Source organism: Nesterenkonia salmonea (assembly GCF_005771525.1).
In the GTDB taxonomy this organism is placed as follows: domain Bacteria; phylum Actinomycetota; class Actinomycetes; order Actinomycetales; family Micrococcaceae; genus Nesterenkonia; species Nesterenkonia salmonea.
In genome coordinates this window covers 1-47,166 of the sequence record NZ_VAVZ01000029.1, presented here as the reverse complement: position 1 = coordinate 47,166, position 47,166 = coordinate 1, and the positions used below count along the sequence as shown (strand labels likewise).

General features: G+C 59.7%; 47 protein-coding genes, 2 tRNA genes and 1 pseudogene. 26 read left to right on the top strand and 24 right to left on the bottom strand.

The annotated features are described in order from the left end of the window. Positions 1–183: 183 nt before the first annotated feature. From FEF26_RS10875 to dnaA, 10 genes are all read right to left on the bottom strand, one after another. Positions 184–256, bottom strand: a tRNA-Ala gene (locus tag FEF26_RS10875). Positions 257–267: 11 nt separating this feature from the next. Then, positions 268–387 (bottom strand): DLW-39 family protein, encoded by a 120-nt coding sequence (locus FEF26_RS16395; protein WP_424991737.1) that lies wholly within the window; start codon positions 385–387, stop codon positions 268–270. A gap of 2 nt (positions 388–389) precedes the next feature. After that, positions 390–463, bottom strand: a tRNA-Ile gene (locus FEF26_RS10870). Positions 464–533: 70 nt separating this feature from the next. Then, positions 534–1,085 (bottom strand): DUF3566 domain-containing protein, encoded by a 552-nt coding sequence (locus FEF26_RS10865; RefSeq protein ID WP_138253566.1) that lies wholly within the window; start codon positions 1,083–1,085, stop codon positions 534–536. A gap of 159 nt (positions 1,086–1,244) precedes the next feature. Then, entirely contained in the window at positions 1,245–3,848 is a 2,604-nt protein-coding gene (gene gyrA, locus FEF26_RS10860; protein ID WP_138253558.1) for a DNA gyrase subunit A, read from the bottom strand. 67 nt (positions 3,849–3,915) lie between these two features. Continuing rightward, a complete protein-coding gene (gene gyrB, locus FEF26_RS10855; RefSeq protein ID WP_279536489.1) occupies positions 3,916–6,000 on the bottom strand; it encodes a DNA topoisomerase (ATP-hydrolyzing) subunit B in 2,085 nt (694 codons plus the stop codon). A gap of 243 nt (positions 6,001–6,243) precedes the next feature. Then, positions 6,244–6,792, bottom strand: coding sequence for a DciA family protein (locus tag FEF26_RS15755; RefSeq protein WP_166432999.1), 549 nt, complete (start codon positions 6,790–6,792; stop codon positions 6,244–6,246). Continuing rightward, on the bottom strand, positions 6,785–8,014 hold the full coding sequence (recF, locus tag FEF26_RS10845; protein WP_138253556.1) for a DNA replication/repair protein RecF: 1,230 nt from the start codon (positions 8,012–8,014) through the stop codon (positions 6,785–6,787). The genes FEF26_RS15755 and recF overlap by 8 nt, the downstream gene beginning before the upstream one ends. A gap of 21 nt (positions 8,015–8,035) precedes the next feature. Next, positions 8,036–9,163, bottom strand: coding sequence for a DNA polymerase III subunit beta (gene dnaN, locus FEF26_RS10840; RefSeq protein WP_138253555.1), 1,128 nt, complete (start codon positions 9,161–9,163; stop codon positions 8,036–8,038). A 562-nt stretch (positions 9,164–9,725) separates the two neighbouring features. Further along, positions 9,726–11,249 (bottom strand): chromosomal replication initiator protein DnaA, encoded by a 1,524-nt coding sequence (dnaA, locus tag FEF26_RS10835; RefSeq protein ID WP_138253554.1) that lies wholly within the window; start codon positions 11,247–11,249, stop codon positions 9,726–9,728. A 276-nt stretch (positions 11,250–11,525) separates the two neighbouring features. On the opposite strand from dnaA, the gene rpmH reads away from it, so the two are divergent. The 8 genes from rpmH to FEF26_RS16390 all read left to right on the top strand — a co-directional run bounded on the left by rpmH (position 11,526) and on the right by FEF26_RS16390 (position 17,377). Continuing rightward, the gene (gene rpmH, locus FEF26_RS10830) at positions 11,526–11,663 is read left to right on the top strand and encodes a 50S ribosomal protein L34 (protein ID WP_138253553.1); all 138 of its coding nucleotides are present in this window, start codon (positions 11,526–11,528) and stop codon (positions 11,661–11,663) included. An 81-nt stretch (positions 11,664–11,744) separates the two neighbouring features. Beyond that, the gene (gene rnpA, locus FEF26_RS10825; protein ID WP_138253552.1) at positions 11,745–12,119 is read left to right on the top strand and encodes a ribonuclease P protein component; all 375 of its coding nucleotides are present in this window, start codon (positions 11,745–11,747) and stop codon (positions 12,117–12,119) included. Next, positions 12,116–12,565: a membrane protein insertion efficiency factor YidD gene (gene yidD / locus FEF26_RS10820; RefSeq protein WP_243730531.1), complete on the top strand. Its 450-nt coding sequence runs from the start codon at positions 12,116–12,118 to the stop codon at positions 12,563–12,565. Before rnpA ends, yidD begins: the two co-directional genes overlap by 4 nt. Before the next feature lie 87 nt (positions 12,566–12,652). After that, on the top strand, positions 12,653–13,666 hold the full coding sequence (gene yidC / locus FEF26_RS10815) for a membrane protein insertase YidC (protein WP_138253551.1): 1,014 nt from the start codon (positions 12,653–12,655) through the stop codon (positions 13,664–13,666). Then, positions 13,663–14,208 (top strand): Jag family protein, encoded by a 546-nt coding sequence (locus FEF26_RS10810; RefSeq protein WP_138253550.1) that lies wholly within the window; start codon positions 13,663–13,665, stop codon positions 14,206–14,208. The genes yidC and FEF26_RS10810 overlap by 4 nt, the downstream gene beginning before the upstream one ends. A gap of 15 nt (positions 14,209–14,223) precedes the next feature. Beyond that, positions 14,224–14,898, top strand: a complete 675-nt coding sequence (gene rsmG / locus FEF26_RS10805; protein ID WP_138253549.1) for a 16S rRNA (guanine(527)-N(7))-methyltransferase RsmG — start codon at positions 14,224–14,226, stop codon at positions 14,896–14,898. Between the two features lie 85 nt (positions 14,899–14,983). Next, a complete protein-coding gene (locus FEF26_RS10800; protein ID WP_138253548.1) occupies positions 14,984–15,874 on the top strand; it encodes a ParA family protein in 891 nt (296 codons plus the stop codon). A 261-nt stretch (positions 15,875–16,135) separates the two neighbouring features. Beyond that, complete coding sequence (locus FEF26_RS16390) at positions 16,136–17,377, top strand: ParB/RepB/Spo0J family partition protein (RefSeq protein ID WP_138253547.1); 1,242 nt, start codon at positions 16,136–16,138, stop codon at positions 17,375–17,377. 101 nt (positions 17,378–17,478) lie between these two features. On the opposite strand, the gene trxA is transcribed toward FEF26_RS16390, so the two are convergent. From trxA to FEF26_RS15940, 5 genes are all read right to left on the bottom strand, one after another. After that, complete coding sequence (gene trxA, locus FEF26_RS10790; protein ID WP_138253546.1) at positions 17,479–17,802, bottom strand: thioredoxin; 324 nt, start codon at positions 17,800–17,802, stop codon at positions 17,479–17,481. A 37-nt stretch (positions 17,803–17,839) separates the two neighbouring features. Further along, positions 17,840–18,829, bottom strand: a complete 990-nt coding sequence (gene trxB / locus FEF26_RS10785) for a thioredoxin-disulfide reductase (RefSeq protein WP_138253563.1) — start codon at positions 18,827–18,829, stop codon at positions 17,840–17,842. Between the two features lie 82 nt (positions 18,830–18,911). Next, positions 18,912–20,153, bottom strand: a complete 1,242-nt coding sequence (locus FEF26_RS10780; protein ID WP_138253545.1) for a hypothetical protein — start codon at positions 20,151–20,153, stop codon at positions 18,912–18,914. A gap of 77 nt (positions 20,154–20,230) precedes the next feature. Next, positions 20,231–22,030: a murein biosynthesis integral membrane protein MurJ gene (gene murJ, locus FEF26_RS10775; RefSeq protein WP_138253544.1), complete on the bottom strand. Its 1,800-nt coding sequence runs from the start codon at positions 22,028–22,030 to the stop codon at positions 20,231–20,233. 22 nt (positions 22,031–22,052) lie between these two features. Then, positions 22,053–22,547, bottom strand: coding sequence for an NUDIX hydrolase (locus FEF26_RS15940; protein ID WP_138253562.1), 495 nt, complete (start codon positions 22,545–22,547; stop codon positions 22,053–22,055). A 93-nt stretch (positions 22,548–22,640) separates the two neighbouring features. On the opposite strand from FEF26_RS15940, the gene FEF26_RS10765 reads away from it, so the two are divergent. Both FEF26_RS10765 and FEF26_RS10760 read left to right on the top strand, forming a co-directional pair. After that, complete coding sequence (locus FEF26_RS10765) at positions 22,641–24,065, top strand: CCA tRNA nucleotidyltransferase (RefSeq protein ID WP_138253561.1); 1,425 nt, start codon at positions 22,641–22,643, stop codon at positions 24,063–24,065. Between the two features lie 36 nt (positions 24,066–24,101). Continuing rightward, the gene (locus FEF26_RS10760; protein ID WP_138253543.1) at positions 24,102–24,341 is read left to right on the top strand and encodes a DUF4333 domain-containing protein; all 240 of its coding nucleotides are present in this window, start codon (positions 24,102–24,104) and stop codon (positions 24,339–24,341) included. Here the strand turns inward: FEF26_RS10760 and FEF26_RS10755 are convergent. Next, positions 24,311–25,669 (bottom strand): glycosyltransferase family 87 protein, encoded by a 1,359-nt coding sequence (locus tag FEF26_RS10755; RefSeq protein WP_243730532.1) that lies wholly within the window; start codon positions 25,667–25,669, stop codon positions 24,311–24,313. The two genes, FEF26_RS10760 and FEF26_RS10755, sit on opposite strands and share 31 nt — an antisense overlap. 102 nt (positions 25,670–25,771) lie before the next feature. On the opposite strand from FEF26_RS10755, the gene FEF26_RS10750 reads away from it, so the two are divergent. From FEF26_RS10750 to rplI, 11 genes are all read left to right on the top strand, one after another. Continuing rightward, positions 25,772–26,857: an inositol-3-phosphate synthase gene (locus FEF26_RS10750; RefSeq protein WP_138253541.1), complete on the top strand. Its 1,086-nt coding sequence runs from the start codon at positions 25,772–25,774 to the stop codon at positions 26,855–26,857. Then, positions 26,857–28,038, top strand: coding sequence for a DUF418 domain-containing protein (locus FEF26_RS10745; protein ID WP_138253540.1), 1,182 nt, complete (start codon positions 26,857–26,859; stop codon positions 28,036–28,038). Before FEF26_RS10750 ends, FEF26_RS10745 begins: the two co-directional genes overlap by 1 nt. A gap of 110 nt (positions 28,039–28,148) precedes the next feature. Then, on the top strand, positions 28,149–29,072 hold the full coding sequence (locus FEF26_RS10740) for an ABC transporter ATP-binding protein (RefSeq protein ID WP_138253539.1): 924 nt from the start codon (positions 28,149–28,151) through the stop codon (positions 29,070–29,072). Then, complete coding sequence (locus FEF26_RS10735) at positions 29,069–29,938, top strand: ABC transporter permease subunit (RefSeq protein WP_138253538.1); 870 nt, start codon at positions 29,069–29,071, stop codon at positions 29,936–29,938. The genes FEF26_RS10740 and FEF26_RS10735 overlap by 4 nt, the downstream gene beginning before the upstream one ends. A 12-nt stretch (positions 29,939–29,950) precedes the next feature. Next, complete coding sequence (locus tag FEF26_RS10730; protein ID WP_138253537.1) at positions 29,951–31,408, top strand: sensor histidine kinase; 1,458 nt, start codon at positions 29,951–29,953, stop codon at positions 31,406–31,408. Next, on the top strand, positions 31,405–32,235 hold the full coding sequence (locus tag FEF26_RS10725; RefSeq protein ID WP_138253536.1) for a response regulator transcription factor: 831 nt from the start codon (positions 31,405–31,407) through the stop codon (positions 32,233–32,235). The genes FEF26_RS10730 and FEF26_RS10725 overlap by 4 nt, the downstream gene beginning before the upstream one ends. A 25-nt stretch (positions 32,236–32,260) precedes the next feature. Then, positions 32,261–33,571, top strand: coding sequence for a M18 family aminopeptidase (locus tag FEF26_RS10720; RefSeq protein ID WP_138253560.1), 1,311 nt, complete (start codon positions 32,261–32,263; stop codon positions 33,569–33,571). Positions 33,572–33,709: 138 nt separating this feature from the next. Beyond that, the gene (gene rpsF, locus FEF26_RS10715) at positions 33,710–34,009 is read left to right on the top strand and encodes a 30S ribosomal protein S6 (protein WP_138253535.1); all 300 of its coding nucleotides are present in this window, start codon (positions 33,710–33,712) and stop codon (positions 34,007–34,009) included. A 58-nt stretch (positions 34,010–34,067) separates the two neighbouring features. Continuing rightward, a complete protein-coding gene (locus FEF26_RS10710) occupies positions 34,068–34,631 on the top strand; it encodes a single-stranded DNA-binding protein (protein WP_138253534.1) in 564 nt (187 codons plus the stop codon). A gap of 74 nt (positions 34,632–34,705) precedes the next feature. After that, a complete protein-coding gene (gene rpsR, locus FEF26_RS10705; RefSeq protein WP_138253533.1) occupies positions 34,706–34,948 on the top strand; it encodes a 30S ribosomal protein S18 in 243 nt (80 codons plus the stop codon). 28 nt (positions 34,949–34,976) lie between these two features. After that, positions 34,977–35,429, top strand: coding sequence for a 50S ribosomal protein L9 (rplI, locus tag FEF26_RS10700; RefSeq protein ID WP_138253532.1), 453 nt, complete (start codon positions 34,977–34,979; stop codon positions 35,427–35,429). Here the strand turns inward: rplI and FEF26_RS10695 are convergent. Beyond that, a pseudogene (locus FEF26_RS10695) lies at positions 35,389–35,832 on the bottom strand (DoxX family protein); the annotation flags it as partial. The gene rplI and the pseudogene FEF26_RS10695 overlap by 41 nt on opposite strands. Before the next feature lie 36 nt (positions 35,833–35,868). Between FEF26_RS10695 and FEF26_RS10690 the strand changes: the two are divergent. Beyond that, positions 35,869–36,069: a hypothetical protein gene (locus FEF26_RS10690; RefSeq protein ID WP_208012901.1), complete on the top strand. Its 201-nt coding sequence runs from the start codon at positions 35,869–35,871 to the stop codon at positions 36,067–36,069. Positions 36,070–36,087: 18 nt separating this feature from the next. Here FEF26_RS10690 and FEF26_RS10685 read toward each other — a convergent pair whose 3' ends face one another. Both FEF26_RS10685 and FEF26_RS10680 read right to left on the bottom strand, forming a co-directional pair. After that, positions 36,088–37,221, bottom strand: a complete 1,134-nt coding sequence (locus FEF26_RS10685) for an LLM class flavin-dependent oxidoreductase (protein ID WP_138253531.1) — start codon at positions 37,219–37,221, stop codon at positions 36,088–36,090. 770 nt (positions 37,222–37,991) lie between these two features. Then, positions 37,992–38,828: an alpha/beta fold hydrolase gene (locus FEF26_RS10680; protein ID WP_243730529.1), complete on the bottom strand. Its 837-nt coding sequence runs from the start codon at positions 38,826–38,828 to the stop codon at positions 37,992–37,994. A 78-nt stretch (positions 38,829–38,906) separates the two neighbouring features. Here FEF26_RS10680 and FEF26_RS10675 point away from each other — a divergent pair, with 78 nt between their 5' ends. Then, positions 38,907–40,283 (top strand): condensation domain-containing protein, encoded by a 1,377-nt coding sequence (locus tag FEF26_RS10675; RefSeq protein WP_138253530.1) that lies wholly within the window; start codon positions 38,907–38,909, stop codon positions 40,281–40,283. Between the two features lie 93 nt (positions 40,284–40,376). Further along, positions 40,377–41,741: a replicative DNA helicase gene (gene dnaB / locus FEF26_RS10670; RefSeq protein WP_138253529.1), complete on the top strand. Its 1,365-nt coding sequence runs from the start codon at positions 40,377–40,379 to the stop codon at positions 41,739–41,741. A gap of 56 nt (positions 41,742–41,797) precedes the next feature. Here dnaB and FEF26_RS10665 read toward each other — a convergent pair whose 3' ends face one another. The 3 genes from FEF26_RS10665 to FEF26_RS10655 form a co-directional block, all read right to left on the bottom strand. Then, a complete protein-coding gene (locus tag FEF26_RS10665; RefSeq protein ID WP_138253528.1) occupies positions 41,798–42,235 on the bottom strand; it encodes a hypothetical protein in 438 nt (145 codons plus the stop codon). A 55-nt stretch (positions 42,236–42,290) separates the two neighbouring features. Continuing rightward, positions 42,291–42,500 carry a hypothetical protein gene (locus tag FEF26_RS10660; protein WP_138253527.1) on the bottom strand — a complete coding sequence of 70 codons (210 nt, stop codon included), beginning with the start codon at positions 42,498–42,500 and terminating at the stop codon, positions 42,291–42,293. 133 nt (positions 42,501–42,633) lie between these two features. Next, on the bottom strand, positions 42,634–43,302 hold the full coding sequence (locus tag FEF26_RS10655; RefSeq protein ID WP_138253526.1) for a pyroglutamyl-peptidase I: 669 nt from the start codon (positions 43,300–43,302) through the stop codon (positions 42,634–42,636). 123 nt (positions 43,303–43,425) lie between these two features. Here FEF26_RS10655 and FEF26_RS10650 point away from each other — a divergent pair, with 123 nt between their 5' ends. Beyond that, positions 43,426–44,238 (top strand): transglutaminase-like domain-containing protein, encoded by an 813-nt coding sequence (locus FEF26_RS10650; RefSeq protein WP_138253525.1) that lies wholly within the window; start codon positions 43,426–43,428, stop codon positions 44,236–44,238. A 24-nt stretch (positions 44,239–44,262) separates the two neighbouring features. On the opposite strand, the gene FEF26_RS10645 is transcribed toward FEF26_RS10650, so the two are convergent. Beyond that, positions 44,263–45,594 carry a galactokinase gene (locus FEF26_RS10645; RefSeq protein ID WP_138253524.1) on the bottom strand — a complete coding sequence of 444 codons (1,332 nt, stop codon included), beginning with the start codon at positions 45,592–45,594 and terminating at the stop codon, positions 44,263–44,265. Between the two features lie 150 nt (positions 45,595–45,744). Here FEF26_RS10645 and FEF26_RS10640 point away from each other — a divergent pair, with 150 nt between their 5' ends. Then, positions 45,745–46,173 (top strand): organic hydroperoxide resistance protein, encoded by a 429-nt coding sequence (locus tag FEF26_RS10640; protein ID WP_138253523.1) that lies wholly within the window; start codon positions 45,745–45,747, stop codon positions 46,171–46,173. 126 nt (positions 46,174–46,299) lie between these two features. Here FEF26_RS10640 and FEF26_RS10635 read toward each other — a convergent pair whose 3' ends face one another. Further along, positions 46,300–47,094, bottom strand: a complete 795-nt coding sequence (locus tag FEF26_RS10635; RefSeq protein ID WP_138253522.1) for a hypothetical protein — start codon at positions 47,092–47,094, stop codon at positions 46,300–46,302. Between the last annotated feature and the right edge of the window lie 72 nt (positions 47,095–47,166).

The following is a 47,166-nucleotide window of genomic DNA, read 5'->3' as shown; positions in this document are numbered from 1 at the left end:
GGACCCTACATCGGCGTCAGATCAAGGATCCGGGGCCAACGTGTACACACATTCTTGCCTATAACCCACCGGAGCGACCCCAGACACGAAAGAGCCCCTCTCCAACTGAGGAGAGGGGCTCTGACCTGGGGTTTTGCTACTTTCGCGGCCCATGCGGGCGATACTCCGCATCTAACCAATCTGTGGAGCCTAGGAGACTCGAACTCCTGACATCCTGCTTGCAAAGCAGGCGCTCTACCAACTGAGCTAAGGCCCCGTAATGGGTATTTAGTTTTTTACAGCATCGGTGGCCTGGTTCCAGACCTGACGCGTTTCTTCATTCTTCTTCCACTCGCGGTACATGACAATGCCTGTGACCGCGGCTGCTACTACCAGGATTCGTTTCATAGTGGGCGTACGTGGACTTGAACCACGGACCTTCACATTATCAGTGTGACGCTCTAACCGCCTGAGCTATACGCCCGAAACCTGCTCCATCAATCGCCCGGAGAGCGACCACTACACATTACACCAGCGCTGACGAGTCCAACAAATCAGTCGTCCGTCAGAGTGACGCCGATGCCACCCACCAGAGACGCTGAGAGGTTGTACAGCACTGCCGCCAACATGGACAGCACCGTCAACAGCACCACGTTCACCACCGCGATAATGGTGGCGAAAGAGGCAATCTGGCCCACAGTGACCAGCTCCTGAAGCTGGAATCCGCCTGCGTCACCGTTGCCTCCGAGAATCTGACCTGCAAGGTCGTTGACCCGGTCGAACACACCAGTGAGGTCCATCATGGACCACAGGGTCACGGCACAGACCACGAGCATGATGCCCAGCGCCACCGAGAGCAGGAAGCTCATCTTCAGCACTGACCACGGGTCAACCTTGGAGACCAGCAGTCGAGCTTTGCGGACCTTCGCCTTAGGCGTGGGCCGCACCAGGGGCTGCGCTTGCCGTCCGGTGGCCGGACGCGCAGCAGGCTGCGGGCGAGCCACCGGTCTGCCTTGGCTGGGGCGCGGACGCGGAGCAGAGGGTCTGGGCCCCGGTGCCCCGGCGTTCTGCGGCGCGGGGGCGATCTCTTCCTTGATTGCCGGCATGTTGGTCAGCGTGGCACCACGCGGCCTAGGCGCAGGGAAGCGCCGTTTAGCCTCAGACGCGCCGGTCTGGCTCGTCTGTCCGTCGTTGCTTTCGCTCACAAAAGACCTCCATGGGCGTGAGAAGTCGTACTCATCGAGAGACCACGGTACTGCATATGACTATTCGGAGCTCTCAGAATCCTGAACCTCTACTTCAGGTGTTGCGGCTTCGTTATCAGCTGGCGTGCCTTCCGAGCCGTCCTCAGAGCCTACTTCTTCGCCTGCTGCAGCCAATGCTGCGCCGGAAGACTTGGCCACTTTGAGGATGCGGTCATTCTTACGCGGCTTCGCGAATATGACACCCATCGTGTCGCGTCCGCGCGGTGGAACGCCTGACACTGCGGAGCGAACCACGTTGCCGGAATTCATGACCACAAGCACTTCGTCGTCCTCTTCCACCACCATGGCACCGACCAGGTTGCCGCGATCCTCGACGAACTTCCCAACTTTGATACCAAGACCGCCGCGGCCCTGGATCCGGTAGTCATCGACATGGGTGCGTTTGGCGAAACCGCCCTCAGTGACGATGAACACATAGGAGTCCTCGGCGACCACATCAGCGGTGAGCAGTTCATCATCGGCACGGAACTTCATACCGGTGACACCGGAGGTCGCCCTACCCATGGGGCGAAGCGCCTGGTCAGTGGCGGTGAAACGCAGCGACTGGCCGTTCCGGGAGACCAGCATCAGGTCATCCTCAGCGGTGATCAGCTTCGCTGAGACCAGCTCATCATCCTCACGCAGGTTGATGGCGATCACGCCAGCCTGCCGGGGTGAATCGTAGTCAGTGAGCTTGGTCTTCTTCACCAAACCGGACTTGGTGGCCAGGACAAGGTAGTCGGCGTCGTCGTAGTTCTTCAGCGCTAGGACTCCAGCGATCTTCTCATCCGGTTGGAATGCCACAACATTGGCCACGTGCTGGCCCTTCGAATCACGGCCAGATTCCATGAGGTCATAGCACTTGGTGCGGTAAACCCTTCCCAGGTTGGTGAAGAACAAGATCCAGTGGTGCGTGGTGGTGACAAAGAAATGCTCGACGACGTCGTCAACCCTCAGCTGGGCGCCGCGGACTCCCTTGCCACCCCGGATTTGGGCACGGTAGTTGTCAATGCGGGTGCGCTTGACGTAACCGTCACGGGTGATGGAGACCACCACATCCTCTTCCGGGATGAGATCCTCCATGGACATGTCACCGCCGTAGCCGCGGAGAATATGAGTCCGGCGCTCGTCACCGAATTTGTCCACAATGGTGGTGAGTTCATCACTGACAATCTGCCGTTGCCGGTCCTCGCTGGCGAGGATTGCTCGGAAGTCCTCGATCATGCGCATCAGCTCGTCGTATTCGTTCTGCAGCTTCTGCCGTTCCAGACCCACCAGACGGCGCAGCTGCATGTCCACGATGGCGGTGGCCTGGCTGTCGTCAATGTCCAGCAGCCGCTTCAAGCCTTCGCGAGCCTCATCCACATTGGCCGAGCCGCGGATGGTCTCGATGACCCGGTCAATGTCATCGAGCGCTTTGAGCAGGCCGACCTTGATGTGGGCCTCCGCCTCAGCCTTGGCCAGCCGGAAGCGAGTACGCCGGACGATGACCTCGATCTGGTGTGACACCCAGTGGTGCACAAATGCGTCCAGGCTCAGCGTGCGGGGCACGCCGTCCACGAGTGCGAGCATGTTCGCGGAGAAGTTGTCCTGCAGCTGGGTGTGCTTGTACAGGTTGTTCAGGACCACCTTGGCCACGGCGTCACGCTTGAGAATGATCACCAGGCGCTGACCGGTCCGGCCCGAGGACTCATCGCGAATCTCAGCGATACCGCCGATTTTTCCGTCTTTGACCAGGGAGGCGATCTTACGGGCGAGTGCGTCAGGGTTCGCGTGGTACGGAAGCTCGGTGACCACCAGGCAGGAACGGCCCTGGAGTTCTTCCACACTGACCACTGCACGCATGGTGATGGATCCGCGGCCGGTGCGATAGGCGTCCTCAATACCCTGGGTACCCAGAATTTGGGCCCCGGTAGGGAAGTCTGGTCCCTGAACACGTTCCAGAAGGGCCTCTAGGAGCTCTTCACGTGAGGCTTGAGGATTCTGCAGGTACCACTGGACGCCTGAGGCAACCTCGCGAAGGTTGTGCGGAGGAATGTTCGTGGCCATGCCCACCGCGATGCCGGAGGAGCCATTGACCAGCAGGTTCGGGAACCTGGCGGGCAGCACTACGGGTTCTTGCTGCTTACCGTCGTAGTTGTCCTGGAAGTCAACGGTGTCCTCGTTGATGTCCCGGACCATTTCCATGGCTAGGGGGGCCATCTTGGTCTCGGTGTAACGGGGTGCGGCGGCGCCGTCGTCGCCGGGGTTTCCGAAGTTCCCTTGGCCGGTGGCCAGCGGATAGCGCATCACCCAATCCTGGATGAGCCTCACGAGGGCATCGTAGATCGCTGAGTCGCCGTGCGGGTGGTAAGAACCCATGACCTCGCCGACCACGCGTGCACACTTGTTGAACGACCGGTCGGGACGGAAGCCGCCGTCATACATGGCGTAGAGGACGCGCCGATGGACAGGCTTCAGACCGTCGCGAACGTCAGGCAGGGCACGGCCGACGATTACGGCCATCGCGTAGTCCAGATAGGACCGCTTCATCTCCGTCTGCAGATCAATCTGCCGCACACGGTCGACTTCCACGCCGGTCAAGGGGGCCGGAACGTCCGGGTTCTCTGGAGTGTTATCGCTCACGTATTCTCTTCCTTCGAGGTTTCAACAGCTGACGACGACGCCTGGGCAATCCCCAGTACGTGGTCACTCAGATATCGAGGAAACGGACGTCTTTGGCGTTCTGCTGGATGAAGTTACGCCTGGATTCGACATCTTCACCCATGAGGATGGAGAAGATCTCATCAGCTGCCGCGGCGTCTTCGACGGATACCTGGAGCAGAGTTCGGTGCTCCGGGTCCATGGTGGTTTCCCACAGTTCCGAGTAGTCCATCTCACCCAGACCCTTATACCGCTGGATACCCAGCTCTTTGGGGAGTTTCCGGCCAGCGGCACGGCCGGCCGCCAGCGCTTCATCGCGCTCACTGTCGGTAAAGACGTAGTCAGGGTCACCGCCGGTCCACTTGATCTTGTACAGCGGAGGCTGGGCGAGGAACACGTACCCGTTCTCGATAAGAGGACGCATGTAGCGGAACAGCAGCGTCAGCATCAGTGTGGTGATGTGCTGGCCGTCCACATCAGCATCGGCCATCAGCACAATCTTGTGGTAACGCAGCTTGGTGATGTCGAACTCTTCACCAATGTTGGTTCCGAATGCCGTGATCATGGACTGGACTTCCTGGTTGGACAGGGCCTTGTCCAACCGGGCCCGCTCCACGTTGAGGATCTTGCCCCGCAAAGGGAGGATGGCCTGGGTTCGCGGGTTGCGGCCGCGTTTAGCGGAACCGCCCGCAGAATCACCCTCTACCAGATAGACCTCTGATTCACTGGGGTCCTTAGACGAGCAATCGGCGAGTTTGCCCGGCATGCCGAAGGTCTCCAGCGGGGACTTACGGCGTGCCTGTTCCCGGGCCTTGCGGGCGGCCAACCGGGCTTGGGCTGCCGACTGGGCTTTACGGATGATGTCGCGCGCGGGTCCGGGATTACGTTCGAGCCAGTCGCCGAGCTGAGTGTGGACAACGCCCTGGACAAAGCCGCGAGCCTCTGAGTTGCCCAATTTGGTCTTGGTCTGACCCTCGAACTGGGGTTCGGAGAGCTTCACGGAAATCACCGCGGTGAGTCCTTCGCGGATATCCTCACCGGTGAGGTTCTCTTCTTTGTCTTTGATGTAGTTCTTATCCCGTGCGTACCGGTTGACAAGGCTGGTCATCGCAGACCGGAAGCCTTCCTCGTGCGTACCGCCCTCATGAGTGTTGATGGTGTTTGCGTAGGTGTGGACTGATTCGGAGTAGGTCAATGTCCACTGCATCGCAACTTCCGCGGCGATCCCCCGCTCGGTGTCTTCGGACTCGAAGGCAATGACGTCCTCGTGGACAGTCTCTGTCTTCTTCGCAGAGTTCAGGTGCTTGACGTAGTCCAACAGGCCATCGTCGTACTGATAGACGACCACTCGGCCTTTGGTGGTCTCAGCAAGAGCTTCTTCGTGCTCACCCGGTTCAGCAGGGGAGGGTTCTTCACCCTCAGCGAGCGGCTTTTCGGCAGCATGGTGCTGCTCAACGATCTCATCAGCGACCACCACGTTGCCGTCGATCTCCCGCTCATCCCTAAGCGTGATACGCAATCCCTTGTTGAGGAACGCCATCTGCTGGAAGCGTGCTCGCAGGGTTTCGAAGCTGAAATCAACAGTGTCAAAAATGCCTGCATCAGGGTAGAACACCTGGGTGGTTCCGGTGTCAGAAGCCTCCTTGCCCCGACTCAGTGGCACGATCGTGTCACCGCCTTCGCCGAAGACGATGGACCATTCATACCCCTGGCGACGGACGGTGGTCTCGACCCGGGAGGAGAGCGCATTGACCACAGAGATGCCCACACCGTGGAGGCCACCTGAGACGGCGTAGCCCCCGCCGCCGAACTTGCCTCCGGCATGCAGCACGGTCATGACGACTTCTACTGTGGGTTTGCCCTCAGTCGGGTGCATGTCCACAGGAATGCCACGTCCGTCGTCTTCAACGCGAACACCGCCGTCATTCTGGAGCGTGATCTCGATGTGGGAGCAGTACCCGGCCAATGCCTCATCGACGGAGTTGTCAACCACCTCGTAGACCAGATGGTGTAGGCCTCGCTCTCCAGTGGAGCCGATATACATGCCTGGACGCTTGCGAACTGCCTCGAGCCCTTCCAGGACAGTAATGTCAGATGCGCCGTAATTCCCGTAGGGGGTGTCCTGTTCACTCACTTGCAACATTCTACCGCGAAACACGCTGATTCCCGCATTTCTGCCCGGGTTTCGCGGGACTAATATGCCGCTAGGAGCCTCTCGAGGGCCTCTGGAACCGGAGATGGGATACTCGTACGGGGCCGTGGTCGTCTCTTAGGCGTCGATGCGGCATATCGTCATAGAGGCGTTTTCTCCTCCAGAGCTAGTTCAATGAACGCGCAAAAGACCGGAAAGCCCTCTCCGCAGAACGCCAGCACACGGTTATCCGTAGGTGTCACGGGGGCCTCTGCCGCGAACTGAATACCGACCCTTCTTCCAACTTGGTGCTTGCGGGCCCCGAATGTCGATCTCGGTGACAATTCCTTTGCCGAGCTCCTGTTCAAAGACATCCATGATCTTCGGTTTCATCAGCTTGAGGTTGGTCGCCCATGCTGTTGAGTCGCAGTTGACGATGACCACACCGTCTTCGAAGGTCTCCGGTCGGCAATGTTCGGCAATCGCGTCACCGACCAACTGATCCCATCTGCTGATGACAGAACCGACCGCCACTGGGGCCGTCCATCCGCGACTCCTGATCAGGGTGTTGAGTGCTTCTCCGAGCAGCTTTGGATCACGGAGGTCTTCCCGCTGCTGCGTTGACTGCCGAGCTGTGCCGCCATCGGCGGCTCGCGATACTGCCCGGGGATCGGAATTGAGCGAGAGGTTCTTTGGGGGTCTGCGCAGACGTTGTTGTCCACGGTCTTCAGCAGATTTGCGAAACCTGTTGAACAGGGTGGTGGCTGCATCGGGAACCTCTTGGTTTTCAGTCATGTTCAGCCTGAGCAGGTCCAGTGCGAGTGGCGTGGCTGATCTGGTCCACTGACTCGATTCTGTACGCATTGCTGAGCAGGGACTCAGGGACGTCGTCGTCCACCGCGGCGGTGACCATTACCTGTTCAGCACCTGTGGCAAGCTCGGCTAAGCGCCGCCTGCGGCGGGCATCAAGTTCAGCGAATACATCATCGAGGATGAGTATGGGTTCCGCGCCTGGTTGGGGGTCGTCGTCGATCATCACCCGATAGCTCGCAAGCCGCAGACTTAAGGCGTAGGACCAGGTTTCGCCATGAGAGGCGTATCCCTTGACAGGCGTCGTATCAAGGCTGAAGTCGACGTCATCCCGGTGGGGCCCGATCAGAGTAATACCTCGTTCTCGTTCTCTTTTCCGCACTGATTGCAGGCCCTGGAGAATCTGCTGCATCAATTGCTCGCTGGAAGCTTCCTCCAGTGCAGAGATATCAGTCTCCGACTGTGAAGAACGCGGGGTGGTGCGCTCCTCGCTGTCCTCATCGTGACCAGTAAGTGAGGATAGGTAGCGCATGCGTGCGGTGCGCACTGAGTGGGAAAGGTCCTGATACGCCTGACTCACATGCGGCCGGAGGGACCCAAGGACATCAAGGCGGGCCCGGAGGAGACGTCCGCCGACCTGAGCAAGTTGAGCATCCCACACCTCCAGTGTGGATTCGTGAGTGGGCGTGAACCCTTGGTGACGAATGGATTTCAGCAGTGCGTTGCGTTGCCGGAGCACCTTCCCGTACTCCAGTCCGAGTTGACCCAGCGAGGGGTGCAGCTGAACGGCCAGTGTGTCGAACAGGCGGCGCCGAACCGTGGGGGATCCCTTCACCAGTTCTAAGTCCTCCGGTGCGAAGAGCACGGTGCGTAGGATACCTAGGGCTTCCGTGGCCCTGACCGGAGATCCACGGTTGATCCGCGCTCGGTTGGATTTTCCTGGATTGATCTCAAGTTCCAGAAATGCCTCACGCCGGCCACGATGAGCTTGTGCCCGAATGATGGCCTGAGACTCACCATGGCGGATCAGCGGAGCATCATGAGTCACGCGGTGGGACGAAAGACTCGACAAATACCCCATGGCCTCGGCAATATTGGTCTTTCCTACCCCGTTGTACCCCAAAAGCACATTGGGGCCCGGGTGCAGAGTGAGGTCAGCGTCCGCGTAACTGCGGAAATTGTGCAGAATGAGGTGAGAAAGCCGCACAGTGCCTCAGAGTCTCGTCGATCAGCGGTCCTGCAAGCGCACTGGCATCAGTAGGTAGCGGAAGTCTGTTGAGTTCTCTCCCTCACCTTCCTGCTGACCAGTGATCATGGCGGGTTTGGGAGCGGAGACGAAGCTGAAGCGCAGGAATTCGGTGTCAAAGACTCCGAGCCCCTCGTTGAGATAGCTGGGATTGAAGCCTACGGTGATGGGTTCTCCACTGAGGTGGGCACCAACAGCTTCCGAGGCTGAGGCGTTGTCATCAACTCCCGCATCCAAGGTGACCTGATTGTCCTCGGTGAACTGCAGTCGGATATACCCGTTGCGTTCGGACACCAGGGACACGCGGCGTGCCGCTTCGATGAGTTCCGCAGTGTTGACCACAGCGTGGATGGGGGTTTCTTCTGGGAAGAGCTGCCGGATCTTCGGGTAGTCGCCGTCGACCAGGGTGCTTGTGGTGCGGCGCCCACCGGAGGAAAAGCCAACGAGGGCGTCGTCGTTAGAAATTGCCAAGGAGAGGTCTCCCGCTCCCGCCAAGGACTTTGCGACTTCGTTGAGGGTCTTAGCTTTGATCTGCAGCGAGGTGGAAATTGAGGGATCACTCGGACGCCACGTGATTTCCCGCATCGCCAGGCGGTACCGGTCGGTGGCGAAGAAAGTGATGGTTTCACCTTCGATTTCGAGTTTCACAGCTGTCAGCAACGGCAGCGTGTCATCTCGAGCGGCAGCTGTAATCACCTGAGAGACGGCGCGGGCAAAAGCTGAGCCGTCCACAACACCTGCAACCTCCGGTTGGGCAGGAAGATCAGGGTATTCATCCACCGGCATTGTGGTCAGCGTGAACGTTGATGACTTGCACGTCAGAATGACTTTCGTCTCTTCCAACGAGACGGTCACTGAAGCATGAGGCAGTGACTTCACAATGTCATTGAGAAGCCGCCCAGAGACGAGAACTGTGCCTTCATCGGAGACTTCCGCGTCAATGCTGAGCTGCGCGGAGACCTCATAGTCGAAGCTGGAGATCACGACTTGTTGGTCCTTGGCTGTGATGAGCAAGCCCGAAAGCACAGGAGCCGGTGGTCTGGGTGAGAGCGAACGGGCAGCCCAGGACACCGCCTCGGACAGTACGTCTCGGTCTACGGTGAACTGCACTGTGGGGCTCCCTCACAAAGTCAAGCATTCGGCCAGGTGTGTCTGAGGGACGAGCTTACAGTCTCTACCAGATATGCCGAAAGTCTTGCTTTTGACCACAACATCTAGCACCCGGGAACAGAACAGTTGCTTGTCGAGAGAATTTCTAAGTTTAAAGATCAGAGGTGGTAGTAACTGTTGTGGATTCTGTGGATAACTACTTCTTGGTGCTTGCTGGGCCTGAACGGCTTGTGCATTCGACCGTGGGTTGTTCCGGTCTGCTGTGTGAACTACACGGGGAGGATTTATGAGGGTCCCAAGGCTTCATCCCCAGATCAGGTGCAGTTATCCACAGATGTATGGAAAAGTTCCACTCACACTCCACTGGTTTATCCACAGGTGTGCATTCAGGAAGGGCCACAGTCCACCCCTACCTGTGGATATGTGAGGAAAACTGTGGAATACCGTTCTGTCAATCAGACCTGGATGCGCTCATCCCGCGGAACTACATCAGTGTGAGATGTGTACGAAGCAGTCCCGGTGCCTGTGATTCGTCCCAGCGTGGAACCCCACAAGAGATCATTTATCGACCGTGCTTGATTTTGTTGGTGAGCTCAGTCACCTGGTTGAAAACAGCCCGCCGTTCGGCCATCAGCTCACGAATCTTGCGTTCTGCGTAGATGACAGTCGTATGGTCACGTCCACCGAGCTCCTGTCCGATCTTCGGCAGCGACATCTCTGTCAGCTCACGCAGCAGGTACATGGCGATTTGCCGCGCCGTGACGAGATTACGGCTACGAGACTTCGACATGAGGTCTTCCACCGTGAACGTGTAGTACTCAGCGGTCGCGTTGATGATCTGCTGAGCGGTGATCTCTTTGGCGTGATCATCAGAAATGAGGTCTCGCATCACCTGTTCAGCCAGAGACAGATCAACCTCCTGCTTGTTCAGCGCAGAGTATGCTGTGACCCGGATGAGAGCACCCTCGAGCTCACGAATATTGGTCGAGATCTTTGAACCGATGTATTCGAGCACATCATCAGGACATGAGAAGTTCTCAGCATTGGCCTTCTTGCGCAGGATCGCGATGCGTGTTTCCAAGTCCGGTGGCTGAATATCGGTGATCAGTCCCCATTCGAACCGAGAACGCAGCCGCTCTTCGAACCCAGAGAGCCTCTTCGGGGGCTCATCGGAAGTGATGACAACTTGCTTGTTGTTGTTGTAGAGCGTGTTGAAGGTGTGAAAGAACTCCTCCACGGTTCGTTCTTTGTCCGCGAGAAACTGGATGTCATCCAGGAGCAGGATGTCCACGTTGCGGTACAGATGTTTGAAACTCGCACCCTCATCATCACGGATGGAGTTGATGAAATCATTCGTGAACTCCTCTGAGTTCACGTACCGGACCCGGATTCCGGAGTAAAGGCGCTGTGCGTAGTGGCCAATCGCATGCAAGAGGTGTGTCTTGCCCAGGCCCGAGTCACCGTAGATGAACAGCGGGTTATAGGCCTTGGCGGGTGCTTCCGCCACAGCGTTCGCTGCAGCGTGAGCGAATCGGTTCGAGGACCCGATGACGAATGTGTCGAATGTATAGCGCGGGTTCAGCCGAGAGGTCTCGTAGCTGCCGGATGTCGCCGGATCTGCAGGAGTCGGAACGGGCCGTGAGTGCGCTGCTGTTTCCGGTGTCCCCGCCGTGTAGGCCCGGTTGGGCCGCTCAGCCGGACGGAAAGGAACTGGCTCAGAGTGGGATTCCTGGCGGTGCGGCTGTGGCGAAGCCCTATGCGGGGTCGAGGCAATAGGAGCGGGGTCTTCTTTTTCCCGCTGCGCCTTGGCGAGTTCAGGGTCGATGACGTAGGCGCACAGAATGTCTTTTCCAAACACTGTGTGCAGAGCCTCAGAGAGTTCGGCCTGAAGCGTGGAGTGAAGCAGTTGACGCACTCGCTCATGCGGAACCGCGAGAAGCAGAGTATCCCCAATGAGCTGGTCTGACTGTGGAACGGCTCGGGCAACATCGGCGAGCTTCAGCCCGGTGATGCCGTGATTCTCCCGAAGTTCCGTGAGCACTTGCTGCCATTGTGAAGATACGGAGGACTTGGAGTCGGCGGACACGCTACTCCCTCATAACTGACTTGTGGTCGGGCAATCCTGTTCCGGATAGTATTCCACAAGAACTGTGGATAACGTCCTGAATCTGTGGGAATCGGTACCTGACGGGCTCTCACAAGGATGTGCGCAGCACGCTAGACGGATGAGTCAATGCGGAAACTTGACGCCAGTAGCCCTGCCCGCCTACTGTTGACAGATCACCCTGGACTATTTGCGCGCTCTTGCGCAGTTGTTTCGGGGCCTGCAAAGACTTCACGTCCATCACATTGGGAGTACACAGTGACCAAGCGGACTTTCCAGCCGAGCAATCGCCGCCGCAGCCGCAAACACGGCTTCCGGTCCCGCATGCGGACCCGCGCCGGCCGTTCCATCATTTCGGCCCGCCGTCGTAGCGGCCGCCAGAAGCTCTCGGCATAAGCGCATAAGAACAGCGGCAACGGCCCATCCCAGATTTCTTGGGGTGGGCCGTTGTCATGCCTATCGGAGTACCGTAGATCTATGCTTCCCGCGCCCCATCGCCTGACCACATCACAGGACTTCGCTACGGTGATGCGACGCGGAAGCAGGGCGGGAAGTGCCACCGTCGTGGTCTCGGCCCGGCTCCTGAGCAAACCCGCAGGACCGCGATGGCGATGTGGTTTCATCGTGTCAAAGACTGTCGGCAACGCCGTTGTAAGGCATAGGACAACACGGCGATTGCGACATATCGTCGCTGAGCTGATGCAAAGTCCGCAGATGGCCCTACCAGATGGTCTCAGCGTTGACTTTGCTGTCAGAGCTCTAGCAGATGCCGCTGCTGCTGACCACAGGACGCTGCGCGCCGATGTGGAATCCAGCCTGCGCCGATCGTTGAGAAAGGCACAGCGCCAGTGACCTGGATCCGGCACAGCGACTTCTACGACGAGGCCCACACCATCTCGGGTGAGGGAGAAATGGCGTCTCAGACCCACTCAGATGGTGACTCCGAGCCGTCGCCTCCTACGGAAGAAGAGATCCACCACAACTATTGGCCGTGGTGGCGACGTGCCGCGGCGTACCCATTGATTGCGTTCATCACGATTTGGCGGAAACTCGTCTCACCGCTCTACGGACAAGTCTGCGGGTTCTATCCAAGCTGTTCCGCCTACGGCCTCGAAGCAGTGACGGTACACGGTCTAGTTCGCGGCAGTGCTCTGACTGCCTGGCGGGTCCTGCGGTGTAATCCGTTCACCGGAGGCGGCGTCAACCACGTGCCGGCCTCTCCACGAGTATGGCCCGAAGAGGAACTTCCAGACATTGTGCGACTCAACCACCCCCCGATTCCTCGAGATCCAGACTGATCAAGTACCCTGAAGGTTGGTTTTCTCACCCTCCACGTGTCCGGCTCACAACAGTGCTGCCGCCGGACCTGACACCCTGAGAGAGTAATGGCTTTCCTAGACACTATTATGTGGCCCTTCAGCTGGGCAGTGTCCTTCATCCTGAGTGCCTGGCACAGTCTGCTGACTATGGTGGGCCTGCCTGAAGGCTCGGGTTGGAACTGGGCACTATCAATCCTGTTGCTGGTGCTCGTCATTCGGATCATTTTGATCCCGCTGTTTGTGCGCCAAATCAAGTCTCAGCGCGGGATGCAGATCATCCAGCCTGAGCTGAAGAAACTGCAGGCCAAATACAAGGGCAAGAAGGACCCGGTCTCCCGCCAGGCTCAGGTCTCCGAGCAGCAGGCATTGTTCAAGCGGCACAAGGTCAATCCGTTCATGACATGTCTGCCCATTCTGGCGCAGATGCCGATTTTCTTGGCACTTTTCTGGTGTTTGAACCGTATCGGCGGGTCCGGACGGATGGGCACTGGCGACGTCGATTACCAGGAAGAGGGCTACTACGCGCTTTCCAGCAGGGAAGTAACGAGCTTCGCCAACTCTCGGATCTTCGAAGTCGGCATGCCCGACACTCTGCTGGGCGCTGTCCAGGGAGACCCAGCCCTCATGGGCGGCACTGTGGCCGTTATCGCCCTCACCACGGTCATGATCATCATGATGGTCAGCACACAGTTCTTCACTCAGAAGCAGCTGATGCAGAAGAACATGTCGGAAGCAGCGCTGACGGGTCAGTTCGCCCAGACACAGAAGATCATGCTCTATGCGCTTCCTCTGGTGTTCATCTTCGGTGGTGTCTACTTCCCCGTGGGTGTCCTCATCTACTGGACTGCCACCAACTTCTGGACCATGGGTCAGCAGTGGTGGGTTATCCGGAACAACCCAACCCCCGGCTCGCTCGCCGAGAAAGAGCTGAACCTGCGGCGAGCAACCAAAGGACTGCCGCCAGTGGGCGAAGATGCCCGCAAGGCGCGTGAAGAGGCTGAGAAGCCCAAGGGCCAGCACAAAGGCCCCACCGCCCAGCCGAAGAAGAAGAAAAAGAAGAAGAAAAAGGGACAGCGATGAGCGAACAGACCACCCAAGACCAGCTCGTTGACGAGAGCTCGGAGGCGAAGGCCTCCGAGGTTGCCGTAACAAACGAGGACACTGGCGCTGATGAAGGGGACGTGGCTGCGGACTACTTGGAGGAGCTGCTAGACATCGTTGACCTCGACGGTGATATCGAGATCGAAATCCGGGGTGAACGCACCTTCATCTCCATTCAGGCTGAAGACGGTGGAGAAGAGCTCCAGGATTTGGTGGGCAATAAGGGTGAGACCCTCGACGCGCTCCAAGAACTCACTCGATTGGCTGTCCTCACAGCAACCGGTGATCGCACAAGACTCGTCTTGGATATTAACGGTCACCGTGCCGCCCGCAATGACGAACTCAAGCATTTGGCAGAAAAGGCCATCAGCGAAGTCAAGTCCGGCGCCGAACAGTCACACCTGGAACCAATGAGCGCTTATGAGCGCAAGATCGTCCACGACTTCATTGCTGATGCAGGAATGATCTCTGAGTCCGAAGGCGAAGGCAAACGACGTCACGTCGTTGTCACGGCTGAGTAAAAAGGGTCACCCACTATGACTGAACCTTTCTCCGAAGCCCGAGAAGAGCTGGCACCGGTTCCTGAACTTCAGGGGCGGCAACGTGAGGCTGCCGAGAGGTTCTTCGGAGACCGCTTAGCACTGGCTGAGCGTTATGTTGAGCATCTCTGCACCACAGGCATCACCCACGGCCTTCTCGGGCCACGTGAAGTCCCCCGGATGTGGGCACGCCATGTTCTCAACTGCGCAGTGCTGGGGCCGGAGCTGCCTGAGTCCGGCACAGTCGCTGACGTCGGCTCCGGGGCGGGACTGCCGGGGATTGCGTTGGCACTTGTCCGGCCCGATCTTGAGTTCACTCTCATTGAACCGATGGAACGGCGTGTGGACTGGCTGGATATGGTGATCAAGGACCTCGGCATGGAGAATGTGCAGGTCATCCGAGCTCGGGCCGAGGAAGTCGCTGACGAAGTCATGGCAGATGTGGTCACGGCCAGAGCTGTGTCAGCACTGAAGAAGCTCATACCCATGACGGTCCCCCTTCTCGATGACAAGGGGCAGCTCATCTTCTTCAAGGGACGCTCGGTGAAGGATGAAATTGAGGCTGCTCAGAAGTCGCTGAAGCGGTTCAGGCTGCGCGCCCCTGAAGTTCAGACACTGGGTGAAGAAGTTCTCGAAGAGCCGACGACGATCGTTCGCACCAGACGGCGCTAGTTTGCCTTGGGCACTCAGCTGTGTGTCCAGCATGGGCTGAGGGTCGACTCCTCAGGTGTCAGCTGAAGGCGATAGTCTTGTTCCTATGACCGAATCCTTGTCCGACTCCCCGCTTGCTGCCCAGTTGAAGGATGAACAGGACCGCCGCAGAAAACTCTCGGGACTCGCCTTGGAAAGACCAGCGGAAACACGAATTTTTACTGTTTCCAATCAAAAGGGCGGGGTTGGAAAGACAACCTCTACGGTGAATCTGTCAGCGGCCCTAGCAGATCAGGGATTCAACGTTTTAGTCATCGATATCGACCCCCAGGGCAACGCCTCGACGGCTTTGGGGATCCCCCACTCGGCGGATACGGATTCCATCTACGATGTGCTGATTGATGATCTTTCTCTGGCGGATGTGGTCGCTGACTGTCCAGACGTTGATGGCCTGTCAGTTGTACCGGCCACTATTCACCTCGCCGGCGCGGAGATTGAGCTGGTGTCTTTGGTCGCCAGGGAACAACGACTACAGCGTGCATTGGAAGAGTACTTCCGTCATCGTGAGAGCCAGGGTCAAGAAAGGTTGGACTACGTCTTTATTGATTGTCCGCCTAGCCTGGGATTGTTGACCGTTAATGCGTTCGTGGCAGCCCAAGAAGTTCTCATTCCTATCCAATGTGAGTACTACGCACTGGAGGGTCTGAGTCAGCTGTTGAATAATATTCACATGATTCAAAAGCATTTGAACCCTGTGCTGCGGGTTTCGACGATCCTGCTGACAATGTACGACGGTAGAACCAACCTTGCCTCGCAGGTAGTCAGCGAAGTCAAGGAGCACTTCGCGGAGGAGGTGCTGTCCTCAAAGATCCCACGCAGTGTCCGGATCGCTGAGGCACCGAGCTATCAACAGTCCGTCATCTCCTACGATCGCTCGTCGTCAGGCGCACTGGCATACCTTGAAGCAGCTGCTGAGATTGTGAAGCGCAGCAACTAGGAATCTCAGAGGTGGCGGTTTCACGTGAAACTTATCCGTGGAATCTAGGTTCTGTGAACGACACGAGGTTAGGTGGCTGAAGGCAACGCCTAACAGTGGTGACAACCATATTCCTTGGTGCGGTGTGTGCAGATGGCCGCTGGTCCACCCCATGAATCAGATGGCATACGAAGTTGTTTCACGTGAAACGGCGCAGTCGCCTTCTGAAGAGACCAGACGCATCTACAATTGGGGGATTAACACACAGAGTTGGAGGACAGAGTGGCGGAACGAAAGAAGCGGGGACTGGGACGAGGGCTCGGTGCCCTCATTAATAGTGATAGCGAGGACGGAGTCTCCGGGGCGGCCGTTCGTGCCGTACCGGCGCTGGAACCTGAGATTGAGCCGGAACCCATTGACGTGTCTCGAACCACCGGGGCGCCTGAGAGACCCATAGATGTCTTCTTTTCCGCTAAGTCTCATCTCGAAACTCAGCGTGTTTCACGTGAAACGGCATCAGATTCACCGAAAACACGAACTAGCAATTCGCCCCGCAATCTGACTACCTCGCGCCGAAAGCAGGGCACGAGGCGAGCTGAAATGCCGGATGTTTTGGGAACCCAGTCCCCCGCAAACCTTCGTGAGACTCAAAGTACAGAAGCCGCTGAGCCCCCGGTTTCACGTGAAACGGCAACCAGCTCGGCCGCGGGAGCAGTGTTTATGGATGTCCGGGTTGACCGCATACGCCCTAACCCTCGGCAGCCCAGAGAGGTTTTTGATGAGACGGACATGGCTGAACTCATTCACTCAGTCCGAGAGGTAGGTGTACTGCAACCTATTGTCGTCCGTCCTCTGGAGCACGACCACTTTGAACTGATCATGGGTGAGCGGCGTTGGCGCGCATCGCAGACAGCAGGCCGCGAGACGATTCCTGCGGTTGTGAGGAAGACAGCGGACGAGGATCTGCTGCGGGATGCTCTGCTTGAGAATATTCATCGATCCGAACTGAATCCGCTAGAAGAAGCCGCAGCTTACCGGCAGCTTCTGGACGATTTCGATATCAGCCAAGAAGAGCTGTCGCGCCGTATTGGGCGATCCCGGCCTCAGATTTCGAATACTCTGCGTTTGATGAAGCTACCGGCCGGGGTACAAAGAAGAGTCGCTGCCGGAGTTCTGTCCTCTGGACACGCTCGGGCGCTGCTCAGCATTGACGACGAAAAGCATATGGAAGAACTCGCCCAGCGCATCGTGTCGGAAGGACTCTCTGTGCGCAGCGCTGAGGAAGAAGCGCTCCTTGTGAAAGGACGGCAGGAATCTGACACCGTTTCACGTGGAACGCACCGGCTGCCGACAGCGACGCGGATTCAGGAGTTAGATGAGTATGCGGAGGCCTTAACTGACCGTCTGGATACCCAGGTAAAGATTAGCCTTGGTGCGAAGAAGGGTCGGATTGCGATCGACTTCGCCTCATTGGAAGATTTGGAGCGAATTCTTGAGCATATGGGTGTCTACGTACAAAGATAGCTAGGCAACGCAGCTGCAGCACATAAAAACGTCCCCCCTGAAGACTCTTCAGGGGGGACGTTTCACGTGAAACGGCTAGTACCGGATCGCGAACTCAGAGCTTACAGCCACTGGGCGAACTCCTGCTCTAGAGCTGGCTTGGGCTTTGCCCCGATGGATGCATGAACCTTTTCCCCACCGTCGAAGGCAAAAACGGCGGGAATGGAGGTAATGCCATACTTGGCAGCAGTTCCGGGATTCTCATCTACATTGAGCTTGACAACCTCGATCTTGGCCGTGTGCTCGTCGGCTAGCTTTTCGAGTTCGGGTCCAAGTGCCCGGCAGGGGCCGCACCATTCAGCCCAGAAGTCGACCAGGACTGTTTTGTCGGCTTTGAGGACATCGTCCTCGAACGTGGCGTCGGTTACGGCTTTGATCTCAGCCATGGGATGTTCCTTTCATTCAGGGGTCAGTGATGCGCTCTCAGCCGGCGGCTACGTCGACCTTCGGCGTCTGGTGAGCTTCTGCGGCATCGGTATCTGCTGTGTCAGCGAGGTACTCTTCAACGTCCAGTGCAGCGACACAACCAGATCCAGCAGCTGTGATGGCTTGGCGGTAATGGGGATCGAGAACATCACCAGCAGCGAAGACACCAGGCAGCGATGTCCGTGATGTCCGCCCCTCCACCTGAACCGTGCCCTCGGAGGTTAGATCCACTTGATCAGCGAACAGCTGGACTCGAGGGTCATGACCGATGGCCACAAAGAGACCTGACACGTCAAGGGTTGATTCCGTGCCGTCAACAAGGTTACGCAACTCAAGTTCGCTGACTTTGCCATCGCCACGGACCTCAATGACCTCGGTGTCCCAGATAAACTCGATCTTTTCATTAGCCTTCGCTCGGTCTGCCATGATCTGGGAGGCGCGCAAGGAGTCTCTGCGGTGGATGACATACACCTTGGAGGCGAACTTAGTGAGGAAGAGAGCTTCCTCCATCGCCGAATCGCCACCACCGACGACCGCAATGACCTGGTCGCGGAAGAAGAAACCATCACACGTTGCGCACCAGCTCACACCGTGGCCCGACAGTTGCTTTTCTCCCGGTACACCGAGTTCCCGGTACGCCGAACCCGTAGCCAAGATGACAGACCGGGCGTGCAGAGTCCCCCCGGAGCCGAGTGTGATCTCCTTGATGGGGGCGTCGAGCTTCAGGGCTGTGGCATCCTCATTGCGAATATCTGCACCGAACCGACGGGCTTGGGCTTCCATGTTCATCATGAGGTCAGGACCCATGACTCCCTCAGGGAATCCTGGGAAGTTTTCCACGTCTGTGGTGTTCATGAGCTCACCACCAGCAGTGACTGAGCCGGCCAAGACGATGGGGCTCAAATTAGCGCGGGCTGTGTATACAGCAGCGGTGTATCCGGCGGGTCCTGAGCCAACGATGATGACGTCGTGAACCTGATCGGGCATTTGGTGAGTCACAGTAAGTACGTCCTTGATGTATCGAAAGGTGTCGATGTAGCCAACAGGTCTCTGCGGCGGGATATTCCAATCAGCTCGTGAGAGCTGTGAATACGATGATGGCAGCTATCAGGATAAGAATGCCAAGAACCCCGGCTGCAATCCAGCGACTGAGCTGAGGGGAGGCCCGCTCGTCCGACTGAGGCTGTGCTTTGGGCGCAGAGGTGGGGAATGCTGTGGGGGAGTTGGTCTTCACAGCACTGATGAGACTCGTAAAACTGGCAGGATCTTGGGAAGCACCGGCACCTTCTGTAGGGTCCATAGGACCTGATGGCCCGGCATGCGAGTTCTCATCAGGGTGCGGCGGTGCCAGTTGGTCAAGATTGTGCCGGTCGTACTCTTCCAGCGGCTCTTCGGGCGGGTTGTCCACTACCTCTTCACCCTCAGCAATGAGATCATCCACTGCTGGCTCAGATTGGGCTGAGACGGGCTTGTCCGGCTCAGCATGCAGCTCAGCTGCTGGGACAGGCTCGGAGACCGGGTCCTGCGGTGCCGAGACATCGAATGGCTTATCTGATGAAGGAGACTCTGAAGCCAGGTCACCAGCAGGCGCTGTTGCTTGGGCTTCAGGTCTTTGCTTCACGGCTGAAATCGTGTCCTCAGCCGAATCAGCTGCTGAGCTCACACTGACTTCATCCAGATCGGTGCGGAGCGAAAACTCGATGCGACTGATTTCCTGGCTCAACCCGTGGGCATCGCCCGCCGACTCAAGTGCTGACTCCAGCTCGGCCTGAGTGTGCTGCGGTTCAGGAGTAGGGGCGGGCCGATGAGCTGGGGTGACCTTGTCCAAGAATGCGGGTCTGCGATCGCGCCTGCGTTGCTCCCTCTCTCCGGAGGCGCGTCCAGAGTGGAGCCGTGCGTAGTACTCGGCGTCGTCGTCATACGTCTGGGGCTGCATCTCCCGCGAACGTCCGAAGAGCTCCGAGCCCAACGAATCGGTGTAGTAGGGCTCCACGAAGGGCGCACTGTCAGGAACTACGAGATCCAGCAGATCATTGGGATCAACCAGGGTGGAAATGAGGAAAGTGCGGTCTTCCGCGAGGCCGAGGTCTAGAACCTCCACATGAGAATGTCGCTCTCCTGTGGCAAGTTCCTTCGCCGAGGTGGCGACCTGCTTAGCGTTCGCGCGGGAGGCCAGCAAGACAGAGACCTCGCGGCCTAGGACCTGATCGGTGGCCTGGAAGACTATGTCCTGGTCGGCCGAGGTCACCACGTGGCGAGTGATGCGGTAGCGACCGCCCACCACATCGCCGATGCCTAACGGCTGGGGCACGAGCTATTCCTCCCGGTGTACTTATCAGAATCGTCGATGGCTAAGCCTACCGGGGATATCTGTGTACTCGGAGTTGATCACGGTGCCAGGCGCGCCAGCGCCGGTACGCGCCGAGCCACAGGCTCCAGGAACTCCCCAAACTCGCGGACCTTAGCCGCTCGCAGCACCACAAAGTAGACAAGACCCATGACAGCGACGACGACGGAGCAGGTCACTGCTGCTGTGGCAATGGAATTCCACGCGAAGCCCCAGGTGAAGCCGCCGAAAGGAGTCAGTACGAGGAAGCCAGCACATCCGGCTGCCAAGGCGGCGAAGCCCGCACTGATGTATGCCTGAAGCACACTTCCGAGGCCGTAGGGACCCCACCGAGCCACTGCTATCCGGTGGAATATGAGGGTCCGGGCGATATTGAGCGCACTGAACAGTGTGACCACCACATACGGCAGATACTGGGTGGGCAGCAGGGCCGCACAGGTGTAGGTGATGATCAGGCCCACAGGGGCAAGAATGCAGGTCACCACCATGGGCGTTTTGGCATCCTCCGCAGCGTAGAAGGTGCGCATGAGGTAGAACTGCGCGGAGCGGAAGGGCAGCCCCACAGCGTAGATCAGCAGAAGTTGCCCGATAGCTGCGCCGGCCAGGATCGAATCGGCATCGTTACCGCCGAAGAGCCGGCCGATGGGACCCGCCAGCACCACGAAAACCACGGTGGAGAACATCACGGGTATGGCGAAGATGCGCAGCCCCCGGTTGAGGGTTGTCCGGGCGGAGGAGAAGTCGGAGTTCTGCATGGAGGCGGTCATCTGGTTGAACAGCACTGTGGCTATGGAGAGGACGAACACCGAATGGGGCAGCAGAACAATGAGCTCCGCAATATTCGCCGCGTATTCGCCCGGCAGCCCGGCCCCGTCCACCAGCCCTTCACGCACAACTGTGGCGCCGGATACCAGCCGCATATGCAGCAGCGTGGAGAAGTTGCCCACCATCATGGTGATAAGCGTCCACAGCGCAATCCTGCCAGTCTGTTCCAAACCCAGGCCCCGGACTCCGAATTTGGGCTTCAGTGAGATGCCCAGCTTGGACAGCGGCCAGAGCAGCAGCGCCGCCTGCGCGATGACCCCGAGGGTATGTCCGCCGGCGAGGACCACTGTCTGCGAGGTGGTCCATTCAGCCGCTTGATTGCCCTCAGCGGAGTAGCTGCCAAAGCTGATGATGAACACGACGACGAACCCAATGGCGATCACGTTGTTCAACACCGGGGCCCACATGTACCAGCCGAATTTGGCGTTGGCGTTGAGGATCTGACCCACCACAGCGTAGAGCCCGTAGAAAAAGATCTGCGGCAGGGTCCACAGGGCGAATGCCGTCCCGAGGGCCAGCTGGGCCTCGGTCCAGTTGTAGGTCAACGCAGAGATGATGGGGTAGGCCGCAAGAGTGATGATCAGTGCTGCGGCGCCAAGGACCACCACCGTGAGAGTCAGCAGACGTGACGTGTAATCCGCACCTTTATCCGGTGCCTTCGCCGCCTTGATGAGCTGTGGCACCAGCACCACATTGAACATGCCACCAGCCAAAAGCACATAGATGATGTTCGGGATCGAATTAGCCTTTTCGAACACATCCGCCATGGTGGTGGTGGCACCGATGGCGATGCCCAGCAAAGCAGTTCGCACAAACCCCAGCACACGGGAGACGGTGGTTCCTGCGGCCATCAGTGTTGAGGCTGCAGCCATCCCGGAACGGGGCACATGGGCGGGGGCGTCGTCGCTGGTGTTCTGCTCAGCGGGCTGCGCTGGAACGGAGTTCTCGGCGGGCCGGCTGGGTGTCTGCGCCACGCCCCGGTGGCGTGGACGGTAGGAAGAAGGTGTGGGGGTCATCGGTGGCGACTATAGCTGGTACTCACAAGGAGTCCTGGATGACCTGCCTGGCGAGCTTGACGATCCGCCGCTCGTTCGGGAAGGAGAGAACCCGGTCAAGGTCCTCCAGATTGACCCACGCAACGTCCACCGCTTCATGATCGGGGTCCTTTTCGATGGTCAGTTCACCACCCACCGCCTCGAGCAGAAAGTGGTGGACAGTTTTGTGCACCCGGTGGGTGGGCACAGTGAACCAGTACTCGATGCTGCCGAGGTTCGTCAGGATCGATCCGGCGATCCCGGTCTCTTCCTCCACCTCGCGGACCGCAGCCTCCTCATAATTCTCATCACCTTCCGGGTGGCCCTTAGGCAGACACCACTCCAGGCGGCCTCCGCGGTTGTAGCGGGCAATGATCGCCACATCAAAACCCTTAGAAGCTGGGGTGATCACGACGCCGCCCGCACTGACTTCTTCAACTGTGGGCAGGTGCCGGCTCGAGCGCCCCAGAGCAGAACCATTGGCACGGCGAGCACCCATCGACACTGTCAGGGGGGTGCGCCGTTCACCTCCGGTTTCCGCGTTGGTCATGTACCTACTTTAACTGGGGCATGTGTAAAACTGTTCAGCGTGATGGTTTCCCTCCCCCAAGGCTTCCCTGCAGGTGCCGAAATACCTGACGTCGTCGTCGAGCTTGGTGAGGTGTTTGCCCGTGCCGGTCACGACCTCTCTCTGGTGGGCGGACCGGTGCGCGACCTCTTCCTGGGGCGTCAGTCTCCGGACCTTGACTTCACCACTGACGCGACCCCTGACCAGATAATCGCCGCAGTCGGCGGGTGGGCGGATGCCCATTGGGACATCGGCCGGGCGTTCGGGACGATCGGGATCCGGCGCGGCGGCCAGACGCTTGAGGTCACGACCTACCGGTCTGAAGCGTATGACCCTACGTCACGCAAGCCCAAGGTGCAGTTCGGCGAGTCGCTGGCCGATGACCTGGTTCGCCGGGATTTCACGGTGAACTCCATGGCGCTGCGGCTGCCCAGCTTTGAACTCATTGACCCGCACGGCGGTGTGCGGGATCTGGCCAGCGGAGTGCTGCGCACCCCAGCTACGGCCCAGGAGAGTTTCAGCGATGACCCGCTGCGCATGATGCGCGCGGCCCGGTTCGCCTCTCAGCTCGGCCTCAATGTGGCGGAGCCGGTGCGTGAGGCGATGACTGAGATGGCAGACCGGCTGCGGATCGTCTCTGCGGAGCGGATCCAGGCTGAGCTGGTGAAGCTGATCTGCGGCAAGAACCCCCGGGCGGGAATCGATGTGATGGTCGAGACGGGACTGGCCGAGGTTGTGCTGCCCGAGATCCCTGCGCTGAAGCTGACCGATGACGAGCACCGCAGGCATAAGGACGTCTACCAACACTCCCTGCAGGTGATGGAACAAGCCATGGAGCTGGAGACCGGCTTGGAGGGCCCAGTGCCGCGGCCCGATTTCGTCCTGCGGTTCGCGGCCCTGATGCACGACATCGGCAAACCCAAGACTCGCCGATTTGAACCCGGCGGTGGAGTGAGTTTCCGTCACCACGATGTGGTGGGGGCCAAGCTCACACGCAAACGCATGCAGGCACTGAAGTTCGACAAAGAAAGCACCCGGGCTGTGTCACACCTGGTGGAGCTTCACATGCGTTTCTACGGCTACGGCGACCAAGGGTGGACCGACTCCGCCGTCCGCCGCTATGTCACAGACGCTGGCGACCAGTTGGAGCGACTGCATCGGCTCACCCGCTCGGATGTCACCACGAGGAACCGGAAGAAATCCGCCCGGCTGGCCCATGCCTATGACGATCTGGAGACCCGGATCAGTGAGCTGCAGGAAGAAGAGGAACTGGCGAAGATCCGTCCCCACCTCAACGGTGAGCAGATTATGGAGATCCTGGACATTCCGCCCGGACCGCAGGTGGGTAAGGCCTATAAGTTCTTGCTCGACCACCGGATGGAGAATGGGCCGCTGGATCACGACGCCGCGGTCGCGCTGCTCAAGCAGTGGGCCGACGAGAACCCGTAAGGCACAACAAGCTATTGATCTAAGAGAGAGCAGAAAATGAACAGGACCACACGAGTAGTTGTTGGACTCGACGCCGAGTTCCCCGAAGATGTACCCCACGAGGTGGACTGCCCTGAGGATATGGAAGCCGAGGAGGGCGAGCGGATGACGTGTGAGTTCACCGACTCCGCCAGCGCCGGCTCTGTTGATGTGGAGATCGTGAGCGTCGATGGCAACGACATCGAATACGAGGCGGAAATCGCCAGTTATGGTGAGGACGCTGAAGACACGGACTGAGTTCGGTACATATTTCTGATGACCATCACGCAGATGTACACCGTTGACAGAACATGACCGAACACTGCGGCCACATAGATTTTCTCGTCGAAGAGGTGCTGCGGTTCAGCCTCACTGACCTGCGCCGCAAGATGCATCCAGATGGCCCAGAAATGCAGTAGTTGGAACACGTGCCATATCAGCACGTCACGCAGTCTCAATCCTGCCAATGCGATCAACGGAACCAACCACAGCATGAACTGTGGGGAGTACACCTTATTGAAGATCATGAAGGCCGCCACAATCAGCAGCAGGAGCTGCACCACATCAGGACGTTGGCGAGCGGTTACACCGATCACCAACACTGCGGCGCAGCTGGCGGCGAACAGAGCGAAGCTCCAGCCGGAGACGGCGTCGGCCGATAACGCCGAGCCAGAAATCACTCCCCAGACCTGCCAGATCGAGGACCAACCGGCGCCCCGCTCAGCAGAGAAGACATAGAACTCACTCCACGCAGAAAAGTTCGTCACCATCACCGGAACATTGATCAGAGTCCAGGCGAGCACGCCGCCCACAGCCATCCTGGCGCAATCAGCCCACTCGACGGCGTCGTCGCCCTTTTCTTTGCGCAGAAGGGTGCGCGCGGCCAACGTGAAGACGGCACCCAATAGGAACAGCGGGTACAGCTTGAAGGATGCTCCAATCCCCAACAGCACCCCAGCGATCAGCCACTTCCTGCGCAGACAGAAGAGCACAGCCAGCGCCAGTGCTGCAGCGGGAAAAATGTCCCAGTTGATCCCTACCCCAAAGATGATGGCTGGCGACAACGCAACAATGGCAGCGTTCCACGGCCGAGCTCCTGCGGCCTTCAGCACCGCAAGTGTCAGAACGAACCAGGCCAGCGCCCCGGCGAGGAACGTCAGGTCCCAATACAGCAGACCTGTGCGCTCACCCCAGTAGTCCAGCGCAGTCCCGCCCAGCACGCCATCAACACCGTGGGTCGCGGAGGCCACAGCGGAGGCCAGGAACATGGTCAGTGCGGGATACTCAAAGCCGGAGTAGGAGCTCAAAAACGGAGCCCAGGGGTGTTGATCGAAGTCCCGGGACGCCCACAGCGCTGAGACATCCGAATAGCAGCCCCAGTGATACACGCCGGTGCCGCCCCAGCCGTTGATGCGGCAGTACTGGGAGGCCAGCAGGGCCAGAAGGACTCCCATGGCAGTCAGCGCCGTCAGAATGCGGGCTGCACCCCGCGCGCTGCCGCGTCCAGAGCGCGCACGGGTGCCCGTCGGACCGCCCCAACGGTCTGACAGGTGGTCCACCAGTGGGTCTGACATAGGCTGGAGCATCTTGGTCACATGCCCCAGCCTATGATGAGCAGGGAGTGGCGACCACGGGAGCGGGTCAGTCCCGTGCCCTCCTACCTGCAGCAATCGAAAGGAAACGATTCCGTGTCAGAAAATCCGGTCCGGGTAGCCCTTGTGGGCATCGGCAACTGCGCAGCATCACTGGTTCAGGGAGTTGAGTACTACAAAGACGCCCAAGACGATCAGGACGTTCCGGGTCTGATGCATGTGCGCTTCGGCGATTACCACATCAACGATGTGAAGTTCGTGGCAGCCTTTGATGTCGACGACAAAAAAGTCGGCAAAGACCTCTCGGAAGCGATCACCGCCAGCGAGAACAACACCATCAAACTCGCCGATGTGCCCTACAGCAGCGTCAATGTCCAGCGCGGTCCCACAATGGACGGTCTTGGTGACTACTACCGGCAAACCATCGATGAATCAGCATTCGACCCAGTGGACGTGGTCGCAGCACTGAAAGAGGCCCGCGCAGAGGTCGTGGTCTGCTACCTCCCCGTCGGCTCAGAAGAGGCGGCCAGATTCTACGCTCAGGCAGCGATCGACGCCGGCTGTGCGTTCGTCAACGCTCTGCCGGTGTTCATTGCCGGGACACCAGAGTGGGCGCAGAAGTTCACCGATGCAGGGCTGCCGATTGTCGGCGATGACATCAAATCTCAGGTGGGTGCCACGATCACCCACCGCGAGCTGGCGCATCTTCTGGAGGACCGGGGTGTGCACCTTGACCGCACGTACCAGCTGAACTTCGGCGGAAACATGGACTTCATGAACATGCTCCAGCCAGATCGGCTGACCTCAAAGAAGGTCTCCAAGACGCAAGCGGTGACATCCAACACATCAGCCAAACTGGCCGACCGCGATGTTCACATTGGACCGAGTGACTATGTGCCATGGCTGGACGACCGCAAATGGGCCTATATCAGGCTCGAAGGCCGCAACTTCGGCGATGCGCCCCTGTCCATTGAGCTGAAGCTTGAAGTCTGGGACTCCCCGAACTCGGCCGGCGTCATCATTGATGCGGTCCGGGCGGCAAAGATTGGTCTGGACCGAGGCATCGGAGGGCCCCTGCTTTCAGCGTCGAGCTACTTCATGAAGTCCCCGCCGGAACAGTTCCACGACTCTGTAGCGCACGAAAAGGTCGAAGCGTTCATCCGCGGTGAGGTCGACCGCTGATGAACCCACGGGTGAACGCAGTCGACGCGCTGCGATCCCTTGCTCTGCTGGGGATTCTCAGCGTCAACATCTGGTTCTTCGCCCACCCAGAGATGCTCACCACGGGGATGCGTGGCGATGCTGAAGGGTCAACTGCCGACCAGCTCGTGCGCTTCGGTGTCTCATTGGTCTTCGAAGGAAAGTCCTACGTCCTGTTCAGTTTCCTCTTTGGACTGAGCTTTGTTTTCGCCTGGGCCAGAGCGTACGAGTCCGGCGCCAGTGAGACACGACGCTCGATCCGACGCTTCACAGCGCTGATCACTCTGGGTCTGCTGCACGGACTCTTCCTGTTCGCAGGAGACATCCTCCTGGCCTACGGAATCCTCGGCTTCATCCTCCTAGGGATGCGCAGGATCTCCACCAGGGCAGCTCTGCTGACCGCCGGTGTGATCTACGCCGTCATGGTCTTCGTTCTGGTTGTACTGGGGCTGGTCACCATGACTCTGGAAGACACGATGGGAGACGCCGCCCTGGCCTTCGGAAACCCTCAGGACGCGGTGGCCGCGTATACCGGATCAGTCACTCAGTGGTTCGCCTTCCAGCTGGCTGCCTACCCGTCAGCGTTGGTCTCGGTGCTGTTCGTCCAAGGACCAGTGGCGTTTGCTGCGTTCCTCGTGGGTCTTGTGGTCGGCCGGGCTCGATTGGTGGAGCGCATCGTCGCCGGAGAGTTCAGTACCAAACGCCTGATGAGTATCGGGGTGCCGACCCTTGCGGTCGGGCTGGCGCTGAGCAGCATCGCTGCCCTCCTGACGTGGGGATCCCCGGGCAGCACCGGTTATGTGCCCGGGATCGGCGCGGAGTTGTTGGGCACCGCTGTGAACTTTGCTGCGGGACCAGTGCAGGCCTGCGGGTATGTGGTGCTTCTCATGGTGCTCTTCCGATCGGCCGAAAGGCTCACGGCAGCCCTGGCCCCGGCCGGGCGCATGTCACTGAGCAACTACTTGGGTCAGTCACTGATCATGGTCATCCTCTTCTCAGGTGTGGGTTTCGGTCTTGGCGGGCAACTGTCTGAGGTGACTGTCGGCGTCGTCGTTCTTGGAATATGGCTGGCCCAGCTGGCACTTTCCCACCTGTGGTTCAGCCGGTTCCGCCGCGGCCCTGTAGAAGTCCCCTTCCGGGCATGGTCCTACAGGGGTACGTGAAGATCAGTCTGCGGGGTGATGTGCTCAGCCTGCCGGTGGAGAACACTGGTATGCACAGGCCGGAGATCCGGCTGAGGTGAATGACGCACGGCGGGAAGTGAGCGCGAGAGATGATCACCGCAGAGAATCTGCACAAGAGGTACGGCTCGAAGAACGCAGTCGACGGCATCAGCTTCCAGCTGCAGCCCGGCAAGGTCACCGGCTTCCTGGGACCCAACGGGTCGGGGAAGTCCACCACAATGCGCATGGCAGTTGGTCTGGACAGGCCGACCTCCGGCTCCATCACCATCGATGGAAAACAGTTCTCCCAGCACAAGGCACCCATGCGCACTGTGGGGGCAGTCCTGGACGCCGGGGCCACCCACCCGGGACGGACCGGGAAATCCCACCTGAAGGTCTTGGCGGCCACGCATGGCATCAGTGCTTCGCGGGTTCAGCATGTCATTGAGCTGACCGGGTTGGGTGAGGTCGCCGGCAAACGCATCAAGGGGTACTCCTTGGGGATGAACCAGCGCCTGGGCATTGCTGCCGCGCTGCTGGGGGATCCGGCAGTGCTGATGTTTGATGAGCCGGTCAACGGGCTCGACCCGGAGGGTGTGCGCTGGGTTCGGAGCCTGGCCCGGCAGATGGCTGCTGAGGGTCGAACGGTCTTCGTCTCATCCCATCTGATGAGCGAAATGTCGCAGACGGCGGATCACCTTATTGTGCTGGGCCGCGGTCGGATCATCGCTGACGCCCCCATCCAGGAGCTGCTCAACTCAGGTGAGCAGCGGGTGCTGGTCCGCACTGAGCAGACGTCCGACTTGGCGAACGCACTGACGGCACGGGATGTGTCGATCAGTCACATTGACGCGGAGACCCTTCAGGTGACCGGGCTTGATCCGCGGAGCATTGGGCGCCGGGCCCTGGAAGCGCAGGTGGTTCTCCATGAGCTGACCCCGCAGCTGACCACACTGGAGGATGAATACATGAAACTGACTGGCGACCACGTCGAATACCGGTCCGGCGGAGCTTTTGAGGAGGCTGCCCAGTGAACACCACGCACATCAATACCGCCACCGCGACACCGCGCACCTTCACCATTGACAGCACGCTCTCGGGGGTGAGTTTTCTCGCAGCAGCTCGTTCGGAGTTCGCCAAGCTCAAAGCCCTGCGCACCAGCTGGTGGCTCTCCATCATCACCGTCGCGCTGGGTGTGTTCATCGCCGGCGCAGTGGCGTTCTCCTTCCAGCAGTTCGCGGCCGACGATTCGGCAATGGCCGGTGACGCGCTCCAGATAGCTATCCAGGGTCAGGCCGGCAGCTACTTCGCAATGATCCTCCTGGGCTCCCTGGGCGTCATCGCGATTACCACTGAGTACTCCACCGGAGCCATCCGCTCAAGTCTCACCGCAGTTCCGCAGCGTTTCCTGCTGCTGAGCGCCAAAGGGCTTGCCCTGGTGATCTGGACGGCTGCGGTGACAGCCGTGATGGTCCTGCTCAGCCACGGGCTGACCAGCATCATCGCTGAGCCCTTGAGTCTGGGCGACATCTTCGATGCTGAGATCGCGGGGATGTACGCTGCTTCGTGGGTTTCCGTGGTGCTGACCTCGCTGCTGGGCTTCGGTCTCGGGCTGCTGCTGCGCAGCTCGGCTGGCGGCATCGTGATCCTGGCGGTCATCATGTTCGTCCTGCAGATGGTGCTGTCGATCCTCTACGGAGTGACCGGCAACGCCGCGTGGGTGGAAGTGCTGATGCAGGCTGAGTACATGAACCTGGTGGACAACGCGGTGAATCCGAATGCCGGCGAGTTCTCCATGGTTCCCGCTCTGGAAGCATGGCAGGCATATGTCGGACTGCTGATCTGGGTCGCAGTGCCCATGACATTGGGTGCGCTCCGGTTTAGTCACCGCGACGCATGATGAGATAGAAGCATGACGACGCCGCCTCCGCAGGACACCGCGACAGGCGGCGGTGCCATGCTCCCCTCATCACCGGGGTCAGTGGAAGCGGTGTCGGAAGAGCCCGCCAATCTTTCAGAGTCGATCAGCGGATGGGACGACCTGGGCCTGATCCGCCGACCAGGACTACGAGGCTGGTTTCGCAGGCACCCACGGTGCATGAATGCAGTGGTCGTGGGGGTGTACGTCCTCTACGCCCTGTGGTCCTTCCCGCTCGCGTTCGTGGATATGGGGGACGACGCCTGGTGGTTGGCCCTAGGAATCGTTGTGATTTCGGCAGCCCTTTGTTTCCGCCGAGCGCGCCCGCTGACCGTCTTGGTGCTGGTCGCCCTCTTCGAGGCTGCCATGCTTTTCCACTACCCGTGGCAGGGCGCACAAATGATGGGACTCTGTCTGGCTGCCTATTCGGTCGGCCTCCACTACGGACTGAAGTGGAGCCTACTGGCGGCGCTGCCGGCCTGCGCCTTGGGGTACAGCACCCTGCTCGTCGCTGATGTGTGGCTGGCTCACCACGGAGGGGGCTTCTGGGCGGACTACTACTCGACCCAGGGGCTTGGAGCATTTGAGGCGCTAGTGGTCACCGCTGTGGTGATGTTCTTTGTGGTGGGAATCTCCGCTGGCATTGGTGCCGCAGTGCGCCGCGGGCACCGTCATGAGCGCGAAATTGTCAACTGGGCGCGGAAATCGCATCAATTGGCGCAGCTGGGCGAACGAAACCGGATCGCCCGGGAGATGCATGACGTAGTGGCTCACTCGCTCTCCGTGATGGTCTCTTTGGCTGACGGAGCCCGGGTGGTGGCTAAGAAGAACCCAGAGCGAGCGGCTGAAGTGATCGGTGAAGTCTCGGCAACCGGGCGCGGTGCCCTGGCTGATATGCGCCGAGTCATCGGAGTGCTGCGGACGGGGGACGCCCCAGACACGGTTCGGCGTCCCATCACCGAATCTCTGGAGGGCCTCTACGAAAGTTTCCGACAGGCCGGAGTTTCCCTTCATGTGGAGCAGTCAGGTCCCGCTCTTCCGGATGACGCGGCATTCGGCCTGACGGTCCACCGCATCATCCAAGAGTCGCTGACCAATGTTCTGCGCTACGGCCGCGGGGTCAACCGGGTGGAGGTCGGTATCGAACACCTCATGGCCACCGAGGATGAAGATTGTGACCGGCTCAGTGAACAGGGATTCTCTGCGAAAGAACAGCAGGCGCTGGGACTGATCGGTGAGGAACAGGTGATCATCACCATCACTGACGATGGTATTCCGCCGGCTCCGGGGACCAGGCGTGAGTCGATTGGGTCCCAATTGGGAATCCAAGGAATGCAGGAGCGGGCAAGCTTTTACAACGGTTCGGTCTATGCCGGACCGGGCAAGCATCGGGGTTGGATGGTGCGGGCCGTACTCGAACCACCAGCAGCCGCCAAGAAGGGAACGGGATGAGCGAGACGATCAAGGTCATGTTGGTGGATGACCAGCACCTGCTGCGGATGGGATTCAAGCTCATTCTGGAAGGAGAGGACGATCTCCAGGTAGTCGCTGAAGCCGGCGACGGTCGGGAAGCTCTGGAGACCCTGGACTCTTTGGGCCAAGAGCTCCCGGATGTGGTGCTGATGGACGTGCGAATGCCGCGAATGGACGGCATCGAGGCCACAGAGCGGATCGTTGAACGTTTCGGTGATGTGCGCGTAATTATTCTCACCACGTTTGACCTGGATGAGTACGCGTTTTCCGGACTGCAGGCCGGTGCCAGCGCGTTCTTGCTCAAGGATGTGGAGCCGGAGGACCTGGTGGATGCGGTCCGTGTGGTCGCCTCCGGTGACGCGGTCGTAGCCCCCCGCATCACTCGGCGCCTTTTGGAGATGTACGTGCGCCAGTCTCAGTCTCCGTCCTCGCCAGCTCCGGCCTCTCAGCACAGCAGACCCCCCGCGCACCGGACATCTGGCGCTGTGGCTCAGAGCCCCGGCGAGGACGCCGGCGGACCCCGCACGGGGTCAGCTTCATCAGACGAGGCGACGGGAAGTTCACCCTCAGGACAGCAGATCGCGACCGCGCTCGACGACGGCGTAATACGCGAAGCCCTCACTGCACGGGAAGCAGAAATGCTCTTCGCGGTTGCTGAAGGTTTGTCGAACGCGGAGATCGCTGAGCGGTTCTTCCTGTCCGAAGCGACAGTGAAAACTCATGTGCGCCGAATCCTCAACAAGCTGCAGCTGCGCGACCGGGTTCAGGCCGTGGTCTACGTCTACCAATCTGGGCTCATCGGCTGAACCCAGCCGTAGGATGGGAAGAATGATGTCAACCCCCACAGCATTGAGTACCGATGAACTCATCGAGGACCTCAGCAGCTTCGTCACAGAGTCGCCGTCGTCCTATCACGCCGCAGCGGTCACCGCGCAACGATTGGTTGAGGCTGGCTTCACGCATCTCGGTGAACACCAGGACTGGCCCGTTGAGCCCGGAAGATACGTGGTGGTTCGTGATGGCGCCGTCTTGGCTTGGGTTATTCCACAGGGCGCAGGGCCCACGACGCCGCTGCGTGTGCTTGGTGCCCATACCGACTCTCCTGGGTTCAAACTGAAACCAAAGTCCACTGTCGTCAGACAGGGGTGGGTTCAGGCAGGTGTGGAAGTCTACGGCGGCCCGCTGCTGAATTCGTGGCTGGACCGCGAGCTGCGCCTGGCAGGTCGAATCGTCACGCGCGACGGCGCCACCCACCTGGCTGCTACGGGACCAGTAGCGCGCATCCCGCAACTGGCGATCCACCTGGACCGCCAAGTCAATAATGACGGCGTGAAGTTGGGCAAGCAGCAGCAGACTATGCCGATCCTGGCGGTAGCCGGGTCCCAGGAGGCGGCTGCTGAAGCTGATGTCCTGGATCTGGTCAGTCGCTCAGCCGGGGTGGGAGCAGACCAGGTGGACGGCTACGACGTCGTGATCGCTGACGCTCAGGCACCAGCCCGGTTCGGTACCAAGAATGAGTTCCTAGCCTCCGGCAGGCTGGACAACCTCTCCTCGGTGTATGCGGGCTTGCAGGCAATCTGCGCCGCGGACGGCTCAGCTGGTGTCATTCCCATACTGGCCGCTTTCGACCATGAGGAGCTAGGCTCAGCATCTCGTTCAGGAGCGGCCGGACCGTTTTTGGAGGAAGTGCTCGACCGCATCTACGAGGGTTTACAGGCAACAGTGTCACAGCGCGCCCAGGCATACGCGGGATCATGGCATCTGAGCGCCGATGCCGGCCACGCGGTGCATCCGAACTACTCAGAGCGCCACGACCCGGCGAACCGGCCCCTGCCCAATGCCGGGCCGCTGCTGAAGATCAACGCCAATCAGCGGTACACCACCGACGCCCCTGGTGCGGCGATGTGGGCGCAGGTGTGCCGGGCCGCTGGGGTGCCCAGTCAGGAGTTCGTGGCCAATAATGACATTCCCTGTGGCTCAACGATCGGACCCATCACCGCTACTCGGTTGGGTCTGCGGACCGTGGATGTAGGGGTCCCGCTGCTGAGCATGCACTCGGCCCGGGAGATGTGTGGGGTCGATGACATCGCCTATCTGCGCGACGCTGTGATTGCCTTCTTCACCCAGGAGCTCACAGTCTGACCAGCCCGTTCGTACTCATCCGGGATTAGGGGTAACATGGTGCGGTCTGTGCCGATGACTGTCGGCATGGAACACCACGCAAAGAACCTCCTGTTACGGAAATCCCGTGACCGCAAGACCGAAGGAGGTGGGTTCATAATGCGTCATTACGAACTAATGGTGCTGGTCGACCCTGAGGTCGACGAGCGCACCGTAGAGCCCACACTGGGCAAGTACATGGAACTGATCAAGAAAGATGGTGGAACCGTCGACGAGGTCGACATTTGGGGACGCCGTCAGCTGACTTTCGAGATTCAGAAGAAGACTGAGGCGATTTACGCCGTCGTGAATTTCCACTCCACCCCTGACTCCGCTAAAGAGCTGGACCGTCTGCTGCGCTTGAATGAGACTATTCTGCGCACCAAGATCATCCGCCCTGAAGAGTTCAAGGTCGCCTAAGACAGGCATCTGGGCCCAGAATATTTGGTACACGAACTACTGAAAAGAGGTACACCACATGGCCTATAACGAAACTGTCATCACCGTCGTCGGAAACCTGACCGCTGACCCAGAGCTCCGGTTCACTCCCTCCGGGGCACCGGTGACCAACTTTGTCATCGCTTCCACACCCCGCTACTTCGACCGTCAGGCCAATGAGTACAAGGACGCAGAAACACTCTTCGTCCGCTGCTCACTCTGGCGTGAAGCTGCGGAAAATGTCTGCGAATCGCTGACAAAGGGCACACGCGTTGTTGCTCAAGGACGCCTCAAAGCTCGCAGCTTCGAGGACAAAGAGGGCAACAACAGGACCAGCTGGGAACTCGACGTCGACGAGATTGGCGCCTCATTGCGTTACGCCACGGCCAAGATCGAACGTCAGGCGCCCCGCCAGGGCGGCGGCGGATTCGGTGGCAACCAAGGCGGTGGCAACCCGGGCGGTGGGTTCGGAGGAGGCCAGCAACCCGGTGGATTCGGCGGAGGCTCGCCCAACAGCGGCGGGCAACAGTCGGACCCCTGGGGCGGACAGCCTTCGCAGGGCGGCGGCTGGGACGCCGGCAGCAACGACGAACCCCCGTTCTAACGCTTTACTTACTGACAACTATTCACCATCCCGCGTAAGAGCGCGGGCTCCCCATCATGAAAAGGAGCACCACGATGGCAAAGGCTGATATCACCAAGAAGCCAAAGCCCAAGGCGAACCCGCTGAAGGCTGCTGACATCAAGGTCATTGACTACAAGGACACTGCCCTGCTTCGGAAGTTCATCTCCGACCGTGGCAAGATCCGCGCCCGCCGTGTGACCGGAGTATCGGTCCAGGAGCAGCGCAAGATCGCCCAGGCGATCAAGAATGCCCGCGAAATGGCCCTGCTGCCGTACTCCGGCGCTGGCCGCGGCTGATTACTGAGGAAGGAAAGGAACTACTGATATGTCGAAGCTCATCCTGACTCAGGAAGTCACCGGCCTCGGTGCCCCCGGCGATGTCGTCGAGGTCAAAGACGGCTACGCGCGCAACTACCTGCTGCCCCGCGGCTACGCGTTGACCTGGACCAAAGGCGGCGAAAAAGACGTGGAGCGTATTCGTCAGGCCCGCAAGGCCCGCGAAATCGCTACTGTCGAAGAGGCTCAGTCCATCGCCGAGAAGCTGCAGGCACGCACAGTGCAGGTCGGTGTGAAAACCGGCGAGTCTGGCCGCCTGTTCGGCACCGTCGGAGCAGCCCAGATTGCTGAGGCCGTCCAGGCCGCAGGCCTGGGAAGCATCGATCGGCGCACCGTCGAGCTGCCTGCTCGCATCAAAGCCGTTGGACACTACACCGCGACTGTGAAGCTGCACGCCGAGGTCACAGCGACCCTGGACCTGCAGGTCGTTCCGGCCAAGTAGGCACCACAGCCACTGACGCAAAAGGGGGCCGCGTTCCATCCATCAAGGATGAAACGCGGCCCCCTTTTCTCATGCCCAGATGTATGACCTGGCGCTTGGAGAGCTTACGAGCAGGACCGATCAGCTGATCAACGCTTATGCGACCGCCGCCGAGTCCCGCCAGAACGATCAGGCCCGCGAAGATCGCCAGCACAAGCTCGTAGCCGCCAGCGTCAACGAAAATCCCCGCAGGTGCGGGCACGATGGCCAACGCTGCGAGCATCGAAATGGCATTCAGTGCCGCGATCACAGGCGTGAGCAGTCCCAGAATCAGCAGGGCTCCGCCAATCAGCTCAAGACCCGCCAGCAATGGCGCAGTCATCGACGGCGCGGGAACGCCCATCCCGTCGAAGGACCCGGTGGTACTGGCAACGGTCCACTCATTGAACTTCTACTAGCCATGGGCGATCAGGATGATGTCGAGGCTAACTCGGGCGCCCCGGAGTGCTGGATGCCCAGCTGCGAAGCGGTGCGCAGACATGTCCTTGATGTGTTGACTGACGAGCAAGTCGACCAGTTACGGGAGATCACCGACGCCATGCTCAGGCGACTAGATCCAGACGAGACGTTGGGACCCGTCTATCGCCGTCATGATACCTGAGGGGCCCTTACAGGGTCGCTAGGAGGCAACAGCGTCCCGAGCTGAGGTGCTGCCGCCTGGAACCGGATCGAAGCCCGCCCTGTGGCGTTCGCGGAGGAGTTGATGCGTCGGTGCCGCAGGGGTGCCTTCTGGGGCGCGTGAGGCGACTTCCCTGCGAAGAACCGGGACGACCTCTTCGCCCAAGATCTCAATCTGCTCCAGTACGGTCTCCAGCGGCAGTCCAGCATGATCGATCAGGAACAGCTGGCGCTGATAGTCCCCGGCGTAGTCGCGGAAGCTCAGTGTCTTCTCAATCACCTGGTCGGGGGTGCCCACTGTCAGTGGGGTCATCTCCGTGAAGTCCTCCAGCGAAGGGCCGCCGCCATAGACCGGCGCGCGATCGAAGTACGGCCGGAACTCGCGCACGGCGTCCTGTGAATTCGGCCGCATGAACACTTGACCGCCCAGGCCGACGATGGCCTGCTCGGGGCTGCCGTGCCCGTAATGGGCGTAGCGCTCCCGGTAAAGGTCAACCATCCGGCCGGTGTGCTCCTTGTTCCAGAAGATGTTGTTGTGGAAGAAGCCGTCACCGTAATAGGCGGCCTGTTCTGCGATCTCCGGGGATCGGATCGATCCGTGCCAGACGAATGGTGGGGTGCCGTCGAGTGGCCGGGGGGTCGCCGTGAAGTTCTGCAGTGGCGTCCGGAACCGGCCTTTCCACTCCACCTCTTCTTCCCTCCACAGTCGGTGCAGCAGAGCGTAGTTCTCCACGGCCAGAGGAACCCCTGCGCGAATGTCTTTACCAAACCAGGGATAGACCGGACCCGTGTTCCCCCGGCCCAGAGTCAGATCGATCCGACCGTCACTGAGGTGCTGGACATAGGCGTAATCCTCAGCGATGCGCACCGGGTCCGTCGTAGTGATGAGCGTAGTGGCGGTGGAGAGCAGAAGACGCTCAGTCTGGGCAGCGATGTGCGCCATGAAGATCGGCGGATTGGCCGGAGCCACGAACGGGGGATTGTGGTGCTGGCCAATGGCGAAAACATCAAGCCCCACTTCTTCGGCTTTCCTGGCAATAGCCACCGTGGACTTGATCCGTTCATGTTCGGTAGGTACCCGTCCGGTAGTGGGATCCGGGGTGATGTCACCGATGGAGAAGATACCGAACTGCATAGCGCTCCTGCGAAGAGTAGGAAAAGAAGAGGCGATGAAAACTCGTACCCCTTAAGAGTACTTCAAATTTGAAAGAGTTACATGCGAACATGACAGGCCTCACGTTCAAGTAACTCACTACACGCCGCGCAGCCTGTGGAGATTCTGTGGAAAACGGTCGTCCAAAGATGGCTATACACCCAACTTAGGGTGAACAGCAAGTGCCTGGTGCTGTCGAAAAAAGTGGTGAGAAAAACTTTTAACTCACAGCGTGTCGCTACATCGTTCCTAGTCAGAAGGATATCCCAGAGATATCTACAGCTTTATCCACACGTTTCCCTCAGGTTCTTCACACGACACGCCGCGCACTCCACATTTTATCCACAGGGCCTTGTGAGGGACCTATTGCCCGGGCGCGTTCACGGGCCTACAGTGTCAATCGTCCCTCTTCGCCTTTCGGAGACCTTAGGCCCCTTCCAGGGGATCAGTTTGAGGTTTTTCGGTAGAGCGGGGGCTCCTGTGTGTTATGACACACGACGTGGATATTGGCCGGTAATCTCCGGCGTGCATCCGCGTGAGAGCTCTCACGCTTCTCTTATTGGCGTCACGGAGTGATCAGGACAAGCGCGTCCCAGACTGGGGACGTTCGCGGTTGTCCTGAGATCTCTCAGGGACGAACTGCAGATCGGATCGCCGAACCTAGGCAATGGGAAGGGGATCAGGGCCGGTTGGTCGTGATCCTGCCGAACAACCCCGAGCGGGCCGGTTCGGCGATCCGATCACATTCCGGCTCAACGGCGGTGGCGCTCCACGAAGGTAGCGACCCGAGTGGGCCAGGTTGCCAGGTCCTCGGGAGTCTCTGCAATCGACAACTGCGACTCTGCATGCAGCCGGTTCAGCTTCTCCGCAGTAGAGACTGGATGAGCGTGGTCGTCTACCCATGCAAGGATTTGGATCGGTACCTCCAGCTGGGCGACGTCTTCAACACTTGGCAGGTCGGTCATAGCGGCTCCGCGCAGTATGGACGGAAGGAGTTCCTGGCTAACTGCGGGAACGCGCTCACGCGGACGGTCAGCCAGCGCAGGGGGTGGAAGCATGGATTCACCCATTCGCACGAAAGCGCCAATGCCATGGTCTTCTACGAGTTCGGCCGAGCGCAGGTACTGATCAGTTTGTGCACTGCGTGTTGCCCATGCCGTGGGCGGCACGAGCAGGCTCAGCGAGGCGAACCTCTGGGGATCTTTCAGTGCCGCACAGATTTGTGTCGCCGCACCCATCGAAGGGCCGCCAGTGTGGACCTGTTCACCGGGGGCTATGGCGTCCAGCAGTTCCAGCAAGTCCTCTGCCAGCTGTGACCACAGGTAATCCTCCGGGACCGCGCGGCCTGTGGAGGATCCATGGCCCCGTGAGTCGAAGCGCAACACACGAAACCCATCGAGCTGACCGGTCACGTCCAAGCCAGCACGATGCTCCCGCCACGCTGAGGATGTCAGTCCATGCATCTGGACGAAGAGCGGACCGGAGTCCGGGCCCTCCACCTCATAGGCGAGTTTGGCTCCTGTTGTTTGGAACATAGCCACGGCGGTGTTCTTCACCTTCTTGTGCTGGTGCCGGTGGTTCCGGCACATCTAAGTCTCCAGATGAATATTAACTGAGAGTTTCCGCAGCGACACACCGGTGATGCCGCACCCGCCTACACTACGCGTATGCGGCTGACCAATGTCTCGCAGATGCAGGTGCAGCCCGGCAGGGTGTACAGCTACTCCATCCGCGCAGAGATGACTGATTCCCCTGATGCTGAACGCCTTCCGGTGTCTTTTGACCAGGACCGGCATGTCAGTTTCGGCTCACGCCCCGGTTCGTGGATGGCGGTGAGCTTTTCCCTTCCTGTTCATGCTGATCGCGAGATCATCGCGCAGGGATGGATTGAGGTCGTCCACCGCCACGGCACCCTGCGCAGTGTGTTCTCCTGGGATGAGCAGGCTGGGGGGAATGGGACGAATCTGACTCTGAACCCTGTGGAGGTGGCTCCGGGGGAGTGGGAACAGCTGGGTGAGGGCTCGGTGCTCACCCCGCCTGCCCTGCGCACGGTGTTGCGCGAGCACTTCGACCTGGTGTGCCGCTCCTTGGAAGCGCCCTCCTACCGGCTATGCGTGATCGAGGATGAGGCGGGAACGGAGACACCGCAGGTCATCATCGGATCCGATCACGCTCATGTAGATGCGTGGAGTCTGCTGGTGCTGACTCGCGATCTCGCCACTTGTGTCCAGAATCTGCTCGATGGCCGGCCCCTTGATACTGGTCTGCCTGCTGTGGAGTCTTTTGCCGCACATTCACAGGTGCTTGAGGAGCACCCGGCTCCGCCGAAGGAGGTGGTTGAGCGGTGGAGTGACATCCTCGAAGCCGGCGGCAACTCGATGCCTCGGTTCCCACTTGACTTAGGTGATGTGTCACAGCCGGTGGGTGAGTTTGTTGAGATTCGCGATGTGTTCGATGCCGATGAGCTCGCTCAGGTGGAAGCTCACGCGGCAGAGCACAAAGTGCGTCTGATTGCCGTGGCGGTGTCAGTGATGACCCGGCTCGCAGCTGAGCTGTCCGGAGGTCCGCTGCGGGCAGTGTTCCCTGTGCACTCCCGCCATGAGTCTCGCTGGTTCAACTCTGTGGGGTGGTTCATCACTAATTCTGTGTTGGAAAACCACGACGACGACTACCAGGCCTGTTACGCCGCGGTGAAGGAAGCTATCCGGCTCGGGTCCTATCCGCTGGCTCCGATTATGCGCCCCTACGGTGGCATGCCCCAGGACCCAGGTATGTTCGCGATGTCGTGGTTGGATCACCGGAAACTGCCTGTCAACGTCGATGATGAACTCAACCCCCAGCATGTTTCTGCGGTGATCCGGACAGACGGAGTCATGATCTGGTTCGTGATCAACCAGACCGGTATGCACCTGCGCTGCCGGTACCCGGACACTCGGCAGGCGAGGCGTTCTATGCGCACCTGGCTTGCCGGACTCGTCTACGGATTGCGCGCCCCCTTGGAGCATCAGGCGCTGCGGGCAATCAAGGCTGGATCGGGGCACTGAGAGTCCAAGACGGCGTCGTAGTGTGTTGTCTGGTGTAGCCGGTAGAGTGGGAGCTCGCGTGAATCCCACAAGGTGTCTGAGGAGTGTGTCTGCATGAGTGTGGAGACCTATAACCCCAGCACTGGTGCTGGCGCTGAATCGCGCACTCCCCCGCAGGATATGGTGGCCGAGCAGTCGGTCCTGGGGGGCATGATGCTCTCCAAGGACGCGATCGCCGATGTGGTGGAGGTGGTCCGCGGAGGCGACTTCTACCGGCCGGCGCACGAGATGATCTTTGAAGCGATCATTGATCTCTATGGTCGCGGGGAACCGGCCGATGTGGTCACGATCTCCGACCAGCTCACCAAGACTCAGCAGCTGCAGCGGATCGGCGGTCCGGCGTATTTGCACAACCTGGCCCAGGCGGTGCCCACCGCCGCGAATGCTGCCTTTTACGCGGACATTGTTCGTGAACGCGCGGTTCTGCGCCGCTTGGTTGAAGCGGGAACCAAGATTGTGCAGTTGGGGCACACCTCAGACGGCGAGGTGGATTCCATCGTCAATGAGGCTCAGGCAGAGATCTACAATGTGGCGGAGAACCGCCAGACCTCGGACTATTCGCGGCTCTCTGAGGTGCTGGCACCGACCATTGAAGAGATCGAGCTCAATGCTGCCAATGATGGGACGCTTTCTGGTATCCCCACCGGCTTCCGTGAGCTGGACGAGCTTACTCACGGATTCCATGGTGGTCAGCTGATTGTGATCGCTGCTCGCCCGGCAATGGGTAAATCTGTTTTGGCGTTGGACTTTTCCCGGTCTGCGGCTGTCACCCATCGGATGACGACGGCGTTCTTCTCCCTTGAGATGAGCAAGGTTGAGTTGACTATGCGCCTGTTGGCGGCTGAGTCTCAGGTGCTCTTCGGTGATTTGCGGAAGGGCTCGAGCCTGAAGGATCAGGACTGGGAGAAAATGGCTCGGGCTATGGACAAGCTGGAGCAGGCTCCACTGTTCATTGACGATGCGCCGAACCTGACCCTGATGGAAATTCGGGCCAAGTGCCGCCGGCTGAAGCAGCGGGAGAATCTGAAACTGGTGGTGGTGGACTACCTTCAGCTGCTGATGTCTGGCAAGCGCGTGGAGTCCCGCCAGCAAGAGGTCAGCGAGTTCTCCCGAACGTTGAAGCTGCTGGCCAAGGAACTCGATGTGCCGATTATTGCGTTGTCACAGCTGAACCGTGGTTCTGAGCAGCGGCCGGATAAGAAACCACAGGTCTCGGATCTGCGTGAATCCGGTGCCATTGAGCAGGACGCCGATATGGTCATGCTGCTGCACCGGCCGGAGGTCTACGACAAGGAGACCGAGCGCGCTGGTGAGGCGGACATTATTGTGGCCAAGAACCGTAACGGCCCTGCCAGGGATATCACCGTTGCGTTCCAGGGACACTTCCAGCGGTTCCGCGATATGGCCCGGGACTTCTAGCCGGATCCTTGAGCTTTCCCTTTGGCTACACATCTCACTGAGGCAGTAGGGGCGATCTAACTCATCCCGTAGGGGCTCAGGAGCCCGATGATTTGTTCCAGGAAGAAGAATCCAGCCACGGAGTACACGGCCCCGGTCCACAGTCCGTGGGTGAGGCTGAACCAGAAGCGCCCAGTTGCGACCAAGAGGCCGAATGTCACTGGCAGGCAGGACATGCCGTAGCCAGCGACCACCAGCCAGAGTCCGAGCAGTTCAGCATTGGCGATCATGAAAACGCCGACGCCGAGTGTCCAGACCATCGTGGGTTCGAACAAGAGGGCTGCAATGACCAGCCCGGTGACGAGCGCCCAGAGGTACCGGGCCGCCTGTAGTGAGTAGCGCGTAGCCGCCCGGCGTTTAGAACCTGGGGGCTGGGCTGTTGTAGTTCTCGGTTGAGTTTTCGGCGGCTGGCGTTTCCGGCTGCGGGTACCGGTGGGCTTCTTTTTCCTACTCATTCTCCGATAAGACTATCGGCAGGCGAGGAGGCGTGGATGCTCCGCTCAGACTGGTTCAGAGTTCGCTGAGGTAGGGAAGCATCAGGATCAGGACCATCAGGGAGATACCGATGATCAGTGTGACAGTGACCGCTCTGTTCGATGCGGCGAAACCGAGATTCTCGGAATCGTCACGGTTCGGAGCCCGGTGGTCGTTGTCCTTCTCGCGGCGGACAAGCCGAAGTCCGAAGCCGGTATGGGCTTCATCCTGCTGTTGTGACGTCATGGTCACCTCGCTGCACGCGGATAGGCGGAAAGTGCTTAGTACGTTTCATAACGGTAAGGACCTACTCTGAAAGCGACCTGGGCGGAAGGTCAATCCTGGCGTCGAATCTTGGCACTTAGCTGGATAGATGATTTCAATGCAGGTTTCCCAGTGGTGTGTGCGCGTCCGGCTCGAATATGAGCGACTCGGAGATCAACAGGTCCAGAGCTGTGGCTGCTTGACCGACAGTCAGCGTCGAATCCGGGGCGTGGAGGTCCGGCACGTGGACGAAACCAGCCCGGATCTCCGGACCCTGATCGCGCAGGTGGTGCAGGATCGAATAGAGCACGTCGTTACACACGTAGCTGCCCGCAGAGAGGGACAGTGTTGATGGAATATTGGCCTCGGTGATGCGCTTGAAGGCCGATTTCAGGCGCAGTGTGCTGAAAAGTGCGGGTTTTCCGCTGTCCACGATCGGCTGGTCCGCCGGTTGGGCGCCTGCATTGTCCGGGATCCGTGCATCCCGCAGGTTTAGGCCCACCCGTTCGAGTCGGATCGTGTCGGTTCCGGCTGCCAGCCCCACCGAGATCACCAGCCGCGGAGAGTGTTCCGAGGCGGCGTGGGCCAGGATCTGCGCTGCGGTGGTGAACTCTACGGGTAGTAAGACCGGGATCAGCACGACGCCGCGGTGCTCCTTTTGGGCTATGAGCTGGTTTCGCTCTGCCCGGCGAATGAGTTCCTGGACGACGTTCTGGGATGGGTTCTGGGCCGCGCCGCCGAAGGGTTCGAATGCTGAGACGAGTATTCGGTGCGGGTCTGCCATGGGTCAAGCTTGTCCAGGGGCGCCTGTGAAGTCAAAGGGTGCTCTTGGGTCCTAGGTGCTTCGGTAGGGTGACTTGGGGCACCGCATTGTCATCTTGCCGCGCGGGGTGCCTAGACTGGCACTATGACGATGATGCCTCGGGACGTGTCTTCAACCCTCGAGGTTGAGGTGACCGCCAAGACTGAACTTGAGTTCCAGATTGCTGTGGCGCAGTTGCCTGGGCTGAGCGTTGATGAGTCCCTCCACATGGTGCTGGATGACCAGATCCTCACACCGGAAGAGATCTCTTCAGGTTGCGGCGGACGAATTCACCGCTTACATGTTGGTCCTGGCCGGCTCACCGTCCAATACCGGGCCCGTGTGGAGGGTCAGGCTGAACCGCTTTTGGCGCAGGAGTACGACCGGTCTCGTTTTCTGCGGCCCAGCAGGTACGCCGAATGTGACAAGTTTTATGGGTTCGTGGCGGGCCAATTCGATCTGTCTCGGTCTATAGAGCAGAAGATTTCGGATGTCAGTGAGTTCGTTGCCGCTCGACTGAGCTATGTACCTGGTTCGAGTGACCCAATTGATGGTGCCACGGACACGTTATTGGCTGGGGCGGGAGTCTGCCGCGATTACGCTCACCTAGTGGTCGCCCTCCTGCGAGCCATGCATATCCCGGCCCGGCTAGTCGCCGTCTATGCACCCGGATGTGACCCCATGGATTTCCATGCGGTGGCTGAGGCCATTGTGGATGGACAGTGGGTTGCTGTTGACTCGACCTGGTTAGCGCCGCGTCAGTCACTTGTGCGCATTGCGACCGGCAGAGACGCCGCGGACACTGCATTCCTGGATAACCACGACGGCGGCATCATTTTGGAATCTGCGCTGGTCACGGCCACCATCGATGGTGAGCTGCCCACCGACCATGGCGTAGACCTGATTCCCATGCGCTGAGGAGGGCTCAGTGGCCGGTGCGGGTCAGACTGCCCGGGCTGCCGGTGATGGGACTACCTCCAGAAAACGGACGTCAGGAGAGAGCCGAGAGGCCGCTGTGGTGATGTCCTCCATGCGGCTGCGGGGGACCAGAACCAGCACTGACCCGCCGAATCCGCCACCGATGAGCCGGGCGCCCGATGCTCCTGCTTGCACCACGGCGTCCACCACCTGGTCAGCCAGAGTGAAACTCACCTCCGCACATTCCTTCATGGAGGTGTGACCGGCGGACATAAGGTCGCCCACCAGGTCTGCTGTGTTGTCCACACCATGGGCGTCACCATTGAGGATCTTGTGGATCTTTTCACTGCGCAGCATCTCCGTCAGAGCATGCTTCAAACGCCGTCGGCAGCCTCCGGCGTCCACCTCACCCAGATCAGCCCCAGCTTCAAGCGCGCTGTCGAACTCTTCAAGTTTCAGTTCCACATCTGCCTTTTTCGGTTTCTCTGGAAGGGCGTCGCGCAGCCGATCTACCCCCAGCACCGCGGCGGCCGCTTCAGACTCGGCGCGGCGAGCAGAGAAACGCCCATCAGCCAGCTGATGCGGTTGACCAGTATCGACAGCCAGGAAGCGGTAGTCCCGCAGCAAAAAGGAAATGTCGGTCCGCTTCACAGTGAAGTCCCGGCAGTCCAACGAGACCAGCTTGCCTTCGGCTGCCCGCAGCGAGGTGGTCTGATCCAGACCCCCGGTGCCCGCACCGACAACTTCCACCTCAGCCCTGATACAGACCTGCGCTAGCACTGCGCGCAACGAATCAGTCAGGGCACGGGTGAGGTCATCGCCATGGTTCTCGGCACCCAACGGAGTACCCATCGCCACAAAAGCCAGCGCGGCGGCACACTCCAAGGAGGCCGAAGAGGACAGGCCGCCCCCAATGGGCAGTGTGGATCGTATGAGCACATCGGCGCCCGTCCCACCGCGCAGCTGAAGCTCAGGGTGCTCGTCCTTCAGCTCAGCCATCGCCCAAAGCACACCTGAAACATAGGTCGTCCAGGAGGGAACCTCAGGGGGAACCGGCGAGGATGCGGCGTCGTGAATTTCCACAATGCCTGTGTCGAGTGAGGGATCCAGAGTACGCAACCGCAGCACCCCGTCGGTTCTTGGGGCTGCGGCCACATAGGTACCGTGCCGCAAGGCCATGGGCAGGCATCGCCCACCGTGAAAGTCGATATGTTCGCCGTTGAGATTGGCTCTTCCCGGGGCGAACCACACGCCCTCGGGGTCGTAGTTGTACACCTGTGAGAATCGGGTAGCCAATGCCACAGAGATGGACTCAGGGTCCCCGGGCGCCAGCCAGCGGGCGGAGTTGTCACGCATAGGCTCCAATTCTGCCACTGACGAGGCGTATCCGCGCACCGCTGAACTGAACCACTAGCCAGTCGGTCCATACTGTGGTGGTGTAGAAGAGCAAGAAAACGACGACGCCACGCGCGGCTCGTCACGAAACCCGTTCGAAAGGAACCCCTCATGGCAGTAGACGTGAAGTACACCGCAGAAGCTCTTGCCAGCGGCGATGGCCGCAACGGGCAGGTAAAAACTGCCGACGGGTCACTGGACCTGAAACTGGCTGCGCCCAAGGAACTGGGTGGCTCCGGTGATGGCAACAACCCCGAGGAGCTCTTCGCCGCAGGCTATGCCGCCTGCTACCACGGTGCACTGCGCAAAATGGCTGGTGAGGCCGGTGCAGACGCGAGCGATTCCTCAGTCGGCGTGAAGATCGGCATCGGTGGCGATGACGCCGGGGGCATGGCGTTGACCGCCACTATTGAGGTGGTACTGCCCAATGTGGATCAGGAAACAGCGGAAGACCTGGCGCAAAAGGCTCACGACTTCTGCCCTTACTCAAAGGCCACCCGCGGCAACATTGACGTAGAGATCACCGTCTCAGACGACTGACCTTTGCGCAGTAGGGTGGCGCACCTCGCCACCAGTGAGGCCCTATGTGCCGTGGAGTCCCCAGACTGCACATAGGGCCTCCGGCGTGCGCTGGCAGGCCTAGCAACAGCGCAGGACCTGCCAGCGTCAGTCGGACCCCTCGCCGTCGTCTAGTTCAAGGTCTTCCATCTGACGGGGATTATCTGGACCGAACTCTGCCTCGCGTTCTTGTCGGTTTTTGTCGACGACGCGTTCGTAGGCGGCGATGACGGTTTCGTGATCTGAGTGTCGGGTCAAGTAGGTAGCGTTTGATGCTCGTTCAGAGGACCTTCCCTGGACGAGGAAGACACGCCCTTCTTCTCGTCCTGCGCCGTAGAAGATGCGCCCGTGGGGGCCTATGCCGTTGCTGTTGTTGATGTTTTCGGTGAGGCCGAGTTCCTCAGCGATCTGTTCTGCGGTGGCATAGAGTTCTTCTAAATCCTGTGGCGGGATATCGAACCTCACCTCCTGCCGATACAGGTTGTCGCCGCGTGGTCGGGCGGCGACTTCTGCGTCGTGGCGTTCAGCGGTCCATGGTTCTCCATTGATGGTGGCGACGTCGTCGCCGAAGTGTTCTTGCATGATCTCTACGACGATCTCGAGTTCTGCGAGTTGTTCTTCTTGGGTGTAGCCGCCATCGACATCGATCAACCCATCACTAGAGCTGCCATTGTTTTGGGGCGTTACGTTCTCTGGGTCCTGGGTCTCCTCAGACGCCTCACTGGTTGGGGTGCCCGTCGTGGGTGTTTGTCTTTTTTCTTCTGCTGCGGAGCATCCGGCCAGCACCAGTGACCCGATGAGCACTGAGCCAGTCAACGCAGCGGGTAGCAGTTGTCCGTGTTGAGGGAACTGCTCCAGAAGCACAGGTCTGCCTTTCGGCTCCTTCGTTTTCAAAGTTCGCATCGCGGGTCCCTCTCTGCCAGACTGAGGTGAGACCCCCGGGCTGAGCGGTTATGAGACTGGGAGATCCATTCA

Excerpts from the sequence above, each read along its gene's own strand:
- FEF26_RS10650 (WP_138253525.1), top strand. The coding sequence starts at position 43,426 with ATGACGATGATGCCTCGGGACGTGTCTTCAACCCTCGAGGTTGAGGTG.
- FEF26_RS10755 (WP_243730532.1), bottom strand. The coding sequence starts at position 25,669 with ATGCTCCAGCCTATGTCAGACCCACTGGTGGACCACCTGTCAGACCGT.
- FEF26_RS10675 (WP_138253530.1), top strand. The coding sequence starts at position 38,907 with ATGCGGCTGACCAATGTCTCGCAGATGCAGGTGCAGCCCGGCAGGGTG.
- dnaB (WP_138253529.1), top strand. The coding sequence starts at position 40,377 with ATGAGTGTGGAGACCTATAACCCCAGCACTGGTGCTGGCGCTGAATCG.
- FEF26_RS10760 (WP_138253543.1), top strand. The coding sequence starts at position 24,102 with ATGAACAGGACCACACGAGTAGTTGTTGGACTCGACGCCGAGTTCCCC.
- FEF26_RS10740 (WP_138253539.1), top strand. The coding sequence starts at position 28,149 with ATGATCACCGCAGAGAATCTGCACAAGAGGTACGGCTCGAAGAACGCA.
- trxB (WP_138253563.1), bottom strand. The coding sequence starts at position 18,829 with ATGCCCGATCAGGTTCACGACGTCATCATCGTTGGCTCAGGACCCGCC.
- FEF26_RS10685 (WP_138253531.1), bottom strand. The coding sequence starts at position 37,221 with ATGCAGTTCGGTATCTTCTCCATCGGTGACATCACCCCGGATCCCACT.
- FEF26_RS10765 (WP_138253561.1), top strand. The coding sequence starts at position 22,641 with ATGGTTTCCCTCCCCCAAGGCTTCCCTGCAGGTGCCGAAATACCTGAC.
- FEF26_RS10645 (WP_138253524.1), bottom strand. The coding sequence starts at position 45,594 with ATGCGTGACAACTCCGCCCGCTGGCTGGCGCCCGGGGACCCTGAGTCC.
- FEF26_RS16395 (WP_424991737.1), bottom strand. The coding sequence starts at position 387 with ATGAAACGAATCCTGGTAGTAGCAGCCGCGGTCACAGGCATTGTCATG.
- rpsF (WP_138253535.1), top strand. The coding sequence starts at position 33,710 with ATGCGTCATTACGAACTAATGGTGCTGGTCGACCCTGAGGTCGACGAG.
- trxA (WP_138253546.1), bottom strand. The coding sequence starts at position 17,802 with ATGGCTGAGATCAAAGCCGTAACCGACGCCACGTTCGAGGACGATGTC.
- murJ (WP_138253544.1), bottom strand. The coding sequence starts at position 22,030 with ATGACCCCCACACCTTCTTCCTACCGTCCACGCCACCGGGGCGTGGCG.
- FEF26_RS10660 (WP_138253527.1), bottom strand. The coding sequence starts at position 42,500 with ATGACGTCACAACAGCAGGATGAAGCCCATACCGGCTTCGGACTTCGG.
- FEF26_RS10640 (WP_138253523.1), top strand. The coding sequence starts at position 45,745 with ATGGCAGTAGACGTGAAGTACACCGCAGAAGCTCTTGCCAGCGGCGAT.
- FEF26_RS10655 (WP_138253526.1), bottom strand. The coding sequence starts at position 43,302 with ATGGCAGACCCGCACCGAATACTCGTCTCAGCATTCGAACCCTTCGGC.
- rpsR (WP_138253533.1), top strand. The coding sequence starts at position 34,706 with ATGGCAAAGGCTGATATCACCAAGAAGCCAAAGCCCAAGGCGAACCCG.
- FEF26_RS10690 (WP_208012901.1), top strand. The coding sequence starts at position 35,869 with ATGGGCGATCAGGATGATGTCGAGGCTAACTCGGGCGCCCCGGAGTGC.
- FEF26_RS10635 (WP_138253522.1), bottom strand. The coding sequence starts at position 47,094 with ATGCGAACTTTGAAAACGAAGGAGCCGAAAGGCAGACCTGTGCTTCTG.
- yidC (WP_138253551.1), top strand. The coding sequence starts at position 12,653 with ATGGCTTTCCTAGACACTATTATGTGGCCCTTCAGCTGGGCAGTGTCC.
- FEF26_RS10810 (WP_138253550.1), top strand. The coding sequence starts at position 13,663 with ATGAGCGAACAGACCACCCAAGACCAGCTCGTTGACGAGAGCTCGGAG.
- FEF26_RS10865 (WP_138253566.1), bottom strand. The coding sequence starts at position 1,085 with ATGCCGGCAATCAAGGAAGAGATCGCCCCCGCGCCGCAGAACGCCGGG.
- FEF26_RS10720 (WP_138253560.1), top strand. The coding sequence starts at position 32,261 with ATGTCAACCCCCACAGCATTGAGTACCGATGAACTCATCGAGGACCTC.
- rnpA (WP_138253552.1), top strand. The coding sequence starts at position 11,745 with ATGCTTCCCGCGCCCCATCGCCTGACCACATCACAGGACTTCGCTACG.
- FEF26_RS15940 (WP_138253562.1), bottom strand. The coding sequence starts at position 22,547 with ATGGGTGCTCGCCGTGCCAATGGTTCTGCTCTGGGGCGCTCGAGCCGG.
- rsmG (WP_138253549.1), top strand. The coding sequence starts at position 14,224 with ATGACTGAACCTTTCTCCGAAGCCCGAGAAGAGCTGGCACCGGTTCCT.
- FEF26_RS10745 (WP_138253540.1), top strand. The coding sequence starts at position 26,857 with ATGAACCCACGGGTGAACGCAGTCGACGCGCTGCGATCCCTTGCTCTG.
- FEF26_RS10710 (WP_138253534.1), top strand. The coding sequence starts at position 34,068 with ATGGCCTATAACGAAACTGTCATCACCGTCGTCGGAAACCTGACCGCT.
- FEF26_RS10680 (WP_243730529.1), bottom strand. The coding sequence starts at position 38,828 with ATGTGCCGGAACCACCGGCACCAGCACAAGAAGGTGAAGAACACCGCC.
- FEF26_RS10800 (WP_138253548.1), top strand. The coding sequence starts at position 14,984 with ATGACCGAATCCTTGTCCGACTCCCCGCTTGCTGCCCAGTTGAAGGAT.
- FEF26_RS10725 (WP_138253536.1), top strand. The coding sequence starts at position 31,405 with ATGAGCGAGACGATCAAGGTCATGTTGGTGGATGACCAGCACCTGCTG.
- rplI (WP_138253532.1), top strand. The coding sequence starts at position 34,977 with ATGTCGAAGCTCATCCTGACTCAGGAAGTCACCGGCCTCGGTGCCCCC.
- FEF26_RS10730 (WP_138253537.1), top strand. The coding sequence starts at position 29,951 with ATGACGACGCCGCCTCCGCAGGACACCGCGACAGGCGGCGGTGCCATG.
- FEF26_RS15755 (WP_166432999.1), bottom strand. The coding sequence starts at position 6,792 with ATGACTGAAAACCAAGAGGTTCCCGATGCAGCCACCACCCTGTTCAAC.
- FEF26_RS10665 (WP_138253528.1), bottom strand. The coding sequence starts at position 42,235 with ATGAGTAGGAAAAAGAAGCCCACCGGTACCCGCAGCCGGAAACGCCAG.